Below are 49,567 nucleotides of genomic sequence, written 5' to 3' on the forward strand. Positions count from 1 at the left end.
TTGTTACCATTGCGACCTTTAAATTTTATCCTTGCGGATAAATTGCGTTGTTCTTCGCGTTCTCGGCCTACTGGGAGTATCCCATCCATAATGATGCTGGCATAAACTACATTGTCCGAAGTGTTTTTCAAAGTAAGGCTGTTAGCTCCCTGTTTAACTGCCAATGTGCCGTTTGCCAATGTCTTGCCAGTACGCAAGGATTGGTTATTGCCATTCAGCGTAATGCCTACATCAATACCCTTACCCCCGACCATCTTTGCAAACTTGGCCATGGCCAGAAGGCTATAAGCTGTGGTCTGCGTGCTCATATAATTTTTTCCGTTGAGGTGCTGTGCTATGATCTTTGCCATTTCCCACGCCTTTGTTTTGTTGTTTAAGAGCACAAAAGTCTCTAGGGCAAGGGCTCTATTTCTATCAGAAGACCCATAGGTATAGCCATTATGCCTGCCATCAAAATTAAAATTGGAAGCGGCCAGCAACCGGTTTGCAACCTTTGCCCTACCAATGATTGCGTAAGCGGCGGCCAAAGGATATTTTGCGGCATTGGAAATTGTGGCACGCTCCCGAAGACGGTTCATAGAGGCCACGTCCGCATTTCCGGAAAGCGCCAATGTATAAAGCCGGTATGCTTGTGCCAAATCTGCATTGGTATTATCTGTCCTCCATTGCTTTGCAGTTTGTTGCTGGTAGCTAACCCAAGATGTTTTAAACCCTATGGGAAGCACGTAACCTTTGTTTTCCGCTTCTAATAAAAAGTGCCCCGCAAAGGAAGTTCCCCAATCATTGGCTCGGTTTTGTCCGGCCCAATAAGAAAATCCCCCATTAGGCAATTGATAACCTCCCAATCGCCTAATAGCCTGTTCCACATTGGTTTGTATACTATTTTGTTTTGAGGACGGAACCTCAAAAATATCAGCCAAAAAAAGTTGTGGAAAGGCGGCGGATGTGGTCTGTTCCACACAACCGTGCGGATACCTAATAAGGTATTGCATTCTACCATTGAAATTCATTGGCGGTAGGGTAGAAAGTTCTATTTGTGCAGTATTACTTGAGGCTATGCCAAAGGTTTCAAGACTTATCGTTCGTTCTTCATTGGCCTCCAAGACCATGTGTTCTACACTTGTGGTGACCGGATTGGGGTTTACCACGTCGATGGGAACTTCAAAAGAAGCCTTTTCCCCATTCCCGGTTGCCTCTACCACAACGTTTCCAATACCCTTAAAATCGGCCACTTCCAAATTAAAATACACCATTTTCTCGTCGGGCTGGGTAAAAGAAAGTTGTTGGGTGGCACTACCAATTATTTTAAAGGATTTATGAGGTCTTATTTTTACGGATACGTTCTTCACTTTCTTCTCCATCGCAAAAACCGTAATGGGTAAAACTACTTTCTCCCTAGGTGTAATCTTCCTGGGTAAGGATGCTAGGACCATTAGCGGTTTTCTAACTGCGGTTGTCTTTTCCGCCATTCCATAGGCATCTTTTTCAACATTCCCCGCTACCACCATGGTCCTTACGGAACCCACATATTTTGGAACCTTTATTTTATGGGATTTTGTAGCACCTTCTTTTAATTCAAAAGGGCCTAGATGTACTACCATGGGTTTAAACCGATTTGCCTTCTTGTTTTTGGCACCAGCGAGTTCTCCGTCCCCTCCAATAGCAAATACCTGATCAATTCTACCACCAAAAGCCCCTATAATGTCATCATAGACATCCCAAGTCTTAACTCCAAGAGCTTCATGGGCATAAAAAGTATTCCATGGGTTTGGTGTTTTGAAACGTGTAAGATCTAACAATCCTTCATCTACTAGGGCAATACTATAGGTCATGCTTCTTCCATCCTTTTCATTTATTTTAAGGGTGATGGTCTCTTCTGGTCGCAATACGTTGGGCATGGAAATCAGGGGTGTAAGTTTGGTGCTCGGATCCTCCACAGAAATGGGTGCCACTCCGTATAGTCTCATTGGCAGATCATTTGTAGTAGCGGCATGAGGTTGTAATAACGTAATATTAATGTATACGTTTGGGGTGTACAACGCCGTAATGGGAAGCTGAAACTTTGTTTCGCCCTTTTGGGTTTCCATCCAAAGCGAGTGCAGTACTTCACTACCATTTTCAACGGTAATCAAAGCCCTTCCGTCTTCGGAGCTTGGAATGGTCACGGTTGCGGTTTCACCTACCGTGTAGGTTTCCTTATCCGTAGAAAACGTTAACATGCTGGCCGCGGAAGGGTCTCCTTTACGCGATTTTCCGGCCCATCCAGGCCAATCTATATAAACGGCTTTCCCAGTGGCATGGCCTCCATTTGGGTCCTCTACCCGCACCAAATAACGCCCCCAATTGGGATATTTTAGCTCAAAATTAAAGGATCCTTCTCCCTTGGCATTGGTGTTGATTGTTTTTTCAAAAACTTTTTCCCGATAATTGCTACTGCTAAAACTCGATAGATTATCGGCCGAAGTATCCCACCACCACCTCCAATTTACCTTATGAACGGTCACTTTAAGATTTTTTGTTGCTTTAGGGCTACCGTTTTCGCCTAACGTAACCACTTCAAATTTGTGGTTAACATCTGTTAGCAGCATACTTCTGGTCTTATCCCCTTTAGGGCTATTTAACCCTACATAAGTTTTAAAGGGCGAATAAGGTTTGGTGAATACATCTGTACTGAAATCGCCTCCATTTTCATAGACTTTTGTAATGAAAGCCGCATTCAACATTCCAGGAGCACTTGCTTTTAATTGTGGGTTTACAGAGAAATCTACGGTACCTTCTTCATTTAGGTTGCCCTTAAATATTATTTGATCCTCCATAGAGAAACCACGTGTTGGGTCATCAAAAACATAGGCCGGATAGGACGTAAAACTTGTGGTCTGTGAGGAGAACTTTGCCGATACATCCGTTTTAAGATTTTTGGCGACCGCTCCATGAAGCCACTTTACTTCCAATGTTCCTCTTGTGGTTTTGGATCCGGATAGTACCGCCCCACCCAAATTGGCCTTAATTTTAAGCCGGTTGGGTTTAATGGTCTCTATTTTAATCGTTTTTGTAAAAGAAATACCCCCTATGGAAACTTTTGCCAACCAGTTTCCGGTTGGTGCATTCTCATTGGTCTGTACGGTAAAATGATAAAAGTTATTAAGCCCATTGGTTGTTACTTCTCTATGAACCACTTTATTATAAGGATCCATGAGCTCTAGTTTCACGGGATGGTTCGGAGGAAGTTTGTTGTCGTTATCATTCAACATAAAAGATAAGAAGAGCTTGTCTCCGGGCCTCCATATGCCTCTTTCCCCAAAAATAAATCCTTTGACGCCTTTTTCTAATTGTACCCCCGATACATTGAATTTACTCATGGAAAGTGCATTTCCATCATTCAATTTAACATAGGTTTTCTGACCGTTGTTTTCTACTTGTGCAAAATAGGCCGAGGTTTCGGCATCAAAAACTGAGGTGCCGTCCGCGTCGGTCACCACTTGGCCAAGCGGTTGCTGCTGGTAATTGTAAAAAGTTACCTTGGCGCCGGCTACAGGATTGGTGTTCAGCACATCGTTAACTGCTACAAAATAGCTTTTGTTGTTTCCTTTTTTTATAGTAACCCCAAGGTCTGTAGCCAAAAGATTTACCCCTGTTTTCTTGTCGTAGTAATAAGAGGTATGGCAGGGGTTTTCACGTTCGTTCCAGTCATATCCGTAATAATCGTTATAATAATTTTCCGAGCCGTCCCAAAAACTATTCTCAATTTCTTCGTCAAAATTTGTGGTGTCATCAACCTCTGTTTCAAAATTGGTGCCTTCACAGGTATACAGACTATAAGCAGGTCTATAATTTAATTCTACCCTGTACATGGCCCCTACCTCCGGACGCATAAGGGATTTTAAATCCAAGGCATGGGCAACCCACTTGCCATTGGTTTTGGAAAGGGCACCCTCTAGGTCTATACGTTGCTGAACTATGGGTCTGGCAACTTTTCTAAGGCCGTAATTGCCGTCGAGATTATTTTCCTGTAAGAACTGTAATATATTGTTTTCAAAAATTTTAAAGACCGATACATCTACTGCCTTTAGCCCAACGGCTTCAAAATTAATCTTCAAATTGTGCGAAGAAGGAAGAAGGGTTCCATTAGAAAGCATCCTTACTTGGGGTTTTAACGATTCAAAAGCAACCCGTTCCGTAAACTTGGTTTTTAGCTTGTATCCGTCATTACTTTGGATACCTTCAAAAACTTCAAGCTGTGCGGTTCCTTTAATTTCTTGGGAAGGATATAATTTTAAGGTATTTCCAGACACTGAAAACCTGGGGTTATCTGCGCCTTCAAGAACCACAAGGCCCTTGAACTCTTGTCCTTTTTTTAAAGGATCTGAAAAATTTATCGACACAACATCATCAGTGCCAGAATCCACAGTAATATTTAGTACGGTAAAATTGTTTTTGCCAGGTACTTTTATACTATTTTCTCCGGAGCTTTCTATATCAAAACTACTCCCATCCCATACAATCTTAAGGTCCGAATCTTCCTCTGCTCGGGGAATGCTGTCTATTTTAAACTGAAATAAGGTCCCTTGTTTTATCCCTTTGTCAAACTTCACGTCTATGGATTTCCCGCTATGAGTTGCTTGGACCAGCTTGGTAACCGTTTTCAAATTCAGTTGATCCGAGCTTCTAATTTGACCTTCCAAATACTGCCAATCCCGAGAGTAGGACTGCAAAGGATTGGTATATACGTTAAACTGTTGTTTTAAAGTCTTAACGCCAAAGGTAAAGACTTGCAATTCCTTGGGTATATCTTGTACAAATTCTTTAAGTGATAGCGTAACCTTATATTCCGTATCCTGGTCAAAACCGGTATTGGGAACAAACGCTATGGTCCTTTCATCCATTGCAACCACTTTGCCATCTACTTTAGGAGATACCCTAAGTAAATCCTTGTCTAGTTCGTCTCCTTTGCTCCATGCATTTACAGGTTTGACCAAAACAACCCGTACGTCACTTTTGGAGGAAATTATACCATGGGAAACCTCGGCGATATAATCTTGATACAGGTTTAAATTATCAAACTGTATTTGATCATCTTTTTTAGTGGTACAGCCCAGCACCAAAACAAAAGTCATTAGAATCGTAGCTATTCGCGTTTTCATGTCTGTGTTTTTAATCTACATAAAGATAATAGGAGTTACCCCAATTCCCTTTCTCGAATTATCGAGAAAAAGAATCAATATGATATTTAATCCTTTCCTGTAAAGAATTTAGTCTGGTAGGCAACTGACGCAGATATTATTTGTAATAAAATTTGGGGTCTTATTCTTAGCACCAATATAATACCATATTTCCATAAAATATGCCGATTATCGAAAAAAACTCCTTTTTTCCAGCGGATTCTGATATTTTCTTTAATATTACCGGGTTGATTATTTTTTGATATCAACAACACACGAGAATCCCCCCTCTCCTAGACCTCCTACTTGTATTTGGGAATGTAAGAATACCCAATTCTTCCGCTTACTATTTATGGCAAATAGAACGCTATATGAAAATGAAATTGCACCATGTTGCCTTGGTGATCCTTGTCCTAATAGTGGGTTCTTGTTCTTCCGAACCTTTACAAATTGATGAAGGAGAAGTAATTGCGGAGGCGGAAAACGTAAAGGAAGTAGAACAAGAATTGCTGGGTATTATTAATGACCACAGGACTGCCTTAGGGCAAACGTCCTTAGAATTTAGTGCTGTGGCCTACGAATACGCCAATACCCATACAGACTATATGATATCCAAGGGTAGCTTAAGCCATGACAACTTTTCGTCTAGGGCCTCTGGGATATCGTCAACAGTAAATGCGGAAGCAGTGGCAGAAAATGTAGCCAAGGATTATGACAGTGCCATAGAAGCATTTCAGGGTTGGTTGAACAGCACCAACCACAAAAAAACCATGGAAGGCGATTTTACAAACACAGCGGTAAGTGTGAAAAAAGATCTGAACGGAAATTTTTATTATACACAACTGTTCTACAAGTAGCTTTCCCAAAGCCATTTTCTTTTCTTAAATTAGCCATAACAATAGTATTGCTATGGCGATAAGAGCACCTTTCAATTTAAACAACTGGATAGAGGAAAACAGAGGTCTCCTAAAACCTCCTGTGGGCAACAAAAACCTGTACAAAGATGCGGGAGACTATATTGTAATGATCGTTGCCGGGCCTAACGCTAGAAAAGACTACCATTACAATGAGACCGAAGAACTCTTTTATCAATTAGAGGGCAACATAGAAGTACATATTCAAGAAGATGGGAAAAAAAAGACCATGAAATTAGGTCCTGGAGATATGTACTTGCATCCTGCCAAAGTACCCCATTCACCAGTTAGATACAAAAACTCCATAGGTTTGGTCATTGAACGCAAAAGAGCCGATATGGGTGTGGATGATGGACTGTTGTGGTTTTGCGATAATTGCAACAATAAACTTTACGAGGCCTATTTTACTTTAAACGATATTGAAAAGGATTTTTTAGGCCATTTCAAAACATTTTACAATTCTGAAACGCTTCGTACCTGCGCTAACTGTGGCACTGTAATGGAGGTAGACGAACGATTCATTTCTGAAGATTAACCGCAGGATCCAAACAGTATCTACTGTTAGATCTTCAACCAATAAAACTATGGATTTAGCAGCAAAAGTTTTCATCGGATTAGTGGCCCTGATCCATATTTACATTTTATGGTTCGAGATGTTTGCATGGACCACAAGAGGAAGAAAGGTCTTTAGACAGTTCCCAAAAGATCTATTTGAACCCACAAAACCTTTGGCTGCCAATCAGGGGCTTTATAACGGCTTTTTGTCTGCTGGCCTCATTTGGTCCTTTTTTATAGAAGATGTTGTTTGGAGTTCCAATGTGGCACTCTTCTTTCTGTCTTGTGTAGCAATAGCTGGGATCTATGGTACCCTTACAGCAGATCGTAAAATATTCTTTGTACAGGCCTTACCGGCACTTATAGGTATAGCCTTGCTTCTCCTTAAATAAACGCTTCGTTGATATCTTTTACGGTAAAGGCCTAAAAGTTCCCTCTTATTCGTAGCTTTGTCAAAAATTTAACAAAACACACGTAAAAAGTTATAAAATGTCAAAAATAGCGACTGCCTTTGGAATTCATGAAGCCCTTGAACAATTGGGTGTAAAAGAATTAAATGACGGGACCTCCACCGGAGCGAACAATTTTTCAACAGGTGAAATATTGGACTCCCATTCTCCTGTTGATGGGGCATTGATAGGAAAAGTAAAGACTACTTCTAAGGCCGATTATGAAAAAGTTATGGAAAGCGCCACAGAGGCATTCCAGATTTGGCGTAAAAAACCAGCACCACAACGGGGAGAAATCGTGCGCCAATTTGGCGATAAACTAAGGGAGCTTAAAGAACCCCTAGGGAAATTGGTTTCTTATGAAATGGGGAAATCGTACCAAGAAGGTCTGGGAGAGGTACAAGAAATGATAGATATCTGCGATTTTGCCGTTGGTTTATCTAGGCAACTACACGGATTAACCATGCACTCCGAAAGACCTGGTCATAGAATGTACGAACAATATCATCCATTGGGGGTAGTAGGGATTATTTCTGCTTTCAACTTTCCGGTGGCCGTTTGGGCATGGAACACCGCTTTGGCATGGATATGTGGTGACGTCTGCGTATGGAAACCATCCGAAAAAACTCCTTTATGTGGTATAGCCTGCCAAAATATTGCGGCAGCAGTCTTCAAGGCCAACGGTTTGCCCGAAGGTATTTCTTGTTTGATCAATGGAGATTACAAAGTAGGTGAAATGATGACCAATGACCGCCGTATTCCTTTGATCTCTGCTACAGGATCTATCCGAATGGGAAAAATTGTAGCTCAGGCCGTGGCCGCCCGTTTGGGGAAATCGCTCTTGGAGCTTGGGGGCAACAACGCCATAATCGTTACCCCGGAAGCCGATGTTAAAATGACTGTAATAGGTGCGGTGTTCGGAGCGGTGGGTACCGCAGGACAACGTTGTACCTCAACAAGAAGGCTAATTATCCACGATAGTATTTATGACAAGGTAAAAACCGCCATTGAAGATGCCTACAAGCAACTTCGCATTGGAAATCCATTGGATGAAAACAATCATGTAGGACCTTTAATAGATACAGATGCCGTAAAACAATATCAGCAAGCACTTAAAAAAGTAACGGATGAAGGAGGTAAATTGATAGTTGAAGGGGGCGTGCTGGAAGGTGATGGTTATGAAAGTGGGTGCTATGTTAAACCTGCCATTGCCGAAGCCAAAAATTCTTTTGAGATCGTACAGCACGAAACCTTTGCCCCTGTACTATATTTACTTAAGTACTCCGGAGATGTAGAAAATGCCATAGCACTTCAAAATGGCGTTGTACAAGGTCTTTCTTCGGCTATTATGACCAATAACCTAAGGGAAGCAGAACGTTTCCTTTCTGCAGGGGGAAGCGATTGCGGAATTGCCAACGTAAACATAGGGACTTCCGGAGCCGAAATTGGTGGTGCTTTTGGAGGCGAAAAGGAAACCGGTGGCGGCCGTGAGTCCGGATCGGACGCATGGAAAGTTTATATGCGTAGACAAACCAACACCATCAACTATACTACAGAGTTGCCCTTGGCACAAGGCATCAAATTTGATCTTTAACCGACAATGAAAAACCCGCTGCCTCTTTGATGGACCCAAAATGGCAGCGGGCTTTCCTAACCAACTAAACTAACTCAAACTATGTTATTAAAACCCTATCTCAATGCCGGAACCTTGTCGGGAGAAATAGGGTTTCTTTCCTGATTTTGGTGCTAATTTCCGCATTTTATTGCTCTTAAATTATAGCAATAGTACGTATGGTACCAAAAAGTGTATAAGCTGCTCTTTTTTCCTTATTTTCTGTTTTTCCTTTTCTTAAAACTTCTTGCCTACTCCATTTTTTTTTAAATATAAGTGACTGATAAATAACATTTAAGCGTCTTTTTTTAACATTTTTAAGATATTTTTAATACATTGTATCTTACAAACAAAAATTTTTGGTGCCATGACGAAAAAGACCACAAATCTGTTGGGGCTTATAATTACCATTTTGGCCGGAACCTATTTTTATGTAATGTACTGTAGTGAATGCGGAAGTACCTCTAACGAAACTTCCTCGAGCCAAACAACAACTTTAAAAACAGAAGCTGTAAATGGCGACGCCACCCCTCAGGTTTCAAAAATTGAAAATGAAACCGGCGTCCTTGCCAAGAATTTGGCAGATGTAAATAATAATGATCAACCTTAAAATTGTATCCTATGGATTTTGAAAATATGAACATTTGGTGTTGGCTTATACCGGCGGCCGTAGGGCTTATCTGCGCTCTTTTTGGATACCTCATCGGGAAAGGTGGAGTCAAAGTCACGGACAATTCCGGTGAACTAAAATCTTTAACGGACCAAAACGCTAAACTACAAGCAGAGCTTGCAGCTTGTAATAAAAAACTATCCCCGGAAACTACCGCTGCTCCAAAGGCCATAACCGCGGTTCCTTTTAAAGCAAGTGCTGCAAAAGCGGCCATGGGGAAAACTGTAAAACACAACGACCTTAAGATTGTAGAAGGTATAGGTCCCAAAATTGAACAACTCTTTCATAATTATGGTATAGATACTTGGGAGGCTTTGTCAGAGACCTTGGTGGCTAAATGCCAGGAGGTCTTGGAATCTGGTGGGGATCGATACAAAATGCACGATCCTGCATCATGGCCCATGCAGGCCAAAATGTGTTTTGAAGGAAAATGGAAATCGTTGGCACGTTGGCAAGAAGAGCACAAACGTGGAAAACTATAACCAAAAAAAGGGGCGTTTATAACGCCCCTTTTTTATATCATACCGTTAGCTTCTACCCATTTAAATTGATATTGGTCTTCCGGGAATTTCATCCGTTCCGAAATGCGAGTCAACCTTTCGGGTAATTTCATTAAGTAATCCCTAGCCCGCTCGGCATTGTCAGAGAGGCCTCTAATACTATCCAACTCCCAATATGTATTCAGTTTACTCAAAATATCTACGTAATCGGCAGCGGTATACACTCCTAAACGCTGCGCGCAATTGGAAAAGGTTTCAAATGCAGTTCCAATAGTACCGCCAGATTCCCTTAAAAAATGGGCAGGCATCACTATTTTCTTCTTCATCATATCGGCGAACGCCAACATCATACCACTAGGGTCCTGTCCAAAAATTGTTTTTACAAATTCCCTATAGGCCAGATGGTGCCTCATTTCATCACCGGCAATGATGGTGCACATTTTTCCTAAAAGCGTATTTCCTTTCTTTTTGGCCATTTGACCTACCCTTTTGTGAGAAATATTGGTGGCCAATTCCTGAAAGGAAGTATATACAAAATTCTTGTAGGGGTCCCTATCGGTACCAATATCAAAACCATCTGCAATTAGGTGTTGTGTGGTAATTTCCATTTCGCGCATGTTTACTCTACCGGATAGGTAAAGGTACTTGTTCAACACATCGCCGTGCCTGTTTTCTTCTGCACTCCATGCACGTACCCATCTAGACCATCCATTTTTTTTGTTCTCGCCATGCTGATCTATTCCCTCAACATCCATAAGCCAAGACTCATAAGTTGGCAACGCCTCTTCGGTAATGGTATCCGCTACCATCGTTACCCAAAAATCGTATCCTAGTTCTTTAGATTCCTCTCGTATTTGGTGTATATGATCAAAAAAGCCTTCGCTCTGGGAATCTGGAAGAAAATCTGTTGGTTGCCAAATATCTTCCGTAGGGATAAGGAAAGAATCTATAAATCCGTCTACCTTATGCTCAATGGCATTCATTACTTCTATCCTAATGTTTTTCTCGGACATGGTCGTATTTTTTGTAAATATCCCCCAATAATATTGGATTATTGTAACAAAACCCGATTAATTTTTAATTTCTCCCCCTTTCCTCTGGGTAAAACGTAAACACCGGATCACTTTGCCAGACCTGTTTGGTGTTTACATCCATTACGGACAAGGGGCCCTTAAAGGCCGCTCCGGTGTCTATATTCCATACATTTACCGCTTTTTGGGGAGTGGTTTTGCCAATCCGTGTTACCGGGGTATGCCCTATATATATTTCCTGGTAGAGTGCAAGTCGCTTCGGATAGTACACATCTTGTTTTTTAAGGGTCGGGTTCAGTGAGAGTGCTAGTTCCCAGAGTGTTCTATCCCAATAAAAGGTTTTGGTGAAATATTCAAATGTAACCCCTTTTACGTTCGTAAATCCTGCATGTAAAAACAGCCTGTTTTGTTCGTCCAAATAATAATCCTCCAAACCGTTATAAAACTCAATATGTCTTTCTTTTGTTATAGTACTGGCCTCCTCATAAGATGTCATGGTGGCCATGCCTCCATGCTGAAACCATAGCGGATTATCCCTTTTCGTAGTTAACCATTCATTGCACAATGCATCATGATTACCCCTTATAAAAGTACAGCGGTGGGTGGTTGCAAGTTGCAACAAAAAGTCTACGGTCTCTACTGCTTGGCTCCATCCATCCACATAATCTCCCAAAAAAATAAGATGATCACTGGTGGTAACCTCTACCTTCGCAAACACCTGTTCCAAAGCCTTAAGTCCTGCATGTATATCCCCTATTACCAGTTTTCTCATTTTGCCAAAATCACAATTACCGCAATGACTATTACCACAAAAAGAATTAGGAAGAAAATTTTCCAAAACGAATAGGGAAAAGTACCACTGATTTTCCCTGTTTGCCCATTGATATAGAAGTTATACTCTTTGCCATTGTATTTATAAGCACTTAGGTAGATAGGCAAAAGCACATGTTTAAAAGTCTCATCGGACAGTTTGATATCTGCGTGATTAATCCGCTGCGTATCTCCCCCTATATCTTGTCTGATCCAATTGTAAGCGATTTTTTTTGATTCCTGAAAAGATCGATGGTGCCCTTCTTTTAGTGATATGGTGTACTTTTCAGTGACAAAACCTGCAAGATACTTGGTATTAAAAACAACAAGTTCCTTTAAATTCCAATGTGCAATTTTTAATGGAATTTTCCTTTCCTTAGTCTGTGAAGCGCTGATCAAAATGTCATCCACAAAACCATTCACAGAACCCGATGCGGAAGACCACCTTGTTTTCCTTACCTGCCTTGTTCGCCGTCCATTTTTGGTATTGTATGTTTGTGTTTCATAGTAATAATCTCCCCGCTGGCCTTGGTAGGTAGCATACAGATCGGCGTCAAACGTCCAATAGGGTACATAGAGCCCATGAACGCCTTCCGGATCTAAAGCGGCCCTTTTTAATTTGTTAGGAGCAAACCAAATGCCACGGACCCATTCTTTAAATATGCCGCGTGCCTTTTTTGTGTCTAATTGAAAAGGCACCAATGCACCGGGAAGAATCCATCCTTCTTTTTCAACGTCTTCCTTAATTAATGGTTCACTGCAATACACGCAACGAAGGGATTTATAATTTTCCTCCACATGCTGATTTGCACCGCAATTTTTGCAGTGTAACAAGTCTATGGTCTCTGTAAACTTGTTATCGCCAACGACCTTCAAATAGTGTTGTAACTCTAATTCTTCAAAACTACTTTTAGCCTGTTCAATGAACTCCTCATATCCGCAATATTCACACTTTAATTGATGTGACCCGGGTTTGTAATTAAGCTCCGCACCACAGTTGGCGCAAGATTTGTTCTCTTCGGATTGGATCGTTCCTTCCATAGTTCCATTACCGGCTTATCTCTTTCAACGATAAGCGAATCTCATATAGTGTTTGGGAAAATCGTTTAAGTAGTTGGCAGTGGCGGTGGTGTGCTTCCTCCCAGAAACACTTTTAATTCCGCTACGTCTTTTAAGGCGGTCCAACTTGCCATTCCTGGTTTCCAAACAAGGGAATCCCGGTTTACCGTTCTGTTGGCAAACAATTCTTTTAGTTTATCAAAATTCACCGGCCCTAACTGTTGTCCGTTTACGGAATAATGATATAGTACTTGGGTAGGAATGGGAGGAGGTACTGCGGGTCCCTGCCCCTGTTGGGTTGCAAAGGGCTGCTGTGCCATTTGAGGGTTCATCATACTTCCCATCTGTTGAGCCAAAACAAAACCCATACCCATCCCCATACCTGCACCTGCAGTACCGCCTTCATTTTTGGCCGCAGCTTCCATAGCTTTGGCGGCTTTAAACTGCGAAAGTTTGGTCATGTCCAGTTTATCCAACCTACTGTACTCAAAGATTTCCTTTTTCAAATCTTCGGGCATGGAAACATTTTCTATAAAAAATTTCTCTAACTCAATGCCCACCCTTCCAAATTCGGGCTGCATAACTTCCTGGCAGGTTTGGGATAGTTCCGTGGTGTTGGCCGCATAAAGTTCAATAGGAAGGTTGGCTTCCCCCACTGTATCGGTAAACCGTGTAACTATTAAACTCTTAAGATGCTCGTTTACCTCATAGTTGGTAAAATTGCCATCGGTCCCTACCACGTCCACTACAAACTTTCCCGGGTCGTTTATTTTAAAGCTATAAGTTCCAAACGCCCGTATCTCTACCAATCCAAAACGTTCGTCACTGAGCATTATCGGGTTTTTGGTCCCCCATTTTTCATCGGTAAATAAGCGTGTATTTACATAGTACACTTCGGCTTTAAACGGACTGTTAAAGCCATATTTCCATCCTTTTAAAGTTGCCAGTATCGGCAAGTTCTTGGTATTTAAGGTATACGTTCCGGGAGTAAATACATCTGCCAATTGCCCTTCATTAATAAATACGGCGGCCTGTCCTTCCCTTACTATTAGTTTGGCCTCATTTTTTATTTCGTTCTGGTAGCGTTCAAAACGATGAACAATGGTATCGTCACTAGTGTCTAACCACTCTACGATATCAATAAATTCATGGCTAAGTTTTTTCTTTATTTCGTCGAATAAGCTCATTTTAAAACAGGTTTATTATTTTGTTAAAAGGTAATCAATTCTTTAAAATAGAACAAAAGGAAATTTAGGCCTTTATAAGCAATTATCCTTCATACTATTTGAAAAAAAAATAGTGCCAAAATTTGGGTAAACATAGTAATTCTAATTACTTTGGGAACCTAAAGTATCTTTGTGGGCTATGATGAGGAAAGTATATTGCATTGGGGAGTTGTTGATTGATTTCGTTGCGGAAAATCAGGGCAGTGATCTGTCTAAAGCCATAGAATTTACCAAGAAGGCAGGTGGCGCTCCGGCAAACGTGGCATGTGCCATCTCCAAGCTGGGTGGAAGAAGTGCATTCATTGGTGCTGTTGGTGTTGACCCTTTCGGCACATATCTGTTGAAAGTCTTAAAAGATGCTTCCGTTGATATTTCCCTGACACAACGATCTAAAATATTTACCACCTTGGCCTTCGTCTCCATAGCCGAGGATGGCGAACGCGATTTTGTCTTTAGCAGAGGTGCCGATCGGGAGCTAAAATATTCTTCTGCAAACAAAAGCGATCTTAAAGGAAATATGCTGCATTTGGGTGCAGCTACCGCTTTGTTGGGCGGTAACTTGGAAGAAGCTTATGGTCGTTATTTCTTTGATGCCCTCACCTTGGGCACCTTTATTAGCTTCGATCCCAATTTTAGGGCAGACCTTTGGAAGGACAACGAGGCATCCTTTATAAAAAAATGTATGCCTTTTGTTGAAAAATCTGACTTATGTAAATTTAGTCTGGAAGAAGCACAGCTCTTATCGGGTAAAAACGATATTGACGAAGCCTGTGATCTTTTGCACGAGGCCGGCACAAAATTAATTGCCGTAACCTTAGGCCCAAAAGGCACTTTGATCAGTAGAAAAGGGTTTCGCCAAACCGTGCCCAGCGTTAAAGTGGTTCCTGTGGATACAACCGGGGCCGGGGATGCCTTTATAGGTTGCCTGCTACAACAAATTGCAACGCTGAACAGCCTCAGTGATATTATGGAAAATGATACTTTGCTTTTGTCTATGATAGCAAGAGCCAATAGGGCCGGTGCCATTACCACCACCAACTTTGGAGCTATTGAATCGCTCCCCGATCAGAATCAATTAAACGACTAGAATGAATCAGGCCTCGCTACACAGGCTATTGGCCAACAAAGGGGTGAGTCAATCAAAAAACCCAAATACAGGGGGCCATTTTGAGTTGCGTTTATCCGCAAACTTAACGTTGATCAAAGATCTATTTTTTTCCCTATATCCAGAAGAAAGACATCTGGGCCATTTCAATGAATTGATAGGTCTTTTACCTGCCTTGTTCAAAAAAAGACCTGAAGATCTAAAATTGCAAGATTTAAAAAGATTGGAAGAAGGTAATTGGTACCAGTCAGAGAATTTAGTAGGCATGCAGCTTTATGTAGACCTGTTCAATAAAGATCTTAAGGGTCTTAACCAAAAGCTAGATTACTTTAAGGAACTTGGGGTTAACTTTTTGCATCTAATGCCAATAACCACAAGGCCTAAAGGTGAAAATGATGGCGGCTATGCCGTAAACGATTACTTGGCCGTGGATAAGAAGTTCGGCACCTCGGCCGATTTAAAAAAACTGACCAAAGATCTTAGGGCCAACGGCATGTATCTTATGTTAGATTTTGTTGTTAACCATACTTCCGACGAATTTTTATGGGCCAAAAAAGCAGCAAAAGGAGACACTAAATATCAAAATTACTACTACACCTATACCGATAGGAAAGTACCCGATGAGTTTGAAAAAACCATGCCACAAGTATTTCCGGAAACATCACCGGGCAATTTCACTTACAATGAAGCTATGCAGCGTTGGGTAATGACCGTGTTTAACAGCTACCAATGGGATTTAAACTACTCCAATCCTGAAGTTTTTATGGAAATGATGACAAATTTGGTCGGTATGGTAAACCAAGGAGCGGACATCGTTAGGTTGGACGCCCTGGCGTTTCTTTGGAAAAAAATTGGCACAGCTTCTCAAAATTTACCGGAAGCCCATAACCTAGTTGCGCTGTTTAGAATGTGTTTACAGGTAATTGCACCTGGAACCGCGGTCTTGGCCGAAGCCATCGTTGCGCCAACGGAGATTATAAAATATTTTGGGGAAGACCAAAAAAAAGGCAATGAATGCGACCTGGCATATAATGCATCCCTGATGGCATTACTTTGGAACTCCATTGCCACAAAGAAGACCCTACTGTTACGGAAAAGTTTATGGAACATTCCCAAGAAACCCAAAGATGCCACATGGATAAATTACATTAGATGCCATGATGATATTGGCTTGGGTTTTGACGACAGATATATCTATGAGATTGGCTGGGACGCCAAAATGCATCGCAAGTTTTTATTGGATTACTATTGTCAGGGTCTGTCTTGGTCCCCGGCCATGGGTGAGGTCTTTATGTTTAATCCGGAAACCGGGGATGGTAGAATAACCGGCAGTACCGCCTCCTTATTAGGTTTGGAGAAAGCGATCCAAAAAAAGGACAAAAAAGGAATTCAACAGGCCGTAGACAAAATAATTATGCTACATAGTATCATAATCTCCTATGGTGGTATTCCCATGATTTATGCTGGTGACGAGATTGCTACCTTAAACGACTACTCCTATTTAAAAGATCAAAACAAAAAAGGAGACAGTAGGTGGGTAAACAGACCCACACAAGATTGGAATACTATTGGCAAATTGAGTTTGGGCAAAGGCAGGTCTCCACAAAACAAAGTCTTCAATAGGCTAAAGCATTTGATTGCCCTTAGAAAAAAGATTCCGGCCTTTGGGGATGGCAATAACTTTTTGCTTCTCAACTGCCCTAACCCGCATATTTTTTCATACGAAAGGCCTTCGGCAAAGGGGGTGGTAATTATTTGTAATTTTGATGAGATCCAACACTTTATTTCTGAAAGTTGGCTGGCAGAAATTGGTCTAGAGCCAAGCCTTGGCCTTAAAAATTTGGTTGATGGCAAATTGTTGGAAACCAACAATCTGGGCAAGGTATTACTAGAACCATATGCTTTTCTCTGGTTAGAAAAACACTAATTGTATTGTACCTTTCTTAAAATTCTAAGGGATTCTTTTAAAGACCTGTACACTTCTTTATCGTAAGATTTAATGATTGGCCTAGCAAGGTCCATACGCTCCTTGGCCTCATCAAATCCATTTAGGTAACATATTAAATATGTGGCTGGTAAATGCTTTATATCTTTCTTTTCCTCTGGTTTAAGCGCAATTTTTTTTTCCAGTTTTTTAAGGAGGGCATTATTGGCATTAAAAATATGGTGTAACGTTTTCTTATCGTATTGCGGAGGTTCAAAAATTAGATCGCTCTGTATCTGATAGGTGCCATTATCGGAAAATTCTATAACCATACGTTCCAAGGGAAAATAACTTTGTTGCGCACCAAGCCCTAACTGCACATATTCTGTGGTGGAAAATGAATGGTCATCAAATGATATGGTAATTTCATCCAAGGCCGAATAGAACAATTTTACTTGTTCGTTTATCAATTCAATATCTACCCTGGAGTAATAGGTTTCGTCTTTAACTTTTTTCTGGTTTCCTGCCCAGCAAACTACAAACTGTTCCTTAAAAACCCTGTAATTGCTTATCAAATCTTTATGACGATGGTTAAGAAAATCGATAACACCGTCCAAGGTAAGCTCTATATTGTTGCGAGCATGCTGCTCAATGGTGGCTACCGTCTCGGAATTGATGTCCTTTAGTTCTATGTCGAAAACCTTGGGCAGGCTAATACTACCCTCTCTAAAGAACACGGAACCGCCATAGTATTTCCATATGTTCTTGCGGAGTGCACAGACTTTTCCATTAGATTTTATGGTAACCAACCCCACCACTTTACCTTCTGGCAAATGAGGGAACGGTATGTTCTCATAAGAAATAAGGGGAGGGTTATCTATATAGGCGTTTACAAGATTTTGAATTTTGCTATCATCAAAAAAATCGACTCCCACAATTTTGTTGTCCTCATCCTCTACTCCTATTACAATGAAGGAATTGTTCTTTGGGTTGCTGTTTGCCATGGCGCAAACGTGCTTTAAAAACTTGGCCTTTCCCTCCTTTTGTCCTATATCGATAAAACGTTTTTTGTCATAAAAACTGTTTTCGTCATTATGGGCCAAGAGATTTTTAACAAGAAGGCGCTTGTTGATCATAATTCCCTATTCACAATAGTATTACTAGCCTGTGCGGTTGGCATCACCACCAAATCCGCAATATTTACATGGTACGGCCTGCTGACCACAAAGTGGATAATATCCGCAATATCTTCGGGTCGTAAAGCTTCAAGACCTTTATAAACATCAGCAGCCCTATTGGTATCGCCCTTAAAACGTACCTTGCTGAACTCGGTTTCTACCAAACCTGGATTTACAGCGCCTACCTTAACCCCATGTTTATGCAAATCCATTCGCATTCCTTGGTTTATGGCATCTACGGCAAACTTACTGGCACAATATACGTTGCCCTTGGGGTATACTTCCTTTCCGGCAGTTGAGCCTATATTAATAATATGCCCGGATTTATTCTTTATCATAATGGGAAGTATCGATTTGGAAACATAGAGCAATCCTTTTACGTTTATGTCCAACATAGCGTCCCAATCCTCTAAATTTCCTTCCTCGATAGGGTCAAATCCATGGGCATTTCCGGCATTATTGATCAGAATATCGATATTTGAAAAGCTTTTTGGCAGTGACCCCAAGGCGCTTGCAACGGCGTTTTTGTCGCTAACGTCAAAATTAAGGGTATGTACTGCTGTATACGCTCCCAGTTCTTTAGCCAGTTCATCTAGGCGGTCTTGCCTTCTCCCACAGAGTACCAGGGCTATATTGTTGTTGGCAAAATGCCTTGCGGTGGCCATGCCTATTCCGCTTGTAGCCCCCGTAATTAGGGCTGTTTTGTTTTGTTTTGAATTTTCCATAATCTCGGTGATAATATCTAGGGCACCTCGTGTCCTTCACTGGCTGCCAATAAGGCAAACCAATCTTCCAATTCCAAATCTATCTGAAGGGATTCCTGGGCTGCTGACAGACGCTGGGGAGTAGCCGTGCCTACAACGGGTCTAACAGTAGCCGGGTGCCTTAAGACCCATGCCAATAGCAATTGATCTTCGGTGACGTTATACTTTTTCAGTAAGTCTGGCATAATTGATTTAATACGCCGAGTCTGATCGTTTTCTTCCTTAAAATAACTGCCCAGCGGACTCCAGGACATCGCCATACGTTTATTCTGTATCATATCGTCCAAAGTACCATCGTACATTACCTCATTGGCGGTCAAGGAAAATTCTACCTGGTTGCCGCGTACACCAACAGCCGTATCTAACTGCGCTATTTGGGACGGGGTAAAGTTAGAGACTCCAAAATCCTTTATTTTACCTTGTTCTTGCAACAGTGCTATAGCCTCGGCAACCTCATCTATCTGAAGCAAAGGGCTAGGCCTGTGCAGCAAGAAAAAATCGAGATAATCAGCGCGAAGATTTTTAATGGATTGCTCTGCCGACCAAACAATATAGTCTTTGGTATAGTTATAATGTTTGATTTTGTTTTTTCTGGCCTCGGCATCCATCTGAATTCCACATTTGGTAATCAATTGGATACTTTCCCTAGAGATTCCGCTATCCTCAAAGGCATTTCCAAATTGGGCCTCCGTGGTATATCCTCCATAGATATCCGCATGATCAAAAGTGGTAATGTTTAGCTCGGTGCAATAATGCATTAATGCAATCATTTCCTTTTTGGGATGTTGTTTTCCCCAGCTTCCCCATGTCATGGTTCCTGCTATGATCCTGGAATAGGTTGTATTATTCTCCATAGGATGGTGAAAATAGAAAATAAATACCTTAAATACTTCATAAAACTTAGGTGTTTACGCTATTTTTAACCAATAATTAACAGCGGATCAGTAAATAAATTTTCATTTTGCGTTTTATTAAAATGCTTACTTAATTTGCTTTGAAAATATAAATGGTTTCTATGGAACAAAATACTACTATCGATATAAGTGCGGTGAACGAGAAAATTGAAAAAGAGAGCGCGTTTATAGACCTTCTCATACTTGAAATGAATAAAGTGATCGTTGGCCAAAAACATATGGTGGAACGATTGCTCATCGGTTTATTGGGGCAAGGGCATATCTTATTGGAAGGTGTTCCCGGTTTGGCGAAGACTTTGGCGATAAATACCCTGGCCAAAGCTGTAAAAGGAAGTTTTAGCCGAATACAGTTTACTCCCGATCTATTACCCGCCGATGTTGTGGGTACCATGATCTATAACATGAAGGAAAATGACTTCTCCATTAAAAAAGGCCCCATATTTGCCAATTTTGTTTTGGCCGATGAGATCAACAGAGCCCCTGCAAAGGTGCAATCGGCCTTATTGGAAGCCATGCAAGAAAAACAAGTAACTATTGGTGACGAAACATTTATTCTGGACAAACCCTTTTTAGTAATGGCCACCCAGAACCCGGTAGAACAAGAAGGTACTTATCCATTGCCCGAGGCACAGGTAGACCGTTTTATGTTGAAGACCGTAATCGATTATCCAAAAATGAACGAAGAACAATTGATTATGCGTCAAAATTTATTGGGCGCGTATGATGCTGTAAAGCCTGTAGTTACACTTAAGCAAATATTAAGTGCACAACAAGCGGTCCGTGATGTGTATATGGACGAAAAAATAGAAAAGTATATTCTAGATATTGTGTTTGCCACACGCTATCCGGAAAAATACAATTTAGAAAATCTTAAACCATTGATCAGTTTTGGTGCCTCTCCACGTGGAAGTATTAATCTGGGCAACGCTGCCAAATGTTATGCCTTTATAAAAAGAAGGGGGTATGTGGTCCCCGAGGATGTAAGGGCCGTAGTACATGACGTACTAAGACATAGAATTGGCATCACTTATGAGGCAGAGGCAGAAAACATTACTTCAGAAGAAATCATCAACAAGATTGTTAATGAAATTGAAGTGCCATAGCACTTTGTTTCTAGTTTTTAAGTTTTGGACAACCGTAAACTAGGGACGTTCACAATGTGAACAAATCCACCACAGGGCAAATGGATACCAAGGAATTACTTAAAAAGGTACGTAAGATCGAGATAAAGACCAGGCGTCTTTCCGACCATATTTTTGGTGGAGAATACCACTCTACCTTTAAAGGGAGGGGTATGACCTTTAGTGAGGTGAGGCAGTATCAATTTGGAGACGATGTACGAAGCATAGATTGGAACGTTACCGCGCGCTATAATGAGCCATATGTGAAGGTTTTTGAGGAAGAACGGGAACTTACCATGATGCTCATGGTAGATGTTAGTGGATCCGAACTTTTTGGTACTACCAATCAGTTTAAAAAAGAAATTGTTACGGAAATATCCGCAACGCTTGCTTTTTCGGCATTGCAGAACAATGACAAGGTAGGCCTTATTTTATTTTCGGACGAGGTAGAACTTTTTATTCCTCCTAAAAAAGGGAAGAGTCATATACTAAGAATCATTCGAGAATTGTTGGAGTTTAGTCCAAAAAGCCAAAAAACCAATATTGGCGAGGCACTAAAATACCTTACCAACGTAATGAAAAAGAAGGCCATTGTATTTGTGTTGTCCGATTTTATTGCGGACGATTATGAGACAACATTGAAAATTACGGGTAACAAGCACGATGTTACCGGTATTAGGGTCTACGACCAAAGGGAGGAACGTATTCCAAATTTAGGGGTGGTACAAATGCAAGATGCGGAAACAGGTACTTTGCAATTGGTAAACACCCAATCTAAACGGGTTAGAATGGAGTACGCAAAATACCACCAACAACATGTAGACTATTTTAAGGATGTCTTTACCAAATCTGGTTGTGGCGTCCTCAGTTGTCGCGTAGACGAAAGCTATGTAAAAAAACTATTGGGTTATTTTAAGCGAAGGGGATAAGAAAATGAGAAGTAATACAATACATAAGATGCACTTTGTTGTTCCTAAGATAAAAGGAATATGCCTTGTTGTTTTGTTATTTCTTATATCAAATAGCGCCCACTCGCAATTAAGTCCTTCGGTACATTTTAAGATAGACACTACCGCTATAAAGATTGGAGAACAAATCAATTATCAAATTACAGTAGAGGCAGATTCCACGGATATTGTCTTTTTCCCGGAGGGGCAAACGTTCTCACCTTTAGAAACAGTAGAGGCTTTTGAAACGGACACCACACGAAAAAAAGATCGGGTTACCCTTCAAAAAATATATGCTCTTACACAATTCGATTCAGGTATTTATACCATCCCCCAACAGCGCATTGCCATTAATGACAAACCTTATTTTACAGATTCGGTAGTCGTTAATGTAGCTACGGTACCTGTTGATACCCTTACCCAAAAAATGTACGATATAAAGGGGCTCATCCAAGTAGAGAAAAGCAATTCGGAACTTTGGAAAATTATAGTTTTGATACTTGTAGTACTGGCCCTTATCGGAGGAGCACTTTACTGGTTTCTGTTTAGAAAAAAACCGTTGACCGAGGAAGAGAAAGAAGCTTTATTACCACCCTATGATAGGGCGTTATTGGAACTAAAACGATTGGAAAATTCCAAATATCTTATACAGGATGAATACAAGCAATATTATTCCGAATTAACGGATATTGTACGTTCGTATTTGGAAGAAGATGCACATGTCTCTGCCTTGGAGAGTACCACGGACCAGTTGATAGATAAGTTGGAACTGCTTAAGGATGCGGGAGAACTAGAGTTAGATGGTGATACTATAAAACAGTTTAAACGTATATTGCAAACTGCGGATTTAGTAAAATTTGCCAAATCTAAACCTCCTTCGTCAGCAGCGGAGGAAGATCGGAAATCCATTGAGCAAATAGTTATAAAAACCAAGGAAGCCTTGCCAGAACCTACCGTGGAAGAATTAATGCAACAAGAAGAATACCAGGCAGAATTGGCAAGAAAAAGAGAAAGGAAAAAAATTGTCTATGCGGCTGCGGCCATTGTGGGTGTTATTTTGGTTACCTCCATTTCGCTAGCGGCCTATTACGGTTTTACGTATACCAAGGATACCATTTTAGGACATCCTACAAAGGAGTTATTGGAGGGCGAATGGGTTGCCAGCACCTATGGTTTTCCTCCCATTGGTTTGGAAACACCGGAGGTTTTGCTGCGAAAGGAATTAAAACTTCCACCGGAGGCCATGGCAGAGGTAAAGGAGGTGCAAACTTTTGGTTACAATAATCTTGAAGGTCTTTTTACGGTTGCCACTACTTCCACTACCTTTCTAAAACCTGCCGAACCCGATTTTGAAAAGACCATTGAACAGTTATTGAAAAGTTTTGAAGACCGGGGAGCCAAAAATATTACCACCAAACAAGAAGAGTTTATATCAATCTCAGGAGTAAAAGGATTAAAGACCTATGGAACCGGAAAGTTTCCCGTACCCAAATCCAAAGAATTGGTAAAAGGAAAGTACGTTATCATTAGCTTCGGCGGCCAAGGTTTTCAGCAACAAATATTACTCTCCTGGTTAGATAAGGACGCCTATGCAGCAGAAATTGTGGATAGGATCCTAAAATCCGTAGAAGTAAAAACAGAAGTCTAATGTTAGAAAATATCGAATTTGCAAACCCACAGTTCTTTTGGTTGTTTCTATTACTGCCAATAGCAATACTTTGGTATTTTTTTAAACAGAAAGAACAAACCGCCTCCCTTAAAATTTCTAGCATAAAAGGGTTTTCCAATACCAGCATACTCCCCAAATTAAAACCTTTGTTGTTTGTACTGCGCCTGTTGGCACTGGCGGCAATCATCACCGCTATGGCCCGTCCCCAGACAGAGGATATTTCTACAAGAACCAAAACCACAAAAGGTATAGACATTGTTATGGCCATTGATGTGTCTTCCAGTATGTTGGCAAGAGACTTAAAACCAAATCGTTTATCTGCCCTTAAGGAAGTGGCCGCAGATTTTATACGGAAACGTCCTAATGATAGGATTGGCCTTGTAGCATATGCCGGTGAAAGTTATACCAAAACCCCTATTACAAGTGATAAGTCCATTGTACTTAATGCGTTAAGGGAAATTACCTATGGCCAACTAAACGATGGTACGGCCATCGGCATGGGATTGGCCACTTCCGTGAATAGGTTAAAAGAAAGCAAAGCAATTAGCAAGGTTATCATCTTGTTAACCGACGGGGTTAACAATTCCGGATTTATAGAACCCCAGACAGCTGCGGACCTGGCGGTTGAGTTCGAAATTAAAACCTATACCATTGGTCTGGGAACAAATGGAAATGCCTTATCGCCCATTGCATACAACCAAGATGGGTCTTTTAGATATGGTATGAGACAGGTAGAGATCGATGAAGAACTCTTGGAAGAAATTGCAGATGCCACAGGTGGAAAGTACTTTAGGGCTACTGACAATGAAAAACTCGAAGCCATCTATGACGAGATCAATAAACTTGAAAAGACCGAGATAGAAGAATTTAAATACTATAAGTACGAAGAAAAATTTAGACCTTGGATAATCTTGGCGGTCGCCTTCCTTTTCATGGAATGGTTATTGCGAAATACATTATTTAGAAGTTTTATATAGATCCATGATACAATTAGACGAAAAAATATATTTCTACCTATTGTTCATTATTCCCATAATGATAGTCTTTTTTATTGGACTGCAATTATGGAAAAACAAGACACAGAAAAGTTTTGCGCATCCTGAGCTTTTAAAACGTCTTACACCTAACAAATCTGGCCTTAAGTCTGCCTTAAAACTTATTTTTTTACTATTGGGGCTAACTTTTTTGGTATTGGGCCTAGTAAACCCTAAAATTGGCACAAAATTGGAAACGGTAAAACGAGAGGGGGTAGATATCGTATTTGCTGTTGATGTTTCCAAAAGTATGTTAGCTGAGGATATAGCCCCCAATCGATTGGAAAAGTCCAAACGTTTGGTTTCAGAAATTATCAACCAGCTGGCCAGTGACCGCATCGGTATTATTGCCTATGCAGGGCAAGCGTATCCCCAATTACCGATCACCACAGATTATGGTGCAGCCAAAATGTTCTTGCAGAGCATGAATACGGATATGCTTTCCTCTCAAGGAACGGCAATCGGAGAGGCCATAGAATTGGCATCTACCTATTACGATGATGAGGAACAGACCAATAGGGTACTGTTCATTATCTCGGATGGTGAAGACCATTCCGAAGGTACCGCAATAGATGCCGTAGAACTTGCCGTAGAAGAAGGCATACGTGTATATACTGTTGGTGTAGGAAAACCCAAAGGAGGACCAATCCCGATAAAAAAGAACGGTATCGTCGAAAGTCTAAAAAAAGATGCACAAGGCGAAGTTGTAATTACAAAACTGAATGAACAAATACTTACCGATATTGCCAGTGAAGGGAACGGAGAGTATATAAACGGGGCCAAGACGGAAGAAGCCGTAGAGTATATAAAGGAACAATTGTTCCAAATGGATAAGAAAGAGTTTGAGGCCAAACAGTTTGCAGAATTTAAAGACCAGTTTCAGTGGTTTTTGGGTGCAGGATTATTATTTCTATTTTTGGACATCTTTTTGTTGGATAGAAAGACCAAGTGGCTCAAAAAACTCAATTTGTTCAACGAAAAAGAAATCTAATCCTATGAAAAAAATCGTATTCCTTATTTTTTTGATCGGATGTTTTGCTACAGCCCAAGAGGAGGATAAAGACAAAGGAAAGGCACTAAGAGCCTCCAACAATATTACCTGGGAAGCTAACAAAGAACTTGCCGAAAATAATTTTGTTGAAGCTGAGGCAGACTATAGAAGAGCCATCTCCAAAAGTAACGACAATATAGCCGCGCCTTACAATTTGGGAAATGCCTACTATAACGAAGAAACCTATTCGGAAGCCTATACCCGTTTTAAACAGGCTGGGGAACAAGCCTCTGAAAAAGCAGACAAACATAGGGCATACCATAATATGGGTAATGTTTTTATGAAAAACAAGGAATATCAGAAAGCTGTGGAGGGCTATAAAGAAGCGCTGAGAAACGATCCAACAGATGAGGAGACCCGGTATAACCTGGCCTTGGCCAAAGAGATGTTAAAAAAGGAACAGGACGAACAAAAAAACGACCAAGACAACAAGGATCAGGAAGATAAGGAAGACAAAAAAGACAAGGACCAAAAGAACGAGGGAGACAACAAAGAGGATAAGAAGGGAGATCAGGATAAGGAGGAGAACGAAGATAAAGGTGATGAAGGCGATAAAGGAGACGAAAAGAAAGAGGAAAATAAAGAAGGTGAAGGAGATGAAAAGGAAGAACAAAAAAAACAGCCCGATAAAGGAGATCAACAAAAAGAACAGAAGCAACCCCGACCCAATCAATTATCTCCCCAACAAGTGCAAAACCTGTTAGAGGCCATGCAAAATGAAGAGAAAAAGGTTCAGGAAAAAATAGATGCCAAAAAGGTAAAAGGCATTAAAACAAAGAACGAAAAGGATTGGTAGTGAGAAAAACCCTTAAAACATATTTAACATGCGCTATGGCCTTGTTTACCATTTCTGGTATCATGATGGCCCAGGAAGACGCTGTTACGTTTGAGGTAAAACTCAGTAAAGAGAGGCTTGGTATAAACGAGCGCCTACGTGTAGATTTTACCATGAACAAGGACGGGGATAACTTTAGTCCGCCAGATTTTAGTGGGTTTAGAATTCTGATGGGCCCGTCCCAGTCCATAAGCTCGTCATGGGTAAACGGTGTAAGAAGCTTTTCCAAAACTTATTCATATACGCTTGCTCCTACAGGGCGCGGGGTATTTACCATAAAGCAGGCAACTATTGTAATAGGAGGAAAAACATATAAGTCGTTGCCCAAAAAAGTTGAGGTTACTGCGGCAGTAGACAAACCGTCCGATGAAATGACCGTAGATGACGTGGCGGACCAAAGCTTACATCTGGTAGCAGAAGTCTCCAAATCCAAACCTTTTCTTAATGAAGCCGTAAGTGTAGTCTACAAATTATATGTTAGCCAATTTGTAAATGTCACCAACTTTAGGGCGTTGGATAATCCCAAATACAATAACTTTTGGAGCCAAGACATGCCCGTAACCAAGTACAATGTGCAAAACGGAACCTATAACGGAAAGGCATACCGATACGTTATTTTGAAACGAGTGGTGCTCTATCCCCAAAAATCCGGGAAGTTAGAGATTGAACCGCTATCCCTGGATGTAACCATAGATGTCCCTACCAATAGACGCGATTTTTTTGGAGGCAGGGTGTATACCCAAACCAACAAAACGGTGTCTGCGGGGAAACGTACGCTAAACGTAAAAGCGTTACCCACAGCGGGCAAACCGGCAAACTTTGGAGGTGCCGTAGGTAATTTTAAATTTTTTGTAACGGCAAGCAAAACCAACCTCAATGCTTCCGAATCTTTGCAAGCCCAAGTAGAGGTAAAAGGCAAAGGCAACCTAAAACTGTTTCAGTTACCAGAACCTAGTTTGCCCAGCTCCCTAGAGGTTTATGAGCCAGAATTTGAGGAGAACGTACGTACAACCCTTTCTGGAATGGAAGGAAAAGTAAGTAACAACTACACTATTGTGCCTTCATATAGGGGCAAGTATCCTATTCCGAGTATATCTTTTAGCTATTTCGACCCAAAATCAGAAAAATATCATACCCTTAATTCAGATGAAATCCTCATCAACGTAGCGGAGGGACCAAGCAACGGATCTATAGGAGCCCCTGGCCCCATATCAGCCAATAGACAAGCAGTTGTAAGTACGGGCAACCAGTTTAACTTCATTAAACTTAAGCCCAATTTAGTCCCCATAGGTACACATTACTTTTTTGGTTCTACCAACTTTTATCTTTGGCTGCTACTTCCGTTGGCGCTAATTCCAATTGCCATAATTTTTGGTAAAAAACGAGAAGCCATAGCTAGTGATGTAGCAGGGAACAGAATTAAAAAAGCTAATAAATTGGCAAGGAAATATCTTTCCGATGCCAAAAAGACCCTAGGGAACAAAGAAGCATTTTACATTGCATTGGAAAAGGCGTTACATAACTATCTAAAAGCCAAATTAAAAATAGAGACCTCGGAATTCAGCAAAGACAAAATAGCATCTTTGCTTACCGAAAGAAAAGTGGACGATAACACACAAGAAAGCTTTATTGCACTTTTAGAGAATTGTGAGTTAGCAAGATATAGCCCATTTTCAGAAGTTCAGATGCAGCAAGATTACAGCAAGGCAAGTGAAGTAATTTCTTATTTGGACAAACAATTATAGTATGAAAAAGTTGACCATCATTCTTATTTTGTTGCCCTTCTTTTTGGGGAGTGCACAGAATAATGCACTTTTTAGTAGGGCAACCAAGGCCTATAATGCCGGCGAATACGAAAAGGCCGTAGAGAGCTATTTAAAAATTTTAGATAATGGGGAGCATTCTGCAGAGCTATATTATAACTTGGGAAATGCTTACTACAAAATGAGCCAAATAGCGCCTAGTATCTATTACTATGAAAAAGCACTATTGTTAAAACCCAACGATCCCGAAATAAAGAACAATCTTAGTTTTGCACAAAATATGACGTTGGATGCTATAGAGCAATTACCAGAAACAGGGCTTTCAAAAATTTATAGGAATATTGTAGAGGTTTTGTCCTTCGAACAATGGGCCTACGTCTCGGTGGTCTGTATTATGATCTTTGTACTTGCCTATCTATTATTTTACTTTCTAAGATATTCTTCGCACAAGCGTATAGCTTTTGTAAGCAGTATTGTAGCTTTGATCATAGGAGTGATTTCCATTTTGCTTGCATACATTGAGTATACTGACTTTTCCGAAGATCAGCCTGCCATTGTATTCCAGGAAGAAAGTATTGTAAAATCCGAGCCAAATAATCGAAGTCAACAAGCGTTTAAATTACATGAAGGCACTAAGGTAAACGTATTGGAAGTATTGGACGATTGGAAAAAGATAGCACTTGTCGATGGCAAAACCGGATGGATTTCCTCCGAAGACATAAAATTGTTGAAAGATTTTTAGACTTTCTTTAACAATATGTGATAGCAATACTTTTATCTTTGGTAAAATTTCGAATTTAATGTTCAAGTCTGTAGCCCATTTTATAATATCGTTTTTACTGATAGCCTCCATATTGGCACCATCGGTAGTTACCCTTTTGGATAACAGCGAGAATACGATGTGGGTGGTTGACTTTAATGAAGAAGAAAAAAAGAAGGAAGAAAAAAAGGAGCTGGTTGAAAAGGACTTTTTCCTTCATTTTTCTGATTTACATACGAATTTACTACTCAAAGAAAAAATAGATGACAACAACTTTCGTGTTGTCCTATACACAGATTACGCTACCGAAATTCTGCTTCCCCCGCCAGAACATACCATCTAAGTTATTTTACATTTTTCAACCTTTAACTAACTGTCTTCTTTTCCTTTTTGGGATGGAAGGCTAAATAACTTTTTTGATATGTTCAAGTATATTAAAAACGACTTGCCTGCAAGTATCGTTGTATTTTTTGTGGCATTACCTCTTTGTTTGGGTATTGCCTTGGCCAGTGGCGCACCTCTTTTTTCCGGATTGATTGCAGGAATTGTGGGTGGTATCGTTGTTGGCGCGTTAAGTGGATCTCAAATCGGGGTAAGTGGCCCCGCCGCCGGGTTGGCAGCTATAGTACTTACTGCTATAGGGGCCCTTGGTAGTTATGAAAACTTTTTACTGGCTGTTGTTCTAGGTGGTGCAATACAACTCCTTTTTGGGGTTCTAAAAGCCGGTATTATAGGTTATTATTTTCCTTCATCCGTAATAAAGGGAATGCTTACCGGTATAGGTATCATTATTATCTTAAAACAAATACCACATTTCTTTGGATACGATGCGGACCCTGAGGGCGATTTTGCATTTTTTCAGATAGATGGGGAAAACACCTTCTCAGAAATTTTTAATTCGTTCAACTATATAAGTCCGGGTGCAACATTTATTGCCTTTGTAAGCTTGGCAATCCTTGTTCTTTGGGATAAGGTGCTCAGTAAAAAAGGGAAATTGTTTCAATTGGTTCAAGGACCTCTTGTAGCCGTAGCCGTAGGTATTATTTTCTTTGTGGCCACTAAAGGTTCCGCTACCTGGTCTATTTCTACCGATCACTTGGTAAGCGTTCCCATCCCGGAAGATGCCGCTTCCTTTATAGCCCAGTTTAGTTTTCCCAATTTTGGGGAAATCTCAAATCCAGAGATTTGGATAACAGCTTTCACCATTGCTTTAGTGGCTAGTTTAGAAACCTTGCTCTGTGTGGAAGCAACGGATAAGTTAGACCCCCGAAAAAGAGTAACTCCCACCAATAGGGAGCTCTTAGCACAGGGAACAGGAAACATGATTTCCGGAATGATCGGCGGATTACCTATTACACAGGTAATAGTAAGAAGTTCTGCCAATATTCAATCGGGAGGAAGAAGTAAAATGTCCGCTATTATCCATGGGTTTTTTCTATTGACCTCTGTTATCCTAATCCCGAAATTGTTGAATATGATTCCCCTGTCGGTATTGGCTGCCGTTTTGTTCATTGTAGGCTATAAATTGGCCAAGCCAGCACTATTTAAGAAAATGTATGACATGGGATGGAAACAGTTTATACCATTTACGGTTACCGTTTTGGGAATTATTTTCACAGATCTCCTAATTGGTATTGGTCTAGGCCTTGCCGTGGGTATTGTGGTAATTTTGATAAAAAGCTATCAAAATTCTCATTTTCTTCATTTGGAAGATAAGAGCAACGGAACCCATAAAATAAAAATGACGCTTGCCGAAGAGGTTACTTTCTTCAACAAAGGTGCCATTTTGAAGGAGTTAGATCAATTACCCGAAAATACGTATCTTGAATTGGATGTTAGGAAAACAAGATATTTGGACAATGATATTCTAGAGATTCTTGATGATTTTGTTGAAAAGGCGAAAAACAGGAATATAAATATTAAGCTAATCTCGGAGCGTGGTATCGCAGAAAATCCAAGTAGCTATATAGAATTTTTTAAATTAAGATCAGCATAAAATCATAACTATGAAAGCACAAACAAAAGAAACACAGGCGGCAATGACGCCCATGGGTGCCATACAGCAACTAAAGAATGGCAATGTCAGATTTCAAAACAGCAGCGCTTTGGACAGGGACCTGCTAGGGCAGGTAAGCGAAACGGCCACAGGGCAGTATCCTTTTGCCACAATTCTAAGTTGCATAGATTCTAGGGTGTCTGCCGAACTAATTTTCGATCAAGGTGTTGGAGATATCTTTAGTGCCAGGGTCGCAGGGAATATTGTAAACGAAGATATCCTTGGGAGTATTGAATTTGCTTGCAAATTGGCGGGCACCAAAGTGGTGGTTGTCCTTGGCCATACCGGTTGCGGTGCGGTAAAAGGAGCTTGTGATGACGCCAAACTTGGGAATTTAACCGCTTTGGTAAGCAAAATAAAGCCCGCCGTAGAAGCGGTGAAAGAGCCTCAGGATAACAGCTTGCGAAACTCCCAAAATGCCGTGTTCGTAGATGAGGTTGCTACTACAAACGTACATTTAACATTGGACAACATGAGACTTAAAAGCCCTGTTCTTAGCGATATGGAAGGCAATGGCGAAATACGTCTTGTAGGCGCAATGTATGATATCCGCAATGGAAAAGTGACATTTTTCGATTAACCACAATCTTAATCGGAAACAAGGCCAATGTTTAACAAAACATTGGCCTTTTCATTTTCATTAAAAATGTTATCTTAATAGCGTTACTATTAAAATAACTATGAGCAAACTTTTTTCCAACTTTAAGGGCGACCTGTTTGGTGGTGTCACCGCCGGGATCGTTGCCCTTCCACTAGCACTTGCCTTTGGGGTTAGTTCTGGTCTAGGACCAAGCGCAGGTATATACGGAGCAATATTTATTAGTTTTTTCGCCGCACTGTTTGGCGGAACCAACACGCAGATTTCGGGGCCAACAGCTCCAATGACCGCGGTAAGTATGGTTGTAATCGCAGGTATTATTGCGGTTAACGACGGAAATGTGGCCAAAGCGCTTCCTGCTATCCTCTCTGTTTTTCTTTTGGCCGGTATTATGCAAATTGGTCTTGGCGCCTTAGGTCTTGGCAAATACATTAAATACATTCCATATCCGGTAGTTTCGGGTTTTATGACCGCCATTGGGGTAATTATTATAGTTACTCAGGTTCTGCCTTCTGTAGGTTACTACCCTAAAGAGGATGAAACCTATGTGCAAGAATTTAAACCAGAGGCCGAAGAACTTATCCTTGAGAATATATTAAGGGAAGAAGCTGGTGAGGGTATTTTGGTTCTGGAAGATTTTAAAGAGACCATTTCAAGGGCCAGTAAAACTACCGAAAACGATATTTTGGATGAGGCCAAAACTTTAGCGGCCAAGGAAGCATCCGGAGTAATTGGCACAATAAAAGTACTCCCACGGGCACTGCAAAACATAAGTTGGTTAGAGCTTGTCCTTGCTTTGGCAACTATTATTATCATCTATGGTTTTAAGAGAATTACAATGGCAATTCCAAGTACACTGGTGGCCTTATTGGTAGTTTCGGGGGTGGCTTATGGTTTTGGCCTGCCCTACAGGCCCATAGAAGAAATTCCGCAGGGCCTCCCTGTACCCAATTTGGAAATATTTACAGGGTTTAGCCTTGGTAAGATTACCCCTTATATATTTACCGCACTTACTCTTGCCCTTCTCGGGGCCATAGATTCCTTGCTTACATCCGTTGTTGCCGATAACATGACCAAGACCAAACACAGTCCTAACAAGGAGCTGGTTGGCCAAGGTATTGGAAACAGTGTAGCGGCAATATTTGGGGGAATACCTGGTGCGGGTGCTACTATAAGAACCGTAGTGAACATCAATGCAGGTGGAAAAACAAGACTATCAGGAATGCTCGCAGGTGTAATGCTATTGGTTGTACTATTGGCATTAGGCCCGGTAGCTTCACAAATCCCGGCTTCAGTTCTTGCAGGAATTTTAGTGACCGTTGGGATAGGGGTCATGGATTATAAAGGTCTTAGAGCTATCCCAAGTTTACCTAGAGATTTGAGTGTAGGGCCTATAAAATTGAGTTCGGAGGTAATTATTATGCTCATAGTAATGGTGCTTTCCTCTATTTGGAATTTGGTCTATGCCGTGGGTATAGGTCTGGTAATCGCTTCGTTGATGTTCATGAAAAAAATGGGTGATCTAACCGCCGAACGTTCCGATGTGAAGTCTTTGATAAAGGAAAAATCCTGGGCGGATGAATCCGAATTCCCTATGGAATTAAAGGAAAAAGTATTTATTAAACATATAAAGGGGCCTTTATTTTTTGGTTCTACGAGTGATTTTCAGCAGTTGGCGAGCCAAATTCCAAGTTCGGCCTCTTCGGTAATTATCCGGATGGACCGGATGCAATATATAGATCAGTCCGGATTATACGCCTTGGAAGATGTATTGGTAGATCTAAAAAAGCAAGATATTAATGTACTTCTTGTAGATGTACCCGATCAGCCCAAATATATGATGGAACGTATAGACATTATTCCTGATTTGGTCCCTAGGGAACATCTCTTTCCCACTTTTGATGAATGTCTTACATGGATCAAAAACAACATCCGTGAAGAATATGCCGCTTTGGAGCCTAAATAATTTAAGTACTGGTATAAAAGTTTTAAATTTGCCGTTCTTAGACCAATGGTATGATCGATACTTTAAAGCAGCACATTACCGAAGTTGAAAAGTTTTCCGCTGACAACTTGGAGGATATCGAGACTTTCAGAATTAAATATCTCGGAAAAAAAGGATTGTTGACCCATTTCTTTTCGGAGTTTAAGAATGTGTCCAATGATCAAAAAAAGGAGTTTGGACAAACAATAAATTTGTTAAAGACTTCGGCCACGGACAAAGTAAACTCGCTAAAAGCAGCACTGGAGGACAATACCAAACAAAAGGCCTCCGGTAGAGATCTTACGCGTCCCGGTGAACCCTTGGAATTGGGAGCACGCCATCCAATTTCCGTTGTAAAGAACCAAATCATAGAAATCTTTTCTAGAATTGGTTTTAATGTATCCGAAGGCCCAGAAATTGAGGACGACTGGCATAATTTTACCGCTCTAAATCTCCCAGAATACCATCCTGCAAGGGATATGCAAGATACCTTTTTCATCCAAACAGATCCGGACATACTACTGCGCACACATACCTCATCGGTACAAGTGCGCTATATGGAAAACAATAAACCTCCTATCCGGACTATATCTCCCGGAAGAGTGTATCGCAATGAGGCTATTTCGGCAAGATCGCACTGCTTTTTTCATCAGGTAGAAGGACTTTATATAGACAAGGATGTTTCCTTTGCCGATTTAAAACAAACTCTGCAATTTTTTACTACGGAACTTTTTGGAAAATCTAAAATACGGTTAAGACCTTCTTATTTCCCCTTTACAGAACCAAGTGCAGAGGTAGACGTTTATTGGGGATTGGAAACGGAGACTGATTATAGAATAACCAAGGGTACAGGTTGGTTAGAAATTATGGGATGCGGTATGGTAGACCCCAATGTGTTGGAAAATTGTGGTATAGACTCCGAAGAATATTCGGGCTTTGCTTTCGGTATGGGCATTGACAGAATAGCTATGTTGCAGCACCAAATTTCGGACATTCGCTTGCTCAGTGAGAACGATGTTCGTTTTCTGGCACAGTTTAAGAGTTCGTTTTAAATAAATGAAAAAAGATATCGAAATCCCAATTGCCAAAGATGTTTATGTGGCAATTGTGCACGAATGGAACGACGAATTTTTATCCAAGGATTGGAACGCCTATATAATAAACAATAGGGATACCAAAATAGATATGGTATTAATAGTTTCCAAAGGTTATGATGGGGATACCAAAACCTCAATCATGAGACATGGTCTTGGTGTTGTTGAGGCAAAATCTTTCGAAAAAATAGAACCCTTACAAGAAGATGTCTTTGCGCTTAACAATGAGTTTTATGTAACTTTCTTTGCTGACGATAAGCTGTATGAGAAGGTGTACATTTTTAAAAAACATACCATCAACGAAAATAGTCTTTCCCATATTCCAATACTAGAGAAAGAGGGTATTTTGGCACAATAGCCGTTAAAGGTATCCCTTTCTTAATTTGATAACTCCGTTTGTTTTAAAATTCCAAATATGCAATTTAAGTAGTTGATTTTTATGGTTTTACCATAGGTTTTGTTTTCCTAAGTGCCTAATTTTAAAGAAATGGGGCAAAAAAATTACAAGAGGAATCAATAAGAATTGCCGCAGTTTACGTAAAGGTTGCCTCGACCCATATGGAATCTTCGTAATTCTTATCCTCTTGTAATACTATCAGCTATATTAGCGTAAAGGAAAGCCTTTACCCGCCCACCAAGAATGCATTTCTATTACCAGCCTGCCGGATTTGACCATAGGATCCATATTTGCCAAACTGTCCGCAAACTGCAACGTTGGCGTGTTGTATATGGTAATACCGCGTATCTCGCCATCTTCTCCAAAAGGTCCTGAAATATCTGCATAGCCTTCTAAATACATCCTTGTAAGGTGCTCTAAATGAAGAATCTGTAAACTATCGATTTGTTCCTTGGTACCGGTGCGGTTAGGCCCTTTTTTAAGAAACGCTATAAAGTACTTTTGCATCAGAAGCGTGTCTTTGGTGGTCTCATCTACATAATCAAAAACCTCAAAACCCTTTTCGGTCAGGGCTGCCTTTATTTCTTTTGCCGTTTTTTCAATCTCTTTCGTTGTTTCTGCCTCAGCTGCTTCAGCTTTTTGTTCCGCACAGGCTTGTAGCATCAAAAACAATAACAACAATGTATAATGTTTCATGATTTCCAGTTTTTATATGGTTTTTTACTCAATTGCGAATTATAATATCTTATATCTCCGGTGACCTCGGTTCCCAACCACACGGGCTTTTTAAAAGCCTCCCCTTCCTCTTTCAGTTCAACCTCGGCAACAGTTAAACCTTCATTGGCACCATGGAACTCATCGACCTCAAAAATATGATTTTCCACTTTTACTTTATATCTGGTTTTCACTAAAATGCCTTCTTCACATAGTTTTAAGAGTTCCTGGGCATCTTCTACTTTTATTTTTGACTCCCACTCAAACCGTGTGGTCCCAGCCGTATTCGATTTTCCTTTTATGGTTAAAAAGGCGGTATCACCTGTGATTCTCACTCTTACAGTTCGTGCTGGGTGGGTATTTAAAAAGCCTTGTGCTATGTTCTCGTGGGTAAAAGCTTCTTCTTTATATGCCACTGAATTTATCAAAAACTTACGTTCTATCTCTATCATAACCTCGCTGCTACTGGCCCGCTTAAAGTCTTATATCCTCTTTCCGTTTATTTTCACCTAACTAAGATATCACTTAAATTTGTATGATGTCCGATGCCCTTCCCTTAAGAAAGATAATACATGTAGACATGGATGCCTTCTATGCCTCCGTAGAGCAACTAGACAATCCTGAACTAAAGGGCAAACCCTTGGCTGTAGGCGGAGGTGAAAAAAGAGGGGTGGTTTCGGCGGCTAGTTATGAGGCCAGAAAATTTGGTGTGCGCAGTGCTATGAGTGGTTATTTGGCGAAGAGAAACTGCCCAGAGCTAATCTTTGTTAAACCCAGGTTTGCGCGTTACAAGGAAATTTCACTGGAAATACGAAAGATCTTTCACCATTACACAGACTTGGTAGAACCGCTCTCTCTAGATGAAGCTTATCTTGATGTCTCCGTAAACAAAAAGGGAAACCCTTCGGCAACCTTGATTGCAAGGGAAATTAGACAGCGTATCCACGACGAACTAGGACTTACAGCATCTGCAGGAATCTCCATTAACAAATTTATAGCCAAAGTGGCCAGCGATTACAATAAACCTAACGGACAGAAAACCGTAAATCCGGAAGAGGTTCTTCAGTTCTTGGAGGATTTGGAAATTAGAAAGTTCTACGGTGTAGGTAAGGTAACGGCACAAAAAATGTATAAACTAGGTATTTTTAACGGAAAAGACCTTAAAACCAAACCGCTGGAGTTCTTGGAACAACATTTTGGAAAGAGTGGATCGTTTTATTACAATGTAGTAAGAGGAATTCATCATAGCGAGGTAAAGCCACATCGCATTCCAAAAAGTGTGGGAGCAGAGCGTACCTTTAACGAAAATCTAAGTAGTGAGGTTTTTATGCTAGAGCGTCTAGAAAATATTGCAACAGAGCTCGAGAAGCGCTTAAGGAAATCGCAAATTGCCGGTAAAACGATTACTCTTAAAATTAAATACAGTGATTTTACACTACAGACCCGTAGCAAAACCCTCCCCTATTTTATTGCCGATAAAAATCTGATCATGGAGACCGCCAAGGAGCTCCTTTATCAGCAGACTATGCAAAATTCGGTACGCTTACTCGGTATCTCTCTGGCCAATCTAAACACCGAAAAAAAAGAAACACCTCAGGAAGAGACTGTTACTGTGCAGCTTAAGTTTGATTTTTAATGAAAGAAAAAGCCCGGTAAGTATAAAACCTCCGGGCCTTGTCAAAACCTAACTCTCAACAAATTATTTTACTACCAGCGTGTTATCCGTAGATGTTGGGTTTAATGGGCAAAAATATACATACTCTCCCTTACTCAATTTAGTAGGCTTGGAAGCTTGCTTAGTCCCTGTGGCTACTGCTTTGGTAACATAAGCTGTTTGAATATGGTTTTCGGGTTTGGAAACATCCTTACCTTTTTCCACCAAAACAAAACCTACATCGTGTCCCACACCATTGTTGGAAATTTCAAAAACATAGGTACCTTCCTTAACGGTAATCTGTTTTTGGGTAAATTCACCTGGTGTCTGCTCCAAGCTAATAGTACTGGAGGATTCTTTCATCATCTTATCTTGGGCATTGGCAGAAAATGCTACCCCGACAATCATTGTTACTAATACAATTACTTTTTTCATAATACTCTTGTTGTTTTATAAATATGATTTAAAAATTAAACTTCTACGCTCTGTAAAGGTTGTGCAACTGGAAAATCTATAGGAACATTTGTAGTCCTATGCAAATAGTTGGAAATGGTTTTGTCGCCGACCACAACTATGGTGTCTATAAGGTTTTCTTTGGTCCATCCTGCATTCAGAAAATTGTCTACTACAGCTTCCGATGCTGCTCCACGATTTTCCGTAATATTTTTTGAAAGGCGTGCCAATGCATCCAACTTGTTATCAAATGATGCGTATCCTGCCCTTAGTTCTAATATCTGGTCATCCGTAAAACCATTCATTTTTCCTATGGCGGTATGGGCAGACAAACAATACGTACAGTTATTTACTTCGCTCACAGCCAGGTTTATAACCTCTTTCTCCTTGGCTTTCAAGGAGGTTTTGGCGTTGGCCAAAGTTAAATAGTTCCCCAAGGCATTTTCTGAATGTGCATACGTTGCATACAGGTTGGGAACAAACCCTACTGCTTTTTCCAAGTTATCGAATATCGCTTGGTTGTTTTCGCTTACTTCTTCTCTTTTTGGTACATTAAATGTGCTCATGATCTTAAATTTTACTTGTCCCTAAAGTAAATCGGGGACTAATTGATACTCCGTTAATTTTAAAATTGAATGTGCGGTTTCTCAGCATCACAATAAAAATCGTGATGGTGCTTTTCCTCACAATGCGTCTTTGGACTTATAGTATTTACTACAGCTTTTTTTTCTTGTCTGAAAATCTCGATGAGATTAAAAATGGATTTGTGACTTATATGCATCTTTTACCGTTTTTAAATTACAAGGCAAAGATGCGATACAAAAGCACTGAGGTGTTAGGCGTAATTGCCCGAAGGCTTGTAGAAATTTCCCTCAACCGCCTAAAAGGGCAGATTCTCTATACTGGGTAGGTGAATATGCGGTCATTTTTTTAAAGAACCTACTAAAGTGTGCCGGATCGTTGAAGCCCAATTCGTAAGCTATTTCCTGATTTTGCTTGTCGGAGAAATTCATTAGTCGCTTGGCTTCCAGAGCCAGGCGTTCCAAGATAATTTGTTGTGGTGATTTTTGGTTGTAAATAGCGAACAAATTGGAAAGGGTCTTGGGAGATTTGTATAACATATCCGCATAATCACTGACTTTGCGTTTCGTCTTAAAATGTAAATCTACCAGAACATTGAACTTTCTAATGACATCTATATGCTCGTTATCCAACTTTTTTACAATAAGCTGTTCTTTGGCCAAGCGGGTAGACATAATGATTAGCCGCTTCAATAACATTTGTAGCATATCGCCCTGAATTTTGTCTGGGGTATTAAACTCATCAATAAATACCTCCAACAATATATTAAACTTACGCTCCTGTTCTTTTGGTATGGTAATTATAGGAAGGTCTTGCGTTCCAAAGAAAAGAATGCCGTTACAAGAGACCTCGCTATCATGGTCCGTAATACAGTAAAACTCTCTATTGAACAAAAATGCCGTTAACGGCAATTCCGAAACTTTATAGGAAACATGTTGCAGATACGTAGTGGTCACCAACTGGCCAGGAAGCAATTCTATTTCCAATCCGTCTACCTCAAATTTCACTGGGGTATTGTTCCTGTTCCACAGAATTTTTATGGTCCCCGAGCTTATCGAAAAAGAAGCCTCGTTTGCAAGTATATCATCTGTAAGACCAAATATTGACGTTGTTTTGGGGTTGGAGAACTCTAGTTTCATAGTATAAATTTCATAGATTTCGCGGATAATATAAGCCCTTTTATCCTTTTATTTTGGAGGAATTGGACATGTAAGTAGCTTTTTCAATTACATAAGTCCTTTTTTTTTGTTTATACTTACATCAAGATAAAGACATACCATGAAGTGATTGTTAAACAAAACTGTTAATCATTTAAACAAACTTTTGCACAAAGGAATCTTTTGGTAATATTGAACTTTCTTTTTGGTAGCCGATCCATTTTAAGATTTTACCCTTATGACAGAAATAAACGATTACGACAAGGCAGCACATAAATTTTACAATACTCAAAAAATAACCGGCCCATCTATACTTTCTTGGGATATCTTTAGTACTTACTTCGATAAGCTGTGCAAAAATTATGCGGATATCCATTCGTTGAACGTTTTGTCTAAAACCAATAATTGGTCCTATTCCTCCGTATTTGAAGAGGAACTGCTTCAAAAAGAGAGCGTAATCATTGTAACAGATCCATATCTAAGTATTGTACACGCTTCCAATAATGTTCATGGGATGAATGGATATAAACCGGAGGAGATTTTAGGTAAAAAACCCAAAATGTTCCAAGGAGAGGGTACTAATAGGGAAACTACCGCTTATATATCTGAGGCGGTAAAAAATAAGGTTCCTTTTGAAGCTACCATCCTAAATTATAGAAAAAACGGAGAGCCCTACAAATGTTGGATCAAGGGCGGGCCAGTTTTTGATAAAAGGGGCAAGGTGGTAAACTTTATTGCCTTTGAAAAAGAAGTGGCTTAGGCTAACCTTATTTACAGCAAAAGATCGTGATATCATCTGCTAACCTCAAGACCTTTGTGCAAACACGGTCTTATATAGATACTAGGATTAAAAATTACAGCTTTCTATTTCCGTTACCCTTAAGGTATTTACCATTCCCTTATCTTTAATCGGCATTGCGGCCAAACTAATTAACATGTCTCCTGTATCCAAAAAGCCTTTTTGGCAAGCTATTTTATTTACGTCTTCGATGGTTTCGTCAGTGGAAACGTATCTATCGTAATAAAATGCCTTTACCCCCCAAAGAAGGTTTAATTGGGTTAGTATTCTTTTGTTGGATGTGAACACCAAAATATGTGCACTAGGTCTCCATGCCGATATTTGAAAAGCGGTATAACCACTATTGGTAAGCGTTGAAATGGCCTTTGCTTTAATTTCATTGGCCATAATGGCCGCATGGTAACATACGGATTTGGTAATGTACCTTTTGGTACGTATATGGGGTGGATCGTGAGGGACCGCAATTAAGTCCGAACCTTCCACACTTTTTAGTATGCTCGACATTTTTTCTATTACCTGCACCGGATAGTTTCCCACGGAGGTTTCACCAGATAGCATTACGGCATCTGCGCCATCCATTACAGAATTGGCCACATCGTTTACTTCCGCTCTGGTAGGAGTAAGACTGGTAATCATAGTTTCCATCATCTGGGTCGCTATGATAACAGGAATCCTAGCTTTTTTTGCCCGCAGTACCAACTGTTTCTGAATTAATGGTACTTCTTGGGCCGGCACTTCCACTCCAAGGTCACCACGTGCTACCATGAGGCCATCGCAATAGGCCACAATCTTATCAATATTATCAACCGCCTCGGGTTTTTCTATTTTGGCAATTATTGGAATTTTGTGCTCGGAATGTTCTTTTATAATGTTCTGAAGATCGATTAGATCTTGACTAAAACGCACAAAGGACAATGCAATCCAATCCACATCCAAGGAAATTGCAAAAATGGCATCTTTAATGTCCTTTTCAGTTAATGCGGGTAACGAAATGTTAGTGTTTGGTAGGTTTACCCCTTTCTTGGATTTTAATGGTCCGCCTTGAATTACCTTAGCCGTAACCTGATCTTTCTTGTTGGTAGAAACTACCTCGAACATAAGTTTCCCATCGTCTAACAGAACGCGCTCCCCCGGTTTTACATCTTTAGGAAAACTATCGTAGTTCATATATACCCTTTCCGCTGTCCCTTCAAAAGGTTTTCCGGTAGCAAATACTATTTCATCGCCTGGCGCAACAACAACCTCTCCGGCCATTGCCCCAACCCTAAGTTTTGGGCCTTGTAGATCAGCTAAAATGGAAGTGCTTGTTCCTAACTCTTCGTTTAACTCACGTATTATTTTAATGCGCTCGATCACATCTTCATAATCGGCATGGGAGAAATTTATTCGAAAGACATCCACTCCGGCCGCAATCATGTCTCGTAGCACTTCCTTCTTACTGGTCGCAGGTCCTAGGGTTGCTACTATCTTGGTCTTTTTTTTACTTGGCATCTTCTTAAAAGATTAAATTTTGTTTAGATTTTAGTGTGTTGGTTTCTATGGTATAGGCGGTAATCATCTCTGGTATGGCCAAAAGGCTTTTTACGAGATCTTCGGTAACATCCAGATCGTCCTGTTCAATTTTCAAAAAGTAATCCACCTCTTTATATTCGGATACTAGATAGTGCACGGTATAGGAGGTTTCGTCCCGAAAAAGACCGTTTTGGTCCAAATCCGATTCCCCCATACTTGTGTTCGTTATCAAAGTCCAGTACTTGTCATTTATCAGGTCTTTCCATTCAAAAAATGGGAAAGATACGTTCTCGGATATGTCCAAATCCATACGGGGACGTTGCAAGCTCGATTTTAAATATTTATTGATGGCATAGGCAGCAGCGTAATCTTCCAAGCTACTGTGCAAGGCGATCAATTTAAACGAATCATCATAAAAATCTTTGGAAATTTTATGTACAACTGCCATAACTCCTCACATGAAGACGTAAATATATAATTAATAAAGAAACTAGCCTAGCCAATAGCGGGGTTTGAAACGGCAAGTGCCCACGAAAACGTTAGAGTTACAGGTTTTGGCCTTAAGATTTGTCCATTCTGTCCTGTAAAGCAAAATAGGCTCTTTTGGAAGCTTTTTCCTCCGCCTTCTTTTTTGAGGTAGCTCTTGCTTTGGCCATAACTTTGTTTTCTATGGAAAGCTTAACCGCAAAATGTTTCATAACATCGTTACCCGTATCTTCATAAATATCGAAGTGAAATAATTTTTTCTGTTTTTGGCACCATTCAATGATCAAGCTCTTATAGCTAATTACTTTGCCTTCGAGCAGTTCTATATCAACATAAGGTTCTATGACCCTTTCGTTTATGAACTTTTCACAAAAGTTGTATCCCCTATCCAAATAAATGGCCCCCACTAGGGCTTCAAATACGTTTCCATGTATATTATCCCCGAAATGCGACTTTGGGATACGGCTCTTAACAAACTTGATAAGGTTTAAATCTTTCCCCAATTCGTTAAGATGTTCCCTGCTTACGATTTTAGATCTCATTTTGGTAAGATATCCTTCATCGCCGTTAGGCACTTCGTTGTAAAGATGTTTGGAAATAATAGTCCCAAGCATAGCATCGCCCAGAAATTCTAAGCGCTCATAGTTCATAGGGGTACCACTTTCATCCTTTTCATTGGCTGATCTGTGTAGAAAAGCTTTTTTAAATATTTCGAGATCCTTTGGTCTAAATCCTAAAATTTTTGTTATTCCCAAAAAAAAATCCCCATCCTCCTTCGGATGGGAATTAAATATATTGGCGGGAAAACTCATTTTTGTTTAACTGATTTTTTTGAAAACAACACATGCATTATGACCTCCAAACCCAAATGTGTTGCTCATGGCAACCTTAACCTCTCGTTTCTGCGCCTTGTTAAGCGTTAAATTTAAAGATGGGTCTATGTTCTCGTCCACGGTTTCGTGGTTTATCGTAGGAGGCACCAAACTATTTTCCATGGCCAAAATAGATGCTATGGCCTCAATGGCACCAGCAGCCCCCAATAAATGACCGGTCATAGATTTGGTAGAATTGATGTTGATATTGGGCGCATGATCGCCAAATACCTGTGAAATTGCTTTCAGCTCGGCAACATCACCCAAGGGCGTAGATGTACCGTGTGTGTTGATCGCATCTATATCCTCAGGTTGCATTCCGGCATCGCGCAAGCAATTTTGCATAACCCGTACCACTCCAATTCCTTCTGGATGGGGCGCTGTCATATGATAAGCATCGCTAGACATACCTCCTCCGGCAACCTCAGCATAAATTTTTGCGCCTCTTGCCTTGGCGTGTTCATATTCTTCCAAGATAAGGGCTCCTGCTCCTTCTCCCAAAACAAAACCATCCCTGGTAGCGTCAAAAGGCCTAGAAGCCGTTTCCGGACTTTCATTTCTTGTAGATAGGGCATGCATGGCATTAAACCCGCCCATTCCTGCTATGGTAACGGCAGCTTCACTACCTCCTGTTACCACAACATCGCAATGTCCCAAACGGATATAGTTAAGTGCATCTATCATGGCGTTCGCCGAAGAGGCACAGGCCGATACTGTGGTATAGTTAGGCCCCATGAAACCATGTTTGATGGAGATATTGCCAGGGGCAATATCCGCTATCATCTTTGGAATAAAGAAAGGATTAAATCTTGGGGTGCCGTCACCTGCGGCATAATTCATTACCTCGTTCTGGAAGGTTTCCAGACCACCAATACCGGCGCCCCAGATTACCCCTACCCTGAACTTGTCTATTTTATCCAAATCCATCCCAGAATCTTTAATGGCCTCGTCGGAGGACACCAAAGCATATTGGGCAAACCGGTCTAATTTTCTGGCTTCTTTTCTATCAAAAAAATCAGCCGAATCATATCCTTTTAGTTCGCAAGCAAACTTCGTTTTAAATTTTTCGGTATCGTAATAGGTGATAGGGGCACAACCACTTTTGCCATTCTTCAACCCATTCCAGTATGCCTCAATATCATTACCGATAGGTGTTAAAGCACCTAAACCTGTAACCACTACTCGCTTTAACTGCATTGAACCTAATTTTTGTTTATAATCCCTAAGGCAAGTGTAAATTAAAAAAAATTATCCATGCGGCACGGTTGCCACATGGATATTTTTAATCTTGTCCAAGAAATCATTAAATTACTTCGCTTCTTCTATATAACTTATGGCTTGGCCAACTGTTGCAATGTTTTCAGCTTGATCATCTGGGATTTGAATATCGAATTCTTTTTCGAACTCCATAATCAACTCAACAGTATCCAATGAATCCGCCCCTAGGTCGTTGGTAAAGCTAGCTTCTGCGACTACTTCGTTCTCATCAACACCCAATTTATCAACGATGATAGCTTTTACTCTTGATGCAATGTCTGACATAATAATATCGGTTTTATATATTTAAATTGTTGGCAAAAATAAAAAACTTTGGTTTAATAACACTATTTATGGTCAAAATGTATGGTAATTTAAGAAATTTAAGCTCAAGAGTATTATTTTAGCCTATAATTCTTCTCGCTTAACCTTTAATTAGCTTAATGAAACGAATTGTTCTTTTTGCCTCGGGTTCCGGGACCAATGTTGAAAATATAGCCCGTTACTTTCAGGGCAATGAAAAGGTTACCTTGGCTTGTGTTTTTTCCAATAAGAGGCAGGCAAAGGTTTTGGAAAGATGCAACAATCTAAATATTAGCTATTTATGTTTTAATAAGCAGGCGTTTTACAACACCACTTGCGTATTGGATGCCTTAAAGGGGCTTAAACCAGATCTTATTGTGCTCGCAGGATTCTTATTGAAAATACCAGAAAACCTTGTGCAAGAATTTCCAAACAAAATTATAAATATCCATCCTGCCCTGTTGCCAAAATACGGAGGTAAGGGAATGTATGGCATGCATGTACACCAAGCAGTTAAGGATAATAATGAAGAGGAAACCGGAATTACCATCCATTATGTCAACGAAAAATATGATGACGGTGCCATTATAAAGCAGTTTACAACTAAAATTCTACCGCAGGATAGTGCAGAAACCATTGCACAAAAAGTGCATCAGCTAGAATATGAGCACTTTCCGGAAACGATTTCAAACCTGTTATTGTAGCATTAAATGGGTAAAAAAGAGAAGTTCTATACCGTCTGGAAAGGAAAACGACCTGGTATTTATACCACTTGGAAAGATTGCAAGGCAGCAATCAGTGGCTACAAAGGTGCACAATACAAGTCGTTTGCATCTTTTGCCGAGGCAAAAAAAGCATATAACGGTGATTATAACGATTATAAAGGGAAGAAAACAAAAACTGCATCGCTCTCCAAAGAACAACTGCTCAGAATAGGAACACCAAATTACAATTCCATTTCGGTAGACGCCGCTTCTAGCGGAAATCCGGGCATTATGGAATATCGTGGTGTAGACACAAAGACGGGAAAGGAATTGTTTAAACAAGGCCCTTTTAATGAAGGAACCAATAATATAGGTGAATTTTTGGCGTTGGTGCACGGCTTGGCATACCTAAAGCAAAAAAAAAGCGAACGAATAATATACACGGATTCTAGAACCGCCATGAGCTGGATCCGAAAAAAAATCTGCAACAGTAAACTAAAGAAGACCGCAAAGAACAAAGCAGTTTTCGAAATGGTAGATAGGGCGCTACATTGGTTAAGGAACAACGAGTACAATACCAAAATTGTGAAGTGGGAGACCAAGGCATGGGGAGAAATCCCTGCCGATTTTGGGCGTAAATAATGACCTTCAAAATTTAGTGCTTTTCGCTATCGCGTTTAGATATTCAAAAGTGTATATTTGCACAAAAATATTAAACCTAATGGGTAAATTGCTGATAATTGGCACGGTTGCTTTTGATGCCATTGAAACTCCCTTCGGAAAAACAGACAAGATTTTAGGGGGCGCCGGTACCTTCATAGGCTTGGCAGCCTCTCAATTTAATGTAGATTCGGCCATTGTTTCGGTCGTGGGTGATGATTTTCCACAAGAATACCTTGATTTACTTTCTAGCAAAAACATAGATCTATCGGCCTTGGAAATTGTAAAAGGGGGTAAAACCTTTTTCTGGAGCGGTAGGTACCATAATGATCTTAACACAAGGGACACCTTAGCTACGGAGCTTAATGTACTTGCTGATTTTAATCCTGTGGTCCCAGAAAATTTTGCGGACGCCGATGTGGTTATGCTTGGCAACCTGCATCCCAATATACAGTTAAGTGTCGTTGATCAGATGAAGGTAAGACCTAAACTGATTATCCTGGACACCATGAATTTTTGGATGGACAATACCCTTGATGAATTATTACAGGTAATCAAAAAAATAGATGTCATTACCATTAATGATGAGGAAGCCAGGCAGCTTACCAACGAATACTCCTTGGTTAAGGCCGCCGCCCAGATCCAAAAAATGGGCCCTAAATACGTTGTTATAAAAAAAGGGGAACATGGTGCACTGTTGTTTCATGAAGACAATATCTTTTTTGCACCCGCCCTGCCATTGGAAGAGGTATTTGACCCAACCGGAGCTGGAGATACCTTTGCGGGTGGCTTTGCCGGTTACCTTACTGAAACCAGAAATGTTTCGTTCAACAATTTAAAGAATGCAATAATCCACGGTTCCAATCTAGCATCGTTCTGTGTAGAGCGGTTTGGCACTGAACGGATGGAAAATCTGAAAAGGGAAGAAGCTTCCCAAAGATTGCTTCAGTTTAAGAAGTTGACACAATTTGATATAGAATTGCAATAAAAAATATGCCCTGATCTTTCAGGGCTTTTTTAATTTAGAGAAACAATGAGTGATGCTATTAAGCATGAGTGCGGAATTTCCTTGATACGATTGCTAAAACCCCTGGAATACTATAAGGAGAAATACGGTACTGCCTTTTACGGTGTTAACAAAATGTACCTAATGATGGAAAAGCAGCACAACCGTGGACAAGACGGCGCTGGTTTTGCCAGTATCAAAATCAACATGGAGCCCGGTGAACGATACATGAGCAGGGTACGCTCCGTGCAATCACAACCCATTCAGGATATTTTTGATCAAATCAATGATCGCATAAATACCGCTTTGCAAAAACATCCCGAATATGCAGATGATGTTGCACTGCAAAAAAAGAATATCCCCTATATCGGTGAGTTGCTGTTAGGGCACGTACGGTATGGCACCTTTGGCAAGAACAGTATAGAAAACGTACATCCCTTTCTTAGACAGAACAATTGGATGCATAGAAACCTTATCGTGGCCGGTAACTTTAATATGACCAACGTTAACGAACTCTTTGGCAACTTGGTAGAGTTAGGGCAACATCCTAAGGAAATGGCGGATACGGTGACGGTAATGGAAAAAATAGGGCATTTTCTAGACGATGCCGTGGCCAAGCTGTACAAACAAATAAAAAAGGAGGGTTACAATAAAAGAGAGGCGTCTCCCCTCATTGCGGATCGTTTAAATGTGGCCAAAATTTTGGGTAAGGCTGCCAAGAACTGGGATGGAGGTTATGCCATGACCGGCTTATTGGGACATGGTGATGCTTTTGTTTTGAGAGACCCATCAGGAATTAGACCTACCTATTACTATAAAGACGATGAAGTAGTTGTTGTAGCCTCAGAAAGACCAGCAATACAAACTGTGTTCAATGTAAAATATGAAGAGGTTAAGGAGTTAGACCCCGGACACGCCATTATTATAAAGAAGAACGGGGGTGTTTCCCTAAAACAAATCCTAGAGCCCCGAGAGCGTAGGGCGTGTTCCTTTGAGCGTATTTATTTCTCTAGAGGAAGCGACAAGGAAATATATCAAGAACGCAAGGAATTGGGTAAACTGCTTTTTCCGCAAATTTTGACCGCCATAGACAGCGACATAAAAAACTCTGTCTTTTCCTATATTCCCAATACCGCCGAAACATCCTTTTTTGGACTTGTAAAAGAGGCACAAAACTACCTCAACAACAAAAAGGAAGAACAAATACTTTCTATTGGCGCCAAGATAACCAAAGAGGAATTACACAAGATCTTGGATGTTAGGCCTAGGATAGAGAAGGTTGCAATAAAGGATGCCAAACTAAGGACCTTTATAACGCAAGACAGCAGCAGGGATGATCTGGTGGCCCATGTTTATGATATTTCCTATGGTTCGGTAAAAGAAAATGATAATCTAGTGATCATCGATGACAGTATTGTAAGGGGAACAACACTTAAAAAAAGTATCCTTCGAATTTTAGACAGGTTACTGCCCAAGAAAATTGTAGTTGTATCCTCCGCCCCTCAAATACGTTATCCTGATTGTTACGGTATAGACATGGCCAAACTAGAGGATTTCATTGCCTTTAAAGCGGCACTTCAGCTGCACGAAGATCGTGGTACCATGGATGCGGTGCATGCAATTTACAAAAAGTGTTTGTCTCAAGTAACTTCTAAAGACAAAGATGTTGTGAATTACGTTAAGGAATTCTACGCACCATTTAGTGCCATTGAAATTTCCGAAAAAATAGGAGAGTTACTTAGTCCAAAAGGTGTTAAGGCAGAAGTTCAAATTATTTACCAGACCATAGAGAACTTACATTTGGCCTGTCCTAAGAATTTAGGGGATTGGTACTTTACCGGAAATTACCCAACACCGGGTGGCAATAAGGTGGTAAATAGAGCCTTTATCAATTTTTACGAAGGGAAAAATCAACGGGCTTATTAACAATTCTATCGATGAAATACATCATTTTGTGCATTTCGTCGATAATTTATGCTTTTTATCGTCTTTATGGCCGCTAAGGAGCAAAGCCAAATTACATTAGACTCGCCATAGCATAAGTAGGTTAAGTTCATGGTAAGATTTGGGGCAAAAAAGGTGGAGACTTCTCCACCTTTTTTATTTGCCATACATTCAGCATACCACTCTGTATTCCCACTGTTTAAATAATCTCCCATCAAAAACTGTATTTCACCCGATTATAATGGTGTTAAACTAAAACCTTTCTCCCTCCGAACACTTTTAACT

General features: G+C 40.4%; 46 protein-coding genes (1 of these 46 running past the window's edge). 28 read left to right on the forward strand and 18 right to left on the reverse strand.

What is annotated here, in order from left to right:
* Positions 1 to 5,141 carry the 5' portion of an alpha-2-macroglobulin family protein gene (locus ACEQ81_RS01895; protein WP_411029151.1) on the reverse strand. It extends 367 nt beyond the left edge of the window, so 5,141 of the gene's 5,508 nt are visible here — the first part of the coding sequence; its start codon is at positions 5,139 to 5,141; its stop codon lies beyond the left edge, outside the window.
* A gap of 389 nt (positions 5,142 to 5,530) precedes the next feature.
* On the opposite strand from ACEQ81_RS01895, the gene ACEQ81_RS01900 reads away from it, so the two are divergent.
* The 6 genes from ACEQ81_RS01900 to ACEQ81_RS01925 all read left to right on the forward strand — a co-directional run bounded on the left by ACEQ81_RS01900 (position 5,531) and on the right by ACEQ81_RS01925 (position 9,841).
* Positions 5,531 to 6,016, forward strand: a complete 486-nt coding sequence (locus ACEQ81_RS01900) for a CAP domain-containing protein (RefSeq protein ID WP_411029152.1) — start codon at positions 5,531 to 5,533, stop codon at positions 6,014 to 6,016.
* A 52-nt stretch (positions 6,017 to 6,068) separates the two neighbouring features.
* Positions 6,069 to 6,608 (forward strand): 3-hydroxyanthranilate 3,4-dioxygenase, encoded by a 540-nt coding sequence (locus ACEQ81_RS01905; RefSeq protein ID WP_411029153.1) that lies wholly within the window; start codon positions 6,069 to 6,071, stop codon positions 6,606 to 6,608.
* A gap of 49 nt (positions 6,609 to 6,657) precedes the next feature.
* Positions 6,658 to 7,020, forward strand: coding sequence for a DUF1304 domain-containing protein (locus ACEQ81_RS01910; protein WP_411029154.1), 363 nt, complete (start codon positions 6,658 to 6,660; stop codon positions 7,018 to 7,020).
* Between the two features lie 97 nt (positions 7,021 to 7,117).
* Positions 7,118 to 8,671 (forward strand): aldehyde dehydrogenase family protein, encoded by a 1,554-nt coding sequence (locus ACEQ81_RS01915; RefSeq protein WP_411029155.1) that lies wholly within the window; start codon positions 7,118 to 7,120, stop codon positions 8,669 to 8,671.
* A 385-nt stretch (positions 8,672 to 9,056) separates the two neighbouring features.
* The gene (locus ACEQ81_RS01920; protein ID WP_411029156.1) at positions 9,057 to 9,299 is read left to right on the forward strand and encodes a hypothetical protein; all 243 of its coding nucleotides are present in this window, start codon (positions 9,057 to 9,059) and stop codon (positions 9,297 to 9,299) included.
* Positions 9,300 to 9,310: 11 nt separating this feature from the next.
* Positions 9,311 to 9,841: a hypothetical protein gene (locus ACEQ81_RS01925; protein WP_411029157.1), complete on the forward strand. Its 531-nt coding sequence runs from the start codon at positions 9,311 to 9,313 to the stop codon at positions 9,839 to 9,841.
* A 32-nt stretch (positions 9,842 to 9,873) separates the two neighbouring features.
* On the opposite strand, the gene ACEQ81_RS01930 is transcribed toward ACEQ81_RS01925, so the two are convergent.
* From ACEQ81_RS01930 to ACEQ81_RS01945, 4 genes are all read right to left on the reverse strand, one after another.
* The gene (locus tag ACEQ81_RS01930; RefSeq protein ID WP_411029158.1) at positions 9,874 to 10,872 is read right to left on the reverse strand and encodes an acyl-ACP desaturase; all 999 of its coding nucleotides are present in this window, start codon (positions 10,870 to 10,872) and stop codon (positions 9,874 to 9,876) included.
* Between the two features lie 64 nt (positions 10,873 to 10,936).
* Positions 10,937 to 11,662 carry a metallophosphoesterase gene (locus ACEQ81_RS01935; RefSeq protein ID WP_411029159.1) on the reverse strand — a complete coding sequence of 242 codons (726 nt, stop codon included), beginning with the start codon at positions 11,660 to 11,662 and terminating at the stop codon, positions 10,937 to 10,939.
* Complete coding sequence (locus tag ACEQ81_RS01940) at positions 11,659 to 12,741, reverse strand: DNA helicase PriA (protein ID WP_411029160.1); 1,083 nt, start codon at positions 12,739 to 12,741, stop codon at positions 11,659 to 11,661. Before ACEQ81_RS01940 ends, ACEQ81_RS01935 begins: the two co-directional genes overlap by 4 nt.
* 65 nt (positions 12,742 to 12,806) lie before the next feature.
* Positions 12,807 to 13,946, reverse strand: a complete 1,140-nt coding sequence (locus ACEQ81_RS01945) for an SPFH domain-containing protein (RefSeq protein WP_411029161.1) — start codon at positions 13,944 to 13,946, stop codon at positions 12,807 to 12,809.
* 178 nt (positions 13,947 to 14,124) lie between these two features.
* Here ACEQ81_RS01945 and ACEQ81_RS01950 point away from each other — a divergent pair, with 178 nt between their 5' ends.
* Together ACEQ81_RS01950 and ACEQ81_RS01955 are read left to right on the forward strand one after the other, a co-directional pair.
* On the forward strand, positions 14,125 to 15,072 hold the full coding sequence (locus ACEQ81_RS01950) for a carbohydrate kinase family protein (RefSeq protein ID WP_411029162.1): 948 nt from the start codon (positions 14,125 to 14,127) through the stop codon (positions 15,070 to 15,072).
* A 1-nt stretch (position 15,073) separates the two neighbouring features.
* A complete protein-coding gene (locus ACEQ81_RS01955) occupies positions 15,074 to 17,017 on the forward strand; it encodes an alpha-amylase family protein (protein ID WP_411029163.1) in 1,944 nt (647 codons plus the stop codon).
* On the opposite strand, the gene ACEQ81_RS01960 is transcribed toward ACEQ81_RS01955, so the two are convergent.
* From ACEQ81_RS01960 to ACEQ81_RS01970, 3 genes are read right to left on the reverse strand one after another with little or no spacing between them, the layout of a single operon-like run.
* Positions 17,014 to 18,150: an ATP-binding protein gene (locus ACEQ81_RS01960; protein ID WP_411029164.1), complete on the reverse strand. Its 1,137-nt coding sequence runs from the start codon at positions 18,148 to 18,150 to the stop codon at positions 17,014 to 17,016. The two genes, ACEQ81_RS01955 and ACEQ81_RS01960, sit on opposite strands and share 4 nt — an antisense overlap.
* Positions 18,147 to 18,917, reverse strand: coding sequence for an SDR family NAD(P)-dependent oxidoreductase (locus ACEQ81_RS01965; RefSeq protein ID WP_411029165.1), 771 nt, complete (start codon positions 18,915 to 18,917; stop codon positions 18,147 to 18,149). Before ACEQ81_RS01965 ends, ACEQ81_RS01960 begins: the two co-directional genes overlap by 4 nt.
* A gap of 17 nt (positions 18,918 to 18,934) precedes the next feature.
* Positions 18,935 to 19,810, reverse strand: coding sequence for an aldo/keto reductase family oxidoreductase (locus tag ACEQ81_RS01970; RefSeq protein ID WP_411029166.1), 876 nt, complete (start codon positions 19,808 to 19,810; stop codon positions 18,935 to 18,937).
* Positions 19,811 to 19,971: 161 nt separating this feature from the next.
* Here ACEQ81_RS01970 and ACEQ81_RS01975 point away from each other — a divergent pair, with 161 nt between their 5' ends.
* From ACEQ81_RS01975 to ACEQ81_RS02040, 14 genes are all read left to right on the forward strand, one after another.
* Positions 19,972 to 20,973: an AAA family ATPase gene (locus ACEQ81_RS01975; RefSeq protein ID WP_411029167.1), complete on the forward strand. Its 1,002-nt coding sequence runs from the start codon at positions 19,972 to 19,974 to the stop codon at positions 20,971 to 20,973.
* Between the two features lie 80 nt (positions 20,974 to 21,053).
* Positions 21,054 to 21,920, forward strand: a complete 867-nt coding sequence (locus ACEQ81_RS01980) for a DUF58 domain-containing protein (RefSeq protein ID WP_411030358.1) — start codon at positions 21,054 to 21,056, stop codon at positions 21,918 to 21,920.
* Between the two features lie 4 nt (positions 21,921 to 21,924).
* On the forward strand, positions 21,925 to 23,586 hold the full coding sequence (locus tag ACEQ81_RS01985; RefSeq protein WP_411029168.1) for a hypothetical protein: 1,662 nt from the start codon (positions 21,925 to 21,927) through the stop codon (positions 23,584 to 23,586).
* Entirely contained in the window at positions 23,586 to 24,584 is a 999-nt protein-coding gene (locus ACEQ81_RS01990) for a vWA domain-containing protein (protein ID WP_411029169.1), read from the forward strand. Before ACEQ81_RS01985 ends, ACEQ81_RS01990 begins: the two co-directional genes overlap by 1 nt.
* 4 nt (positions 24,585 to 24,588) lie before the next feature.
* A complete protein-coding gene (locus ACEQ81_RS01995) occupies positions 24,589 to 25,632 on the forward strand; it encodes a VWA domain-containing protein (protein WP_411029170.1) in 1,044 nt (347 codons plus the stop codon).
* Positions 25,633 to 25,636: 4 nt separating this feature from the next.
* Positions 25,637 to 26,488: a tetratricopeptide repeat protein gene (locus tag ACEQ81_RS02000; protein WP_411029171.1), complete on the forward strand. Its 852-nt coding sequence runs from the start codon at positions 25,637 to 25,639 to the stop codon at positions 26,486 to 26,488.
* 35 nt (positions 26,489 to 26,523) lie between these two features.
* Entirely contained in the window at positions 26,524 to 28,272 is a 1,749-nt protein-coding gene (locus tag ACEQ81_RS02005) for a BatD family protein (RefSeq protein WP_411030359.1), read from the forward strand.
* Position 28,273: 1 nt separating this feature from the next.
* Positions 28,274 to 29,032, forward strand: a complete 759-nt coding sequence (locus ACEQ81_RS02010; RefSeq protein ID WP_411029172.1) for a tetratricopeptide repeat protein — start codon at positions 28,274 to 28,276, stop codon at positions 29,030 to 29,032.
* 58 nt (positions 29,033 to 29,090) lie between these two features.
* Complete coding sequence (locus ACEQ81_RS02015; RefSeq protein WP_411029173.1) at positions 29,091 to 29,393, forward strand: hypothetical protein; 303 nt, start codon at positions 29,091 to 29,093, stop codon at positions 29,391 to 29,393.
* A 78-nt stretch (positions 29,394 to 29,471) separates the two neighbouring features.
* On the forward strand, positions 29,472 to 31,046 hold the full coding sequence (locus ACEQ81_RS02020; RefSeq protein ID WP_411029174.1) for a SulP family inorganic anion transporter: 1,575 nt from the start codon (positions 29,472 to 29,474) through the stop codon (positions 31,044 to 31,046).
* A gap of 10 nt (positions 31,047 to 31,056) precedes the next feature.
* Entirely contained in the window at positions 31,057 to 31,686 is a 630-nt protein-coding gene (locus ACEQ81_RS02025; RefSeq protein ID WP_411029175.1) for a carbonic anhydrase family protein, read from the forward strand.
* Positions 31,687 to 31,786: 100 nt separating this feature from the next.
* Positions 31,787 to 33,670, forward strand: coding sequence for a SulP family inorganic anion transporter (locus tag ACEQ81_RS02030; RefSeq protein WP_411029176.1), 1,884 nt, complete (start codon positions 31,787 to 31,789; stop codon positions 33,668 to 33,670).
* Between the two features lie 50 nt (positions 33,671 to 33,720).
* Positions 33,721 to 34,740: a phenylalanine--tRNA ligase subunit alpha gene (pheS, locus tag ACEQ81_RS02035; RefSeq protein ID WP_411029177.1), complete on the forward strand. Its 1,020-nt coding sequence runs from the start codon at positions 33,721 to 33,723 to the stop codon at positions 34,738 to 34,740.
* Positions 34,741 to 34,744: 4 nt separating this feature from the next.
* The gene (locus ACEQ81_RS02040) at positions 34,745 to 35,140 is read left to right on the forward strand and encodes a hypothetical protein (protein ID WP_411029178.1); all 396 of its coding nucleotides are present in this window, start codon (positions 34,745 to 34,747) and stop codon (positions 35,138 to 35,140) included.
* A 246-nt stretch (positions 35,141 to 35,386) separates the two neighbouring features.
* Here the strand turns inward: ACEQ81_RS02040 and ACEQ81_RS02045 are convergent, their stop codons facing one another.
* Together ACEQ81_RS02045 and ACEQ81_RS02050 are read right to left on the reverse strand one after the other, a co-directional pair.
* Positions 35,387 to 35,875, reverse strand: coding sequence for a YciI family protein (locus ACEQ81_RS02045; RefSeq protein ID WP_411029179.1), 489 nt, complete (start codon positions 35,873 to 35,875; stop codon positions 35,387 to 35,389).
* The gene (locus ACEQ81_RS02050; protein WP_411029180.1) at positions 35,872 to 36,345 is read right to left on the reverse strand and encodes a CYTH domain-containing protein; all 474 of its coding nucleotides are present in this window, start codon (positions 36,343 to 36,345) and stop codon (positions 35,872 to 35,874) included. The genes ACEQ81_RS02045 and ACEQ81_RS02050 overlap by 4 nt, the downstream gene beginning before the upstream one ends.
* A gap of 86 nt (positions 36,346 to 36,431) precedes the next feature.
* Between ACEQ81_RS02050 and dinB the strand changes: the two genes are divergently transcribed.
* Positions 36,432 to 37,529, forward strand: a complete 1,098-nt coding sequence (dinB, locus tag ACEQ81_RS02055; RefSeq protein WP_411030360.1) for a DNA polymerase IV — start codon at positions 36,432 to 36,434, stop codon at positions 37,527 to 37,529.
* A 63-nt stretch (positions 37,530 to 37,592) separates the two neighbouring features.
* Here the strand turns inward: dinB and ACEQ81_RS02060 are convergent, their stop codons facing one another.
* The 3 genes from ACEQ81_RS02060 to ACEQ81_RS02070 form a co-directional block, all read right to left on the reverse strand.
* Positions 37,593 to 37,982: a cupredoxin domain-containing protein gene (locus ACEQ81_RS02060; RefSeq protein ID WP_411029181.1), complete on the reverse strand. Its 390-nt coding sequence runs from the start codon at positions 37,980 to 37,982 to the stop codon at positions 37,593 to 37,595.
* A 35-nt stretch (positions 37,983 to 38,017) separates the two neighbouring features.
* Positions 38,018 to 38,566, reverse strand: a complete 549-nt coding sequence (locus ACEQ81_RS02065; RefSeq protein WP_411029182.1) for a carboxymuconolactone decarboxylase family protein — start codon at positions 38,564 to 38,566, stop codon at positions 38,018 to 38,020.
* 306 nt (positions 38,567 to 38,872) lie between these two features.
* Positions 38,873 to 39,721, reverse strand: coding sequence for a helix-turn-helix domain-containing protein (locus ACEQ81_RS02070; RefSeq protein ID WP_411029183.1), 849 nt, complete (start codon positions 39,719 to 39,721; stop codon positions 38,873 to 38,875).
* Positions 39,722 to 39,977: 256 nt separating this feature from the next.
* On the opposite strand from ACEQ81_RS02070, the gene ACEQ81_RS02075 reads away from it, so the two are divergent.
* The gene (locus ACEQ81_RS02075) at positions 39,978 to 40,499 is read left to right on the forward strand and encodes a PAS domain-containing protein (protein ID WP_411029184.1); all 522 of its coding nucleotides are present in this window, start codon (positions 39,978 to 39,980) and stop codon (positions 40,497 to 40,499) included.
* An 87-nt stretch (positions 40,500 to 40,586) separates the two neighbouring features.
* Here the strand turns inward: ACEQ81_RS02075 and pyk are convergent, their stop codons facing one another.
* From pyk to ACEQ81_RS02100, 5 genes are all read right to left on the reverse strand, one after another.
* Entirely contained in the window at positions 40,587 to 42,029 is a 1,443-nt protein-coding gene (pyk, locus tag ACEQ81_RS02080; protein ID WP_411029185.1) for a pyruvate kinase, read from the reverse strand.
* Positions 42,030 to 42,033: 4 nt separating this feature from the next.
* Positions 42,034 to 42,498 (reverse strand): IPExxxVDY family protein, encoded by a 465-nt coding sequence (locus tag ACEQ81_RS02085; RefSeq protein ID WP_411029186.1) that lies wholly within the window; start codon positions 42,496 to 42,498, stop codon positions 42,034 to 42,036.
* Positions 42,499 to 42,610: 112 nt separating this feature from the next.
* Positions 42,611 to 43,348 carry a ribonuclease III gene (gene rnc / locus ACEQ81_RS02090; protein WP_411029187.1) on the reverse strand — a complete coding sequence of 246 codons (738 nt, stop codon included), beginning with the start codon at positions 43,346 to 43,348 and terminating at the stop codon, positions 42,611 to 42,613.
* Positions 43,349 to 43,354: 6 nt separating this feature from the next.
* Positions 43,355 to 44,605 carry a beta-ketoacyl-ACP synthase II gene (gene fabF / locus ACEQ81_RS02095; protein WP_411029188.1) on the reverse strand — a complete coding sequence of 417 codons (1,251 nt, stop codon included), beginning with the start codon at positions 44,603 to 44,605 and terminating at the stop codon, positions 43,355 to 43,357.
* A 111-nt stretch (positions 44,606 to 44,716) separates the two neighbouring features.
* Complete coding sequence (locus tag ACEQ81_RS02100) at positions 44,717 to 44,950, reverse strand: acyl carrier protein (protein WP_009778413.1); 234 nt, start codon at positions 44,948 to 44,950, stop codon at positions 44,717 to 44,719.
* Between the two features lie 158 nt (positions 44,951 to 45,108).
* Between ACEQ81_RS02100 and purN the strand changes: the two genes are divergently transcribed.
* The 4 genes from purN (at position 45,109) to ACEQ81_RS02120 (ending at position 49,264) form a co-directional block, all read left to right on the forward strand.
* The gene (gene purN / locus ACEQ81_RS02105; protein WP_411029189.1) at positions 45,109 to 45,672 is read left to right on the forward strand and encodes a phosphoribosylglycinamide formyltransferase; all 564 of its coding nucleotides are present in this window, start codon (positions 45,109 to 45,111) and stop codon (positions 45,670 to 45,672) included.
* 6 nt (positions 45,673 to 45,678) lie between these two features.
* Positions 45,679 to 46,314 carry a viroplasmin family protein gene (locus tag ACEQ81_RS02110; RefSeq protein ID WP_411029190.1) on the forward strand — a complete coding sequence of 212 codons (636 nt, stop codon included), beginning with the start codon at positions 45,679 to 45,681 and terminating at the stop codon, positions 46,312 to 46,314.
* A gap of 79 nt (positions 46,315 to 46,393) precedes the next feature.
* Entirely contained in the window at positions 46,394 to 47,320 is a 927-nt protein-coding gene (locus ACEQ81_RS02115; protein ID WP_411029191.1) for a PfkB family carbohydrate kinase, read from the forward strand.
* A 45-nt stretch (positions 47,321 to 47,365) separates the two neighbouring features.
* Positions 47,366 to 49,264 (forward strand): amidophosphoribosyltransferase, encoded by a 1,899-nt coding sequence (locus ACEQ81_RS02120; protein WP_411029192.1) that lies wholly within the window; start codon positions 47,366 to 47,368, stop codon positions 49,262 to 49,264.
* Positions 49,265 to 49,567 lie beyond the last annotated feature (303 nt).

Source organism: Spongiimicrobium sp. 3-5 (genome assembly GCF_046557915.1).
Taxonomy (GTDB): Bacteria; Bacteroidota; Bacteroidia; order Flavobacteriales; family Flavobacteriaceae; genus JBHEBG01.

Coding starts and splice junctions, on each gene's coding strand:
- ACEQ81_RS01900 (WP_411029152.1), top strand. CDS start 5,531: ATGAAAATGAAATTGCACCATGTTGCCTTGGTGATCCTTGTCCTAATA.
- ACEQ81_RS01905 (WP_411029153.1), top strand. CDS start 6,069: ATGGCGATAAGAGCACCTTTCAATTTAAACAACTGGATAGAGGAAAAC.
- ACEQ81_RS01910 (WP_411029154.1), top strand. CDS start 6,658: ATGGATTTAGCAGCAAAAGTTTTCATCGGATTAGTGGCCCTGATCCAT.
- ACEQ81_RS01915 (WP_411029155.1), top strand. CDS start 7,118: ATGTCAAAAATAGCGACTGCCTTTGGAATTCATGAAGCCCTTGAACAA.
- ACEQ81_RS01920 (WP_411029156.1), top strand. CDS start 9,057: ATGACGAAAAAGACCACAAATCTGTTGGGGCTTATAATTACCATTTTG.
- ACEQ81_RS01925 (WP_411029157.1), top strand. CDS start 9,311: ATGGATTTTGAAAATATGAACATTTGGTGTTGGCTTATACCGGCGGCC.
- ACEQ81_RS01930 (WP_411029158.1), bottom strand. CDS start 10,872: ATGTCCGAGAAAAACATTAGGATAGAAGTAATGAATGCCATTGAGCAT.
- ACEQ81_RS01935 (WP_411029159.1), bottom strand. CDS start 11,662: ATGAGAAAACTGGTAATAGGGGATATACATGCAGGACTTAAGGCTTTG.
- ACEQ81_RS01940 (WP_411029160.1), bottom strand. CDS start 12,741: ATGGAAGGAACGATCCAATCCGAAGAGAACAAATCTTGCGCCAACTGT.
- ACEQ81_RS01945 (WP_411029161.1), bottom strand. CDS start 13,946: ATGAGCTTATTCGACGAAATAAAGAAAAAACTTAGCCATGAATTTATT.
- ACEQ81_RS01950 (WP_411029162.1), top strand. CDS start 14,125: ATGATGAGGAAAGTATATTGCATTGGGGAGTTGTTGATTGATTTCGTT.
- ACEQ81_RS01955 (WP_411029163.1), top strand. CDS start 15,074: ATGAATCAGGCCTCGCTACACAGGCTATTGGCCAACAAAGGGGTGAGT.
- ACEQ81_RS01960 (WP_411029164.1), bottom strand. CDS start 18,150: ATGATCAACAAGCGCCTTCTTGTTAAAAATCTCTTGGCCCATAATGAC.
- ACEQ81_RS01965 (WP_411029165.1), bottom strand. CDS start 18,917: ATGGAAAATTCAAAACAAAACAAAACAGCCCTAATTACGGGGGCTACA.
- ACEQ81_RS01970 (WP_411029166.1), bottom strand. CDS start 19,810: ATGGAGAATAATACAACCTATTCCAGGATCATAGCAGGAACCATGACA.
- ACEQ81_RS01975 (WP_411029167.1), top strand. CDS start 19,972: ATGGAACAAAATACTACTATCGATATAAGTGCGGTGAACGAGAAAATT.
- ACEQ81_RS01980 (WP_411030358.1), top strand. CDS start 21,054: ATGGATACCAAGGAATTACTTAAAAAGGTACGTAAGATCGAGATAAAG.
- ACEQ81_RS01985 (WP_411029168.1), top strand. CDS start 21,925: ATGAGAAGTAATACAATACATAAGATGCACTTTGTTGTTCCTAAGATA.
- ACEQ81_RS01990 (WP_411029169.1), top strand. CDS start 23,586: ATGTTAGAAAATATCGAATTTGCAAACCCACAGTTCTTTTGGTTGTTT.
- ACEQ81_RS01995 (WP_411029170.1), top strand. CDS start 24,589: ATGATACAATTAGACGAAAAAATATATTTCTACCTATTGTTCATTATT.
- ACEQ81_RS02000 (WP_411029171.1), top strand. CDS start 25,637: ATGAAAAAAATCGTATTCCTTATTTTTTTGATCGGATGTTTTGCTACA.
- ACEQ81_RS02005 (WP_411030359.1), top strand. CDS start 26,524: ATGGCCTTGTTTACCATTTCTGGTATCATGATGGCCCAGGAAGACGCT.
- ACEQ81_RS02010 (WP_411029172.1), top strand. CDS start 28,274: ATGAAAAAGTTGACCATCATTCTTATTTTGTTGCCCTTCTTTTTGGGG.
- ACEQ81_RS02015 (WP_411029173.1), top strand. CDS start 29,091: ATGTTCAAGTCTGTAGCCCATTTTATAATATCGTTTTTACTGATAGCC.
- ACEQ81_RS02020 (WP_411029174.1), top strand. CDS start 29,472: ATGTTCAAGTATATTAAAAACGACTTGCCTGCAAGTATCGTTGTATTT.
- ACEQ81_RS02025 (WP_411029175.1), top strand. CDS start 31,057: ATGAAAGCACAAACAAAAGAAACACAGGCGGCAATGACGCCCATGGGT.
- ACEQ81_RS02030 (WP_411029176.1), top strand. CDS start 31,787: ATGAGCAAACTTTTTTCCAACTTTAAGGGCGACCTGTTTGGTGGTGTC.
- pheS (WP_411029177.1), top strand. CDS start 33,721: ATGATCGATACTTTAAAGCAGCACATTACCGAAGTTGAAAAGTTTTCC.
- ACEQ81_RS02040 (WP_411029178.1), top strand. CDS start 34,745: ATGAAAAAAGATATCGAAATCCCAATTGCCAAAGATGTTTATGTGGCA.
- ACEQ81_RS02045 (WP_411029179.1), bottom strand. CDS start 35,875: ATGAAACATTATACATTGTTGTTATTGTTTTTGATGCTACAAGCCTGT.
- ACEQ81_RS02050 (WP_411029180.1), bottom strand. CDS start 36,345: ATGATAGAGATAGAACGTAAGTTTTTGATAAATTCAGTGGCATATAAA.
- dinB (WP_411030360.1), top strand. CDS start 36,432: ATGTCCGATGCCCTTCCCTTAAGAAAGATAATACATGTAGACATGGAT.
- ACEQ81_RS02060 (WP_411029181.1), bottom strand. CDS start 37,982: ATGAAAAAAGTAATTGTATTAGTAACAATGATTGTCGGGGTAGCATTT.
- ACEQ81_RS02065 (WP_411029182.1), bottom strand. CDS start 38,566: ATGAGCACATTTAATGTACCAAAAAGAGAAGAAGTAAGCGAAAACAAC.
- ACEQ81_RS02070 (WP_411029183.1), bottom strand. CDS start 39,721: ATGAAACTAGAGTTCTCCAACCCCAAAACAACGTCAATATTTGGTCTT.
- ACEQ81_RS02075 (WP_411029184.1), top strand. CDS start 39,978: ATGACAGAAATAAACGATTACGACAAGGCAGCACATAAATTTTACAAT.
- pyk (WP_411029185.1), bottom strand. CDS start 42,029: ATGCCAAGTAAAAAAAAGACCAAGATAGTAGCAACCCTAGGACCTGCG.
- ACEQ81_RS02085 (WP_411029186.1), bottom strand. CDS start 42,498: ATGGCAGTTGTACATAAAATTTCCAAAGATTTTTATGATGATTCGTTT.
- rnc (WP_411029187.1), bottom strand. CDS start 43,348: ATGAGTTTTCCCGCCAATATATTTAATTCCCATCCGAAGGAGGATGGG.
- fabF (WP_411029188.1), bottom strand. CDS start 44,605: ATGCAGTTAAAGCGAGTAGTGGTTACAGGTTTAGGTGCTTTAACACCT.
- ACEQ81_RS02100 (WP_009778413.1), bottom strand. CDS start 44,950: ATGTCAGACATTGCATCAAGAGTAAAAGCTATCATCGTTGATAAATTG.
- purN (WP_411029189.1), top strand. CDS start 45,109: ATGAAACGAATTGTTCTTTTTGCCTCGGGTTCCGGGACCAATGTTGAA.
- ACEQ81_RS02110 (WP_411029190.1), top strand. CDS start 45,679: ATGGGTAAAAAAGAGAAGTTCTATACCGTCTGGAAAGGAAAACGACCT.
- ACEQ81_RS02115 (WP_411029191.1), top strand. CDS start 46,394: ATGGGTAAATTGCTGATAATTGGCACGGTTGCTTTTGATGCCATTGAA.
- ACEQ81_RS02120 (WP_411029192.1), top strand. CDS start 47,366: ATGAGTGATGCTATTAAGCATGAGTGCGGAATTTCCTTGATACGATTG.